The sequence below is a fragment of the Pseudomonas sp. LBUM1649 genome (genome assembly GCF_059716155.1).
In genome coordinates this window covers 4334718-4390291 of sequence record NZ_CP166807.1, presented here as the reverse complement: position 1 = coordinate 4390291, position 55574 = coordinate 4334718, and the positions used below count along the sequence as shown (strand labels likewise).

The following is a 55574-nucleotide window of genomic DNA, read 5'->3' as shown; positions in this document are numbered from 1 at the left end:
GCGACGTCGACATGACGATCTTTCGCGAGAACTCCGAAGACATCTATGCCGGCATCGAGTGGAAGGCCGGTACCCCGGAAGCCACCAAGGTCATCAAGTTCCTTAAAGAAGAAATGGGCGTTACCAAGATCCGTTTCGACGAAAACTGCGGTATCGGCGTCAAGCCGGTGTCCCTGCAAGGCACCAAGCGCCTGGCGCGCAAGGCCCTGCAATATGTGGTCGACAACGATCGCGATTCGCTGACCATCGTGCACAAAGGCAACATCATGAAGTTCACCGAAGGTGCCTTCAAGGAATGGGCCTACGAAGTGGCGGCTGAAGAATTTGGCGCGACGCTGCTCGACGGCGGTCCGTGGATGCAGTTCAAGAACCCGAAAACCGGCAAGAACGTCATCGTCAAGGATGCCATCGCCGACGCCATGCTCCAGCAGATCCTGCTGCGCCCGGCCGAGTACGATGTGATCGCGACCCTGAACCTGAACGGCGACTACCTCTCCGACGCCCTGGCGGCGGAAGTGGGCGGTATCGGTATCGCGCCGGGCGCCAACCTGTCCGACACCGTGGCCATGTTCGAAGCCACCCACGGTACCGCACCTAAGTACGCCGGCAAGGACCAGGTGAACCCGGGGTCGTTGATCCTGTCGGCTGAAATGATGCTGCGCCACATGGGCTGGACCGAAGCGGCCGACCTGATCATCAAGGGCACCAACGGCGCGATTTCCGCCAAGACCGTGACCTATGACTTCGAGCGCTTGATGGAGGGCGCCAAGCTGGTTTCCTCGTCTGGCTTCGGCGATGCGTTGATCTCGCACATGTAACAAAACCCAGGCATGCGAAAACCGCCCGGCTCAAGCGATTGAACCGGGCGGTTTTTTTATGACTGGGTGACGGTGCTGCGTTAAACCGTAACTGTCTGTTGCGTAGCAGGTGTAGTGACCTTCGTCGTATCGACAGGGGCGCCGATGTTGACGGCGTGCAGGCCTTTAGGCCCCTGGATAATCTCGAAGACAACGGCTTGCCCGGCTTTCAGGGTTTTATAACCCTCCATTTGAATGGCCGAGTAGTGAGCAAACAGGTCTTCCGATTTGCCGTCCTCGTTGATGAAACCGTAACCCTTGGCGTTGTTGAACCATTTCACCTTGCCGCTGACCTTGACACCTGACATACCAACTCCCTCTGCAACAGACTCCATCACTGGAGTATCATCCAGTACATCCGCAGTCACTTCTTAGAAAAAAAGTTGACTCCGCGGACCTTTTTTACCCACTGTGGGCTCTATTGGTTGTAACACCGTTTTGCCGATAGTCAAGCTGACCAGGCAGTCGGAGTTGAAATCGCCCAAGACCGCCCCCACCACTGTATTTGCACAACTGACGAACCTTTCTTTCCATGCATGCAATCAGCCAGATTCGACTAACATTCAATCAGGATCGCCCGACTCTCCAGAAAGATCGCCCGGAGGAACACGACGACGATTCCGCAGGCATTGCTGTTCAGGAGGCCAAGCCTGCTTTACAGGCGCCGCCGATGTACAAGGTGGTTTTGTTCAATGATGACTACACACCGATGGATTTCGTCGTCGAAGTGCTCGAGGTGTTTTTTAACCTGAATCGCGAGCTGGCGACCAAGGTCATGCTGGCTGTCCATACAGAAGGGCGGGCAGTATGTGGAGTGTTTACCCGCGACATCGCCGAGACAAAGGCCATGCAGGTCAACCAGTACGCCAGGGAAAGCCAGCATCCGCTACTCTGTGAAATCGAGAAGGACGGTTAATCGCCGACCACTTGGGTATGAGGTGAAGCTATGTTAAACCGCGAGCTCGAAGTCACCCTCAATCTTGCCTTCAAGGAGGCTCGTTCGAAGCGTCATGAATTCATGACCGTCGAACATCTCCTGCTGGCCCTATTGGACAATGAGGCTGCCGCCACCGTTTTGCGTGCGTGCGGCGCGAACCTCGACAAACTCAAGCATGACCTGCAGGAGTTCATCGACTCCACCACGCCATTGATCCCCGTGCATGACGAGGATCGTGAGACCCAGCCAACCCTGGGCTTCCAGCGTGTACTGCAACGTGCTGTGTTTCACGTACAGAGCTCGGGCAAACGCGAAGTGACTGGCGCCAACGTGCTGGTCGCGATCTTCAGTGAGCAAGAGAGTCAGGCGGTGTTCCTGCTGAAACAGCAGAGCGTTGCCCGCATCGATGTCGTCAACTACATCGCCCACGGCATTTCCAAGGTGCCTGGGCACGGCGATCACTCCGAGGGTGAGCAAGATATGCAGGACGACGAGGGCGGTGAGTCTTCATCTTCAGGCAATCCACTGGATGCTTATGCCAGCAACCTTAATGAGCTCGCGCGCCAGGGTCGAATCGATCCATTGGTAGGCCGTGAGATGGAAGTCGAGCGCGTCGCCCAGATCCTGGCCCGCCGCCGCAAGAACAATCCGCTGCTGGTGGGCGAGGCGGGCGTGGGTAAAACCGCGATTGCCGAAGGCCTGGCCAAGCGCATTGTCGACAATCAGGTGCCGGACCTGCTGGCCAACAGCGTGGTGTACTCCCTCGATCTGGGTGCCTTGCTGGCCGGGACCAAATACCGCGGCGATTTCGAGAAGCGCTTCAAGGCGTTGCTCAATGAGCTGAAAAAACGTCCGCAGGCGATCCTGTTCATCGACGAAATCCACACCATCATCGGTGCGGGTGCCGCGTCCGGTGGCGTCATGGATGCCTCGAACCTGCTCAAGCCGCTGCTGTCGTCCGGTGATATCCGCTGCATCGGCTCGACCACCTTCCAGGAATTCCGCGGGATCTTCGAGAAGGACCGTGCCCTGGCTCGGCGCTTCCAGAAGGTCGATGTGTCGGAGCCGTCGGTGGAAGACACCATCGGTATTCTGCGGGGCCTGAAAGGGCGTTTCGAGTCCCATCACAATATCGAATACAGTGATGAGGCCCTGCGCGCCGCTGCCGAACTGGCTTCGCGCTACATCAATGACCGGCACATGCCGGACAAGGCCATCGACGTCATCGACGAGGCCGGTGCCTACCAGCGCCTGCAGCCGGTGGAGAAACGGGTAAAACGCATCGAAGTGCCTCAAGTCGAGGACATCGTCGCGAAAATCGCGCGGATTCCGCCAAAACACGTCACCAGTTCCGACAAGGAACTGCTGCGTAACCTTGAGCGTGACCTGAAGCTGACGGTGTTTGGTCAGGATGCTGCAATCGATTCGTTGGCGACCGCGATCAAACTGTCCCGTGCCGGCCTCAAGTCGCCTGACAAGCCAGTCGGTTCGTTCCTGTTCGCAGGTCCCACCGGTGTCGGTAAAACCGAAGCGGCACGTCAGCTGGCCAAGGCGCTGGGGGTCGAGCTGATTCGCTTCGACATGTCCGAGTACATGGAGCGCCACACCGTATCGCGTCTGATCGGTGCGCCTCCAGGCTATGTCGGGTTCGATCAGGGCGGTCTGCTGACCGAAGCCATCACCAAGCAGCCACACTGCGTGCTGTTGTTAGATGAAATCGAGAAGGCGCATCCGGAAGTCTTCAACCTGCTGCTGCAGGTCATGGACCACGGGACGCTGACCGATAACAACGGGCGCAAGGCCGACTTCCGCAACGTGATCGTCATCATGACGACCAACGCCGGTGCCGAAACCGCAGCCCGTGCTTCGATCGGTTTCACCCATCAGGACCACTCGTCCGATGCGATGGAAGTGATCAAGAAGAGCTTCACGCCAGAGTTCCGCAACCGTCTGGACACCATCATCCAGTTTGGTCGCCTCAGCCATGAGGTCATCAAGAGCGTGGTGGACAAGTTCCTTACCGAACTTCAGGCGCAGCTGGAAGACAAGCGTGTATTGCTGGAAGTCACCGATGCGGCCCGCAGCTGGTTGGCGGCCGGCGGTTACGACTCGGCGATGGGCGCACGTCCCATGGCGCGCCTGATCCAGGACAAGATCAAGCGTCCACTGGCGGAGGAAATCCTCTTTGGCGAACTGGCCGAACATGGCGGTGTGGTACACATCGACATCAAGGACGGCGAGCTGACCTTCGAGTTCGAAACCACGGCTGAAATGGCCTGACGTTCGGAAGCAAAACAAAAAGGCGCCGAGAGGCGCCTTTTTGCTGTCTGCTGTTCTGATCGTTCCCACGCTCCGCGTGGGAATGCAGCCCGGGACGCTCCGCGTCCCTTTAAGAGCCGAACGCGGAGCGTCCGTTGAGGCATTCCCACGCAGAGCGTGGGAACGATCGATCACGCGCAAACAAAAACGCCCGGCATAAGCCGGGCGTCTTGTATTGACCTGATTAACGAGCGCGGTAAGTGATGCGCCCTTTGCTCAAGTCATAGGGCGTCAGCTCGACGCGCACCTTGTCACCGGTAAGAATACGAATGTAGTTCTTGCGCATCTTGCCGGAAATATGCGCGGTTACGACGTGCCCGTTTTCCAACTCCACACGAAACATGGTGTTGGGCAGGGTGTCGACGACAGTGCCTTCCATTTCGAAGCTGTCTTCTTTCGACATGCAGTAAAGCCCTCGGTGTCCAATGAATGGCCCGGTGCAACTGCGCCAGGCAAAAGCGGCGTGCATTGTGCCCGAAAAGTGGTGTTTAAGCCAAGGGGTTTAGGGCTTGCTTTAGTTCAGAACAACCCAGCGCTGGTTTATCAGCAGTTCGATGGGGCGATACTGGGTCTTGTAGCTCATTTTTTTGCAGTTCTTGATCCAGTAGCCCAGGTAAACCGCGTCCAGCCCCAGGCGTCGGGCCTCGGCAATTTGCCAGAGTATGGCGTAGCGCCCCAAGCTGCGGCGCTCTTCGGCGGGCTCATAGAAGGTGTAGACCGCCGACAGACCGTTCGGCAGAAGGTCGGTGACGGCGATGGCCAGCAACTGGCCTTGGAGGCGGAATTCGTAGAACCGTGAAAATGGCAGGTCGCGGACCAGAAAGGTCGAAAACTGATCGCGGCTGGGCGGGTACATGTCGCCATCGGCATGGCGTTCTTCGATGTAGCGCTGATAAAGATCGAAATACTCTTCGCTGAAACCTGGCTTGGCGGGGCGGACCTGCAAGTCGGCGTTGCGTTTGAAAATGCGTTTTTGCTGACGATTGGGTGTGAATTGCCCTATAGGAATGCGCGCCGGTACGCACGCATTGCAATTCTGGCAATGGGGTCGATACAGATGGTCGCCACTGCGCCGAAAACCCATTTCAGACAGATCTGCATAGACGTGCACATCCATGGGCTGGCTAGGGTCGAGAAACAGGGTGGTGGCCTGCTCCTCGGGCAGATAACTGCAGGAGTGGGGTTGAGTGGCATAAAACTTCAAACGCGCCAACTCGGTCATGATCAACCCTCGGGATAAGCTTTTGAATAAGTGTAAGCCACGCGCGCCAAAGTCGCTCAGCAAACCCAGGTTGCACGATTGGGTTGGTCCAGATGCTGCGCCAGGTAATCGGCAAACACACGGCGCGGAATCGCCCGCGCGCCCAGGCTGTGCAAATGGTCGGTGGGCATCTGGCAGTCGATGAGCACAAAACCCGAGTCTTTCAGATGTCGCACCAGTGTGGCAAAGCCAAATTTCGAGGCATTGTCGGCAAGGCTGAACATGGATTCGCCGAAAAACAATTGGCCCATCGCCAGGCCATACAACCCACCCACCAGTTCATCCTGGTCCCAGACCTCAACCGAATGCGCATGGCCGCGACTGTGCAACTCGATATAGGCGTTCTGCATGGCTTCGGTGATCCAGGTGCCGTCTGCATACTCCCGGGGAGCGGCGCAGGCGCGGATGACTGCGGCAAAATCCTGATCGAAGGTCACCTGGTAGCGTTGTTGGCGCAGGAGCTTGTTCAGGCTGCGGGACACGTGCAGTTCATCGGGAAACAGCACGGTGCGAGGGTCCGGCGACCACCAGAGAATCGGCTGCCCTTCGGAAAACCAGGGGAAACAACCATGGCGGTAAGCCTGGATCAATCGATCGGCGGACAGGTCGCCACCGGCCGCCAGCAATCCGTTGGGATCGCGCATGGCCTTTTCCAGCGCCGGGAACGTCAGGGTGTTGCGTTGTAACCAAGTCAGCATGGCGTCAGGGCTTACAGAAGGGGAGGGCGATGGCGGGCGTCGGGCCCGCCGTAAAGTGTGCCGTCAAACAGCGGGAATGTCGTCGAGGTATTTTTCCGCGTCCAGGGCGGCCATGCAGCCGGCGCCAGCGGAGGTGACGGCCTGGCGATACACGTGATCGGCGACGTCACCCGCGGCAAACACGCCTTCGATGGCGGTTGCCGTCGCATTGCCTTCGCTGCCGCCGTTTACCAGCAGATAACCATCACGCATTTCCAGTTGACCGGCGAACAGGTCAGTATTGGGCTTGTGACCGATGGCGATGAACACGCCAGTCAGCGGCAACTCCGTGAGTGCGCCGGTATGACTGTCGCGCAGGCGCGCGCCGGTCACGCCGCTGGCGTCACCCAGTACCTCGTCCAGATTCTGGTTCCAGTGCAGGCGAATATTGCCCTTGGCGGCCTTTTCAAAGAGTTTGTCCTGAAGAATCTTTTCCGAGCGCAACTTGTCGCGACGGTGAATCAGATGGACTTCCCGGGCTATGTTCGACAGATAGAGCGCCTCTTCAACGGCGGTATTGCCACCGCCCACCACCGCGACCACCTGGTTGCGATAGAAGAAGCCGTCGCAGGTCGCGCAGGCTGAAACCCCTCTGCCGGCAAAGGTCTCTTCCGAGGGCAGCCCCAGATACTGTGCCGAGGCGCCAGTGGCAATAATCAGGGCGTCGCAGGTATAAGTGCCGCTGTCACCGATGAGTTCGAAGGGGCGTTGTTGCAACTTGGCGGTATGGATGTGGTCGTAAACGATCTCGGTGGCGAAACGCTCGGCGTGTTTTTGCATGCGTTCCATCAGTACTGGCCCGGTAAGGCCTTCGACATCGCCAGGCCAGTTATCGACTTCCACGGTGGTGGTGAGCTGGCCACCTGCCTGTATGCCGGTAATGACAACGGGTTTGAGGTTGGCGCGAGCGGCATACACGGCTGCGCTGTAGCCCGCGGGACCGGAACCCAGGATGATCAGGCGGGAATGCTTCGCTTCGCTCATAAAAACACCTCATAAGCCTTTGTCACAAAAGAGAATGCGTGCTCAAATTGAGTCGCACGTAATGTGCTTTGACTATGCTACACCCAAGAGTTGCCAGCATGGCATCGTACGTACAAACCCGTACAATGCCTGGCTGTAACAGTGTTTGTAACAAAATAGGCATCGCCTTTCGTGTTTATGAAAACCGATGCGCAGTGTTAAAAGTAGTCCCGGTTACGCCTGTTAACTTTTTTACCTGCCTGGATTGGGCAGTTTTATAGTCATTCAACAGATGGACGCGCCGTTGGCGCAGGAAAAACAGGTTTTGAAGAAATCCACCGCAGCACCCAAAACAGTCGTTCCACTCTGGCGCCAGCACTTGCACTACCGCCTCAAGGAAGGTGCATTGATCGCCATCGGTGCGTTGTGCCTGTTCCTGATGATGGCCTTGCTGACCTATGGCAAGGACGATCCGGGCTGGAGCCATAACAGCAAGATCGACGACGTGCAGAACTTCGGCGGCCCGGCGGGCTCCTACAGCGCCGATATCCTGTTCATGGTGCTCGGTTACTTTGCCTATATCTTTCCGCTGTTGCTGGCGATCAAGGCCTATCAGATCTTCCGCCAACGCCACGAGCCGTGGGAGTGGAGCGGCTGGCTGTTCTCCTGGCGCCTGATCGGCCTGGTGTTCCTGGTGCTGTCCGGTGCCGCGCTGGCGCACATTCATTTCCATGCCGCGACCGGTCTGCCGGCCGGCGCTGGCGGGGCGCTAGGCGAGAGTCTTGGCGAACTGGCGAAGAACGCGCTGAACATCCAGGGCAGCACACTGCTGTTCATCGCCCTGTTCCTGTTCGGCCTCACGGTGTTCACCGACCTGTCATGGTTCAAGGTGATGGACGTTACCGGCAAGATCACCCTCGACCTGTTCGAACTGTTCCAGGGCGCCGCCAATCGCTGGTGGGCGGCCCGTACCGAGCGCAAGCAACTGGTGGCGCAACTGCGTGAAGTCGATGAGCGCGTGCACGATGTGGTCGCGCCGTCCGTCACCGACAAGCGTGAACAGGCCAAGGTCAAGGAGCGCCTGATCGAGCGCGAGCAGGCCCTGAGCAAGCACATGTCCGAGCGTGAGAAGCAGGTGCCGCCGGTGATCGCCCCGGCGCCACCCAAGCCGCCAGCGCCGAGCAAACGCGTGGAAAAAGAGAAACAGGCGCCGTTGTTCGTCGACAGCGCCGTGGAAGGCACCTTGCCGCCGATCTCGATTCTCGACCCGGCGGAAAAGAAACAACTCAATTACTCGCCCGAATCCCTGGCGGCCGTCGGCCACCTGCTGGAAATCAAGCTCAAGGAATTCGGCGTCGAAGTCACCGTGGATTCGATCCACCCGGGTCCGGTGATTACCCGTTACGAGATCCAGCCAGCGGCCGGGGTCAAGGTCAGCCGTATCTCCAACCTGGCGAAAGACCTGGCCCGTTCCCTGGCCGTGACCAGTGTGCGCGTGGTGGAAGTGATTCCGGGCAAGACCACGGTCGGTATCGAGATTCCCAACGAAGACCGGCAGATCGTGCGCTTCTCCGAAGTGCTGTCGACCCCCGAGTACGACAACTTCAAGTCCCCGGTGACCCTGGCCCTGGGCCATGACATCGGCGGCAAGCCGGTGATCACTGACCTTGCGAAGATGCCGCACCTGCTGGTAGCCGGTACCACCGGTTCCGGTAAGTCGGTGGGGGTGAACGCGATGATCCTGTCGATCCTGTTCAAGTCTGGCCCGGAAGACGCCAAGCTGATCATGATCGACCCGAAAATGCTCGAGCTGTCGATCTACGAAGGCATTCCGCACCTGCTGTGCCCGGTGGTCACCGACATGAAGGACGCCGCCAACGCCTTGCGCTGGAGCGTCGCCGAGATGGAGCGACGCTACAAGCTGATGGCGAAGATGGGCGTGCGTAACCTGTCCGGCTTCAATGCCAAGGTCAAGGAGGCGCAGGACGCCGGCGAGCCGTTGAGCGATCCGTTGTACAAGCGCGAAAGCATCCACGACGAAGCGCCATTGCTGCAGAAGCTGCCGACCATCGTCGTGGTCGTCGATGAATTCGCCGACATGATGATGATCGTCGGCAAGAAGGTTGAAGAACTGATCGCCCGTATCGCCCAGAAGGCGCGGGCGGCGGGTATTCACCTGATCCTCGCGACCCAGCGCCCGTCGGTGGACGTGATCACCGGTCTGATCAAGGCCAACATCCCGACCCGCATGGCGTTCCAGGTGTCGAGCAAGATCGACTCGCGGACCATCATCGACCAGGGCGGCGCCGAACAATTGCTGGGTCACGGTGACATGTTGTACATGCCGCCGGGTACCAGCCTGCCGATCCGGGTGCACGGCGCGTTCGTTTCCGACGATGAGGTTCACCGCGTGGTCGAGGCCTGGAAACTGCGCGGTGCGCCGGAATACAACGATGACATCCTCAACGGTGTCGAAGAGGCGGGCAGCGGCTTTGAAGGCAGCAGCGGTGGCGGCGATGGCGATGATCCCGAGGCCGACGCGCTGTATGACGAAGCAGTGCAGTTCGTCCTGGAAAGCCGTCGCGCGTCCATCTCCGCGGTTCAGCGCAAGCTGAAGATCGGCTACAACCGCGCCGCGCGCATGATCGAAGCCATGGAAATGGCCGGGGTCGTGACGTCCATGAACACCAACGGTTCGCGTGAAGTCCTGGCCCCTGGCCCGGTACGCGACTGACCCGATACTGAAAAGGGGCGGCGTCTCGAGGCTCCGCCCGCACTCCCACGAATGTTATGAGGACTCCCATGCGTCTGATCCGCATGCTGTTGCTGCCGGTACTGGCTTTGAGCACGCTCTCGGCCCACGCCGATGACAAGGACGTGGCACGCCTGACCCAATTGCTGGAAAAATCCCAGACCCTGACCGCACGTTTCTCCCAGCTGACCCTGGATGGCACCGGTACCCAGTTGCAGGAAACCGCCGGCGAGATGTCGCTACAGCGTCCGGGCCTGTTCTATTGGCACACCAATGCGCCTGCCGAGCAGACCATGGTCTCCGACGGTAAAAAGGTCACCTTGTGGGACCCGGATCTGGAACAGGCCACCATCAAGAACCTCGATCAGCGCCTGACCCAGACGCCAGCGCTGCTGCTGTCCGGTGACGTGTCGAAGATCAGCCAGAGCTTCGATATCAGCGCCAAGGAAGCCGGCGGCGTGATCGACTTCACCCTGAAGCCGAAAACCAAGGACACCCTGTTCGACAGCCTGCGCCTGTCGTTCCGCAATGGCCTGGTCAACGACATGCAGCTGATCGACAGTGTCGGCCAGCGCACCAATATCCTGTTCACCGGGGTGAAGGCCAACGAGCCGATCCCGGCCTCCAAGTTCAAGTTCGACATTCCCAAAGGGGCGGACGTGATCCAGGAGTAAGACACCGGACCTGTGGGCGGGCTTTTGTGGTGAGGGGATTTATCCCCGTTCGGCTGCGCAGCAGTCGCGAAATCATTGCATGCGTAATTACTGATACTCCGCAGTAGCATTTTTTGGGGGCGCTTCGCGGCCCAACGGGGCGGTGCGACGTTTCGCTAAATCCCCTCACCACAGGTTCGCAGCAGGCTTGAGAGAGTTGTACTACCCGAGGTTTCATAATTAGTGATGGACCTGTTTCGCAGCACCCCGATCGCCCAACCATTGGCCGCCCGTTTGCGGGCGACCAACCTGGACGAGTATGTCGGTCAGGAACACGTGCTCGCTCGCGGCAAGCCATTGCGCGAAGCCCTGGAGCAGGGTGCCCTGCATTCGATGATTTTCTGGGGGCCGCCGGGGGTGGGCAAGACCACCCTGGCGCGGCTGCTGGCGGAAGTATCGGAGGCGCATTTCGAAACGGTGTCGGCGGTGCTCGCCGGCGTGAAGGAAATCCGCCAGGCGGTGGAAATCGCCAAGCAGCAGGCCGCGCAGTACGGCCGACGGACGATTCTGTTCGTCGACGAAGTGCACCGTTTCAACAAGTCCCAGCAGGATGCGTTCCTGCCGTATGTCGAAGACGGCACGCTGATTTTCATCGGCGCGACCACGGAAAACCCCTCGTTCGAACTCAACAACGCCTTGCTATCCCGGGCGCGGGTTTATGTGCTCAAAAGCCTCGACGAAGCCGCCTTGCGCAAACTGGTGCACCGCGCGCTGACCGAAGAGCGCGGCTTGGGCAAGCGCAACCTGACCCTCAGCGATGAAGGCTTCCAGATGCTGCTGGCGGCCGCCGATGGCGATGGCCGGCGCTTGCTCAATCTGCTGGAAAACGCCTCGGACCTGGCCGAAGACAACAGCGAGATCGGCACCGATCTGCTGCAAAGCCTGCTCGGTGATACCCGTCGGCGGTTCGACAAGGGTGGCGAAGCGTTCTACGACCAGATCTCCGCGCTGCACAAGTCCGTGCGTGGCTCCAACCCCGACGGCGCGTTGTACTGGTTCGCGCGCATGATCGATGGCGGCTGCGATCCGCTGTACCTGGCCCGGCGCGTGGTGCGCATGGCCAGCGAAGACATCGGCAATGCCGACCCGCGTGCGCTGAGCCTGTGCCTGGCGGCGTGGGAAGTGCAGGAGCGCCTCGGCAGCCCCGAAGGCGAACTGGCGGTGGCGCAGGCCATTACGTATCTGGCTTGCGCGCCGAAAAGCAACGCGGTGTACATGGGCTTCAAGACCGCACTGCGTGCTGCCGCCGAGCACGGCTCGCTGGAAGTGCCACTGCATTTGCGCAATGCGCCGACCAAGCTGATGAAACAGCTCGGTTATGGCGACGAATACCGTTATGCCCATGACGAACCCGATGCCTACGCCGCCGGGGAAGACTACTTCCCGGAAGAACTTGACCCGATCCCCTTCTATCAGCCGGTGCCCCGTGGCCTGGAGCTGAAGATTGGCGAAAAGCTCAATCACCTGGCGAAACTCGACCGTTTAAGCCCCCGGCAGCGGAGAAAATAGTGCTTGCCTTGATCGTTGCGGTTTCCGTCGGCGGGGTGGCTGGCACCTTGCTACGCTTTGCCACGGGTAACTGGATCAACGCTAATTGGCCGCGGCACTTCTATACCGCCACGCTGGCCGTTAATATCGTCGGCTGTTTGCTGATCGGCGTTTTATACGGTCTGTTTTTGCTACGCCCGGAGGTGCCGATCGAGGTGCGCGCCGGGTTGATCATCGGCTTCCTCGGGGGGCTGACGACTTTTTCATCCTTTTCACTGGATACGCTGCGCCTGCTGGAAAGCGGGCAAGTGCCGCTGGCCCTGGGCTATGCTGCCATCAGCGTATTCGGCGGGCTGCTCGCCACCTGGGCTGGCCTGTCCTTGACCAAACTTTGATAACGAGAGACCGACATGCTCGATTCCAAACTGTTACGTAGCAACCTTCAGGACGTAGCGGACCGCCTGGCATCCCGTGGCTTTGCCCTGGATGTCGCGCGCATCGAAGCGCTGGAAGAACAGCGCAAGACCGTCCAGACCCGCACCGAAGCACTGCAGGCTGAACGTAACGCGCGCTCCAAATCCATCGGTCAGGCCAAGCAGCGCGGCGAAGACATTGCGCCGTTGATGGCGGATGTCGAGCGCATGGCGGGCGAATTGAGCGCCGGTAAAGTCGAACTGGACGCGATCCAGACCGAGCTGGACTCGATCGTGCTCGGCATTCCGAACTTGCCGCATGAATCGGTGCCGATCGGCGAAGACGAAGACGGCAACGTCGAAGTGCGCCGCTGGGGCACGCCGACCGCGTTCGATTTCCCGGTGCAGGACCACGTCGCCCTGGGCGAAAAGTTCGGCTGGCTCGACTTCGAAACCGCCGCCAAGCTGTCCGGCGCCCGATTCGCCTTGCTGCGCGGCCCGATCGCCCGCCTGCATCGCGCCCTGGCGCAGTTCATGATCAACCTGCACGTCACCGAGCACGGCTACGAAGAGGCCTATACGCCTTATCTGGTCCAGGCCCCGGCGCTGCAAGGCACCGGTCAACTGCCGAAATTCGAAGAAGACCTGTTCAAGATCGCGCGCGAAGGCGAAGCCGATCTGTACCTGATCCCGACCGCCGAAGTGTCGCTGACCAACATCGTCGCCGGCGAAATCGTCGATTCGAAACTGCTGCCGATCAAGTTCGTTGCCCACACTCCGTGCTTCCGCAGTGAAGCCGGTGCGTCGGGTCGCGACACCCGCGGCATGATCCGTCAGCACCAGTTCGACAAGGTCGAGATGGTGCAGATCGTCGAGCCGTCGACCTCGATGGAAGCGTTGGAAGGCTTGACCGCCAACGCCGAGAAAGTCCTGCAACTGCTGGAATTGCCTTATCGCACGATTGCCCTGTGCACCGGCGACATGGGCTTCAGTGCGGTCAAGACCTACGACCTGGAAGTGTGGATTCCGAGCCAGGACAAATACCGCGAAATCTCGTCATGTTCCAACTGCGGCGACTTCCAGGCCCGCCGTATGCAAGCGCGTTTCCGCAACCCGGAAACCGGCAAGCCGGAACTGGTGCACACCCTGAACGGTTCCGGCCTGGCGGTCGGTCGTACCCTGGTGGCGGTGCTGGAAAACTACCAGCAGGCCGACGGTTCGATCCGTATACCTGAGGTGCTCAAGCCGTACATGGGTGGCCTTGAGGTCATCGGCTAAATGAACTATCTGCCGCTGTTCCATAACCTTCGCGGCAGTCGTGTGTTGGTCGTCGGTGGGGGGGAAATTGCCTTGCGCAAATCCCGCCTGCTGGCCGATGCCGGTGCGCTGCTGCGGGTGGTCGCACCTGAAATCGAAGTGCAGCTGCGCGAGCTGGTCACCGCCAGCGCTGGCGAGTGCCTGATGCGCGGTTACGTCGAGACGGATCTGGATGGTTGCGCGCTGATCATTGCTGCCACCGACGACGAAGCGCTGAACGCACAAGTGTCCGCCGATGCCCGTCGGCGTTGTGTCCCGGTCAATGTGGTGGACGCGCCGGCCTTGTGCAGCGTGATCTTCCCGGCCATCGTCGACCGTTCGCCGTTGATCATTGCCGTGTCCAGCGGTGGCGATGCGCCGGTGCTGGCGCGTTTGATCCGCGCCAAGATCGAAACCTGGATTCCTTCGACCTACGGTCAACTGGCTGGCCTGGCGGCGCGTTTCCGTCATCAGGTGAAAAAGCTGTTCCCGGATGTGCAGCAGCGTCGCGCGTTCTGGGAAGACGTTTTCCAGGGCCCGATTGCCGACCGGCAACTGGCCGGGCAGGGCGGTGAAGCCGAGCGTTTGCTGCAGGCGAAAATCGCTGGAGAAGCGCCAGTGGCCACTGGTGAGGTGTATCTGGTGGGCGCAGGTCCTGGTGATCCGGACCTGCTGACGTTCCGCGCCTTGCGCCTGATGCAGCAAGCCGACGTGGTGCTGTACGACCGCTTGGTGGCACCGGCGATTCTCGAGTTGTGCCGGCGCGATGCCGAGCGCGTCTACGTCGGCAAGCGCCGCGCCGATCACGCCGTGCCGCAGGACCAGATCAACCAGCAATTGGTCGACCTGGCGAAACAGGGCAAGCGTGTGGTGCGGTTGAAGGGCGGTGATCCCTTCATCTTCGGCCGTGGCGGTGAAGAGATCGAAGAACTGGCGGCCCATGGCATCCCGTTCCAGGTCGTACCGGGCATCACGGCGGCCAGCGGTTGCGCCGCCTATGCCGGGATACCGCTGACCCACCGCGATTACGCGCAGTCGGTGCGGTTTATTACCGGTCACCTGAAGGACGGCTCCACCGATCTGCCGTGGGCCGACCTGGTCGCACCGGCGCAGACCCTGGTGTTCTACATGGGGTTGGTGGGTTTGCCGAGCATCTGCGAACAGTTGATCAAGCATGGTCGCGGGGCGGATACCCCGGCGGCGTTGATCCAGCAGGGCACCACGGTCAATCAGCGGGTGTTTACCGGCACGTTGGCGGACCTGCCACGACTGGTGGCGGAGCATGAAGTGCATGCGCCGACGTTGGTGATCGTGGGGGAAGTGGTGCAACTGCGCGAGAAATTGGCGTGGTTCGAAGGGGCTCAGGGGCAGGTCTAGAGACCGCGTCGCGCCGATCGCGAGCAAGCTTTGCTCCTACAGGGGATTTGTGAGCGACACAAATCCCCTGTAGGAGCAAAGCTTGCTCGCGATGAGGCCCTCAAAACCTCCACAAATCTCAGGCCTTGCGCCAAACCCCTTTCCCACTCAACCGCTCCCGATCATGGGCCGCGGTGAAATCCTGCTGCGGCCCTTTCGGGACGATCCCCGTCGGGTTGATGGTCTTGTGACTGCCGTAGTAGTGGTTCTTGATGTGTTCGAAATCCACCGTCTCGGCAATCCCCGGCCACTGGTAAATCTCCCGCAGCCAGTTCGACAGGTTCGAATAATCGGCAATGCGCCGCAGGTTGCACTTGAAGTGACCGTAATACACCGCGTCGAAACGAATCAGCGTGGTGAACAGGCGAATGTCTGCTTCGGTCAGGTACTCACCGGTCAGGTAGCGATTGGCACTTAACAACTGCTCCAGCCGATCCAGTTCTGCGAACAATTCATCGAAGGCTTCTTCATAAGCGGTTTGCGACGTGGCAAACCCGGCGCGGTATACGCCGTTGTTCACTGCTGGATAAATTCGCTCGTTCAGCGCGTCAATGTCGCCGCGCAGCGGTGCCGGATAGAAGTCCAGGTCATTGCCGGTCAGCTCATCGAAGGCACCATTGAACATGCGGATGATTTCCGCCGATTCATTGTTGACGATGCGATGCTGCTGTTTGTCCCAGAGCACCGGCACCGTGACGCGGCCGGTATAGTCGGCGGTATCGGCGGTGTAGCGCTGGTGCATGAAGTCAAAGTGATCGAGTTTGTCACCGGTGGAGCCGTGGGACTTGTCGAAAGTCCAACCGTTCTCCAGCATCAGATAGCTGACCACTGACACATCGATCAGGCTTTCCAGACCTTTGAGTTTGCGCAGGATCAGCGTGCGGTGGGCCCACGGACAGGCGAGGGACACGTAGAGGTGATAGCGGCCCGGCTCGGCAGCAAAACCACCGACACCACTGGGGCCGGGTTGGCCGTCAGCAGTGACCCAGTTGCGACGCTGCGCCTGTTCACGCTGGAACGTGCCGTCCTTGCTTTCGTACCACTTGTCCTGCCAACGACCTTCAACTAACAAACCCATGTCCGAGACTCCTCAACCGATAAGCGTTGGAGAGGAGTCTATGCTGGTAGGTTCGATAAAAAAGCGCAAAGTTTGCAGGGTTATGATCGATTAAATCGATTTGTCCCGCACATCCCAATATCGCTGGGCGGTCTCGAACGCTTGCTCGCGGGTCTGGCCAAGGCCGCGTAATGCCAGGGCCATGGTCGAGATCAGGGCCATTTGCGGGTAACTGTCCACCACATCGCCGCGCCATACCGCCTTGAGGTGCGCAGGTTCCAGACTGGCGGGTTTGACGTGGCGCTGACTCGACAGTTGCGGCCATTCCTCATCCCAGCTCTCGCCGCCGGTGGTCCCGTACAAGTGACTGTCGGCGTCGGGGTTGATCTCGATCTCGCCGCCATCGCCCTTGACCACGATCGCGGTGTCGCCGAGCAAGCCGCTGGCATCGCGATGCACCGCCTGGTAGCCGGGGTGGAAGATGCTTTGCAGGCCGCAACGGGCGCTCAATGGGTTGAGAATTCGCGCCAGCGAGTGGATTGGCGAGCGCAGGCCGAGGGTGTTGCGCAGGTCGATCATGCGTTGCAGTTGCGGCGCCCAGTCCACCAACGGCATGAAGGCCAGGCCGCCGTTGTCCAGCGCTGCTCCAACTTGCTGCCAGTTACGGCACATCGGGATGTTCAGCTCATCCAGCAGTTGTTCGCTGTAGAGCCGACCCGCGGTGTGCGCGCCGCCGCCGTGCATGAAGACCCGCACGCCGTTCTGCGCCAGGCACTTGGCCGCCAGCAGGTACCACGGCAGATGACGCTTCTTGCCGGCATAGGTCGGCCAGTCGAGGTCGACCGCCAGTGCCGGCGCTTGCAAGCGCTCGCGCAAGGCTTCGGTGAAGCCGGCCATTTCCTGCGCGCTTTCTTCCTTGTGGCGCAACAGCATCAGGAAGGCGCCGAGTTGGGTGTCCTCGACCTGGTCGTCGAGCACCATGCCCATGGCGGCGCGGGCTTCTTCACGCGTCAGGTCGCGGGCGCCGCGCTTGCCTTTGCCGAGGATGCGCACGAATTGGGCGAACGGGTGCTCGACAGGCGTTTCGAGGGTCAGCGCTGGATAGTCGGTCATAAGCAATTCGTCGGTTTGGGCAGGCCCGCGAGTTTCGCGGCGAGTTTGGCAGGGGTGCCTTTGAACAGTCGGTTCAGGTGCAGGCTGTTGCCTTTCTCCGGGCCGAGTTTCAATGCGGTGTACTTGATCAGCGGCCGGGTGGCCGGCGACAGCTGGAATTCAGCGTAGAAACTGCGCAGCAGTTCGAGGATTTCCCAGTGTTCGGGGCTCAACTCGATGTCTTCGGCGACGGCCAGGGCACTGGCGACGTCCGCCGACCAGTCACTGAGCTCCAGCAGAAAACCGTCCTTGTCCAACTCGATGGCGCGCTTGCCGACCGTCAATACATTCATAACCAGCTGTTGACCTTGTCGTGGTGGATCGACAGTTCGACGAAGGCCGGATAATCGACAGCCGTTGCCCAGCCCGGAACATCGATAGTCCGGGCCTGGGCATCTTCGGCCAGAACGTAAAGTGTCAGGCCGCGCGCATTCAGCGCCGTGAAAGGTGCGGTGCCCGGCTGCAAGGCATAGGCCGCGTCACCGCACAGCAGCAGCGCGTCGTTGGTACCGATCACGCGCAGGCAACTGTTCAGGCGGTCGTCGCCGAACGGGGAATGAGACAACACATGCAAAGTCGACATCAGAGGGTGATCACCTGGTCGTAACGGTCAATGAGTGCAGTGATTTCGAGGGCGGCCAACACGCGGGCTTCCTCCAGCGCCAGGGCACCAGGGTCCAGACCACGTTCGGCAGCGCTGTCGGCACAGACAAACAGTTCTTCGACGCCGAACATTGGCAGTGCCTGCAGGTTGGCGCTCAGGTCTTTCTGTTGCAGGGACTTGGCGTCCTGATTCCTGGCGAGCTGGAACACGCCGTCGTCGAGAAACAGCAGGCCGATCGGCAGATCGAAGGCGCCGCCCGCCAGCACGATGTCCAGCGCTTCCCGCGCACCCGGACCGGACCATGGTGATTGGCGGCTGATGATCAGCAAGGAATTAGCCATCTCACGCACCTCCGAAGCAGATCAGGCGGTCAGCGTCTTGCACCGCGTCATGCAACTGGCCGAGGCCGGACAATTCCCACGGCGCGCCGACGGCGACAGCCTCGCGCTGATAGCGCTTGGCTTCTTCCTCGTTCAACACCCCACGGCGCAAGGCGGCGGCGATGCACACCACGCCATCCAGTTGGTTTTCGCTGACGAAGGCGCGCCATTGCCTGGGCAAGTCCTGTTCGTCCTGGGGCGTGACCACGCTGCTGGACGCGTTGTGGACGCCATCCTGGTAGAAAAACAGCCGGACAATCTCATGCCCGCCGGCGAGCAGCGCCTGGGCGAACAGCAAGGCGCGGCGCGAGGAGGGCGCATGGGCGGCGGAAAACACGGCGATGGCGAACTTCATGGCGGACTCGATCAGCGAAACTTCGGCCATGATAAAGCTTTATCGGCGGGGCGGCTAAATCGATGTTGTCTGAGCGGGCCTCTTCGCGAGCAGGCTCGCTCCCACAATGGATCCGTGTCAAATACAAAACTGGAATCCCCCACAAAACCCCTGTGGGAGCGAGCCTGCTCGCGAAGGGGCCCGCTCAGGCAGTACAAAAATCAGCGCGGCATATACCCCAACTGCCAACGCCGCGGAATCTTCAACGACAGCAATCCCAGCGCCGCCGCCAGCAGGCCGCTGGCAAAAAGTGCCTTGAGCCCAAAATGATGTTCCAGCACCGCACCAAGTACCGCACCCACGAACATGCCGGTCCAGGGGATCAGTTGCACGCGCCAACCGCTGCGGCGCTCGCCGAGCATCCAGCGCCCCAGCCCGCGGCCGAAGCGTGACAGGGCGCCGGTGACATAAGTCAGGCCCACAGGCAGCCCGTTGACCTCTTCCACGGCGGCATTGAGCATGCCCATGGCGATGATTGCCGCCAACAGGGCGGGCAGTTGCGAGTCATAGGGCCAGGCCGCGGCGGCGCACAGCAGGGTGGCGATGCAAAGCAGCAAGGGCAGTGACCGGCGCCCGCCCAGGCGGCTGACGATAATGCCCAGCGCATTGCCGACAATGAAGGTAGCGATGAGGATCACCAGGCGCAGGGTCAACCCCAGGTCGCCAGCACTGATGGCGACGGCCATCCGGGTGGTGTTGCCGCTCATGAACGAGACGAAATCGCCGCTGGCCATGAAGCCGATGGCGTCGGTCATGCCGGCCAGCACCGAGAGCATGGCCACCAGGCTCAGGCCGATGCGCCCGCGCCATTTCTGCGTGTGCAGGTGTCCGGGGCTGGCGTGTGTCCTGGAAGGGGAAGGCAGCATCGGCGATGACGTCCTCAAACGGTGGTCAGGGTGTTATCCCGTACAGGTCGCAATACTCCAGCCATTCCATGCCGGCCATTTCCGCGACTTCCCGGTGCACTTCCAGACGCTGGGCCTGATAGTCCTCAGGTGTTGCGGCGGTCAGTTGCAGCGTCAGCTCCCAGGCAAACAAACCCAGTTGCTCGGCTTCGGCTTCAAAGGCCTCATGCAAACGCTCATCGCGAAACTGCGCGAGAGTTTCGCCCTTGGCCTGGGCCAGCAGCGGGTTGAGGTGGTCGAGCTCGACGCGCAGTTCGGGACGTTCGTCGAGAAACTTGTTCAGTGCCTGTTCGTGTTGCAGCTCGGATGCCGCCATGGTCACTCCTTGAGAACGGATTACGAAGACTGTTTCTTGCGGGCCGCGGCCGCTGCCGCCAGACACTCGAGGGCGAACTGCTCGGTATAGGTCATCTGGATCGGCGTGGTTTCGCCCTTGACGGTTCTTTCGCCGTCAAGGATGTAACGAATCCGCTTGTCGGTGACGCCGATTCGCTTGGCGATCCAGGAAGGTGTCTGACCGATCTGGCTGATCAGCTTGTCGGCATATTCAGTGGTCGGTTTGTAAAACTCGGCGTTGGGTGTCATGAGGCTTCCAGTGAAAGGTGCAATACAGTGCTATTGGCGCGACAGGGTGCGCGAATCGTCACGCGGTGTCGCGGTATAAATGAAGTAAAGCAGAACGATACGCTGTGCCACGGTGATACAGTCCGCTTTTTCCTGATGAGTGAATGCAATGCGAATTCTGATGGTGGCGCTGGCCGTCACCTTGCTGGCGGGATGCGCGGGCTCGGCGATGAACGATGCTCGTACCAAGGCCCCGTACAAGACCCTCAACTCTGACAAGCCGGCGAAAGACGTCGTCCAGTGCGTGCAGTTTTCCTGGCAGGACGAAGCGGTGTTCGGTGTCGATGCTGCCGCGTACCTGGAGCCTGGAGAGAAGGGTAGCACCACCGTCTACACCCGCTCGGCGGAGTCTTTTGTCGATGTGACCACCGATGCCTCGGGCACCGTGTTGAGTTACTACGCGCAGCAGGATGACTTTGTTGCCAAGCGGCGTTTGGCGGCGTTGGCGACCTGCCTCTGATCTGACACTGTACCCCCCCTGTAGGAGCGAGCATGCTCGCGATGGACTTCCGGGCGCCGCTGGGTATCTGGCTCCCCGCGTTATCGTTAACGTCCATCGCGAGCATGCTCGCTCCTACAGGGGGGGGTGTAGATAATCAGTAGTTCAGGCGCTTCTGGAAGAAGAAGTGCTTGTACCCCGGCGGGTAGTCGGCGATGTGGCCGATCTCGCTGTAACCGCATTTGCGGTAGAACTCCGGTGCCTGGAATTCGAAGGTGTCGAGCCACAGTCCGACGCACTTCCTCTCCCGCGCCAGGTCTTCGGCCATCTGCATCAGCTTCGTGCCCATGCCCTGTCCCCGGGCCTGCTCCGGCACCGACAGCAGGTCGATGAACATCCACTGGTAAAACAACCGGGCGTAAAGGCCGCCAAGGATCACATCGTTTTCGTCGCGGACCAGCAGGGCAATCTGCTCGGGTACGGCGCCGTCGGCCTTCGAGGCATTGTAGGCGCGCAGCGGCAACAGGATGGCCTGGCGCTCCTCTTCCGTGGGGTTAGGCGAGAACTCTATTCGCAGGGTCATGGCTATGTCCTTATGGCAGTGAATCGGCAGCCTATCGTGGTTGCCGTCATTGTTCCATCACTCCAAGGAGTGGAACCGTCGCCAACGCGCAGATGTCATTTATTGTGACGCGCCATTCCAGAGTGCGACCGATGAGGACATTCCGTGAATATTTTCGAAGCCTTGCGCGAAAGCCACGAGCGCCAGCGCACCTACGCCAAAGCCCTGATCCGCACCAGCGGCGATAGCCCTGAACGCGTCGAGGCGTACAAGCAGCTCAAGTCAGAACTGCAGGCTCACGAAACCGCTGAAGAACGGCATTTCTACATCCCGCTGATGGAATTCGACAATGGCGTCGACCTCAGCCGCCACGCGATCGCCGAGCATCACGAGATGGATGAAATGATGGAAGAACTGGACGGGACCGAGATGTCCAGCCCGGCCTGGCTGGCGACCGCGAAGAAGTTGTCGGAGAAGGTTCACCATCATCTCGAGGAAGAAGAGCAGAAGTTCTTCCAGATGGCCGGCAAGTTGCTTGACGACAAGCAGAAAGAGTCGCTGGCGACGCAGTATGAAAAGGAATACAAGGCGCAGCTTGCTTGAGGAATGTAGGAGCGAGCATGCTCGCGATGGACGTCAACGATGACGCGTGCATCCAGACAGCCCGCATTATCGTTTACGTCCATCGCGAGCAGGCTCGCTCCTACAAGCCTGGGAGGCGCGCGGTTTCAGGCCATTGGCCGCCTTCCAGTGTGAGCAACTTTTGCTTCGCTTCCAGCCCCCCGGCAAACCCGGTCAATTTCCCCGACGCGCCAATCACCCGATGACAGGGCGCGATAATCGAAATCGGATTTTTGCCATTCGCCGCACCCACCGCCCGCACCGCGCTCGGGTTGCCGATCTGCTCGGCGATCTGGCTGTAGCTGCGGGTTTCGCCAAATGGAATGGTCAGCAAGGCCATCCAGACCTTTTTCTGAAATTCCGTCCCGGCAAAATCAAGTTCAAGCTCGAAAGACTGGCGTGTGCCAGCGAAGTATTCGCGCAGCTGTTGCGCGGTGCGCAGCAGGACCGGGTTGTCCGGCACTTCGTTCATCGGGCCGAGGCGCACTCTGCCCGGTTTGTCATTTTCCCAGAGGATGGCGGCCAGACGTGCATCGTTCGCCACCAGCTTCAGCTCGCCGACCGGTGACGCCAGGGTGATATAGGTGTAGGTCATGCCGCAAGCATCGCCGAATTGCTGAACAGGTGTTAAGCATACTGCCTCGCCGGGGAGGCGCAATACGTAATCCCGACCATACTGCCTACTGCTCTTGAAGCGTTTTCCTACTTTAAAACAAAAAGAGACCGACTCATGAAGTACGAACCTTTTGCCAAATCGCTGATTGCGACCTCGTTGGCGCTCAGCTGCCTGACGGCCCATGCGGCCTCTGTGGCGCCGGTTGCGGCCGAAAACGGCATGGTGGTCACTGCCCAGCATTTGGCCAGCCATGTGGGCGTGGATGTGCTGAAGAACGGTGGCAACGCGGTCGACGCCGCTGTTGCGGTGGGTTACGCGCTGGCGGTGGTGTATCCCGCGGCGGGTAATCTGGGTGGTGGCGGTTTCATGACCATTCAACTGGCCGACGGGCGCAAGACGTTCCTCGACTTCCGTGAAAAAGCCCCGCTGGCCGCCACCGCTGACATGTACCTGGACAAGGCGGGCAACGTCGTCCCCGACCTGAGCACTCGCGGCCACCTGGCGGTTGGCGTACCGGGCACCGTGTCCGGCATGGAACTGGCGCTCTCCAAATACGGCACCAAACCGCGCAAGGAAGTGATCGCCCCGGCGATCAAACTTGCTGAAGACGGTTTCGAGCTGGAGCAGGGCGATGTCGAGTTGCTGGAGTACGCCACCGACGTGTTCAAGAAGGACATCAAGGATTCCGGCGCGATCTTCCTGAGCAACGGCGAACCGATGCAGGTCGGGCAGAAACTGGTGCAGAAAGACCTCGGCAAAACCCTGCGGGAAATCTCCGAGAAAGGCGCCGACGGCTTCTACAAGGGCTGGGTGGCCGACGCCATCGTCACCTCCAGCCAGGCCAACAAGGGCATCATCGCCCAGGCGGACCTCGACAATTACAAGACCCGTGAACTGGCGCCCATCGAGTGCGACTACCGCGGCTACCATGTGGTCTCGGCACCGCCACCGAGCTCCGGTGGTGTGGTGATCTGCCAAATCATGAACATCCTCGAAGGCTATCCGATGAAGGACCTGGGCTACCATTCGGCCCAGGGCATGCACTACCAGATCGAAGCGATGCGCCACGCCTATGTGGACCGCAACAGCTACCTGGGCGACCCGGACTTCGTGAAAAACCCGATCGCTCATTTACTCGACAAAAACTACGCGACCAAGCTGCGTGAAGCCATCAAGCCACAAAAGGCCGCTGTGTCCAGCGATCTCAAACCCGGCGTGGCGCCCCATGAGGGCAGCAATACCACCCATTACTCCATCGTCGACAAATGGGGCAACGCGGTGTCGGTGACCTACACCCTCAACGACTGGTTCGGGGCCGGGGTCATGGCCAGCAAGACCGGGGTCATCCTTAACGACGAAATGGACGATTTCACCTCGAAAATCGGCGTGCCGAACATGTACGGCCTGGTGCAGGGCGAGGCCAACGCCATCGCGCCCGGCAAGGCGCCGCTGTCGTCCATGAGCCCGACCATCGTCACCAAGGACGGCAAAGTGGTGATGGTGGTCGGCACCCCCGGCGGCAGCCGTATCATCACCGCGACCCTGCTGACCATGCTCAATGTGATCGACTACGGCATGAACATCCAGGAAGCAGTCGATGCACCGCGTTTCCACCAGCAATGGCTGCCGGAGGAAACCAACCTGGAGGCCTTCACCACCAGCCCGGACACGGTGAAGATCCTCGAAAGCTGGGGCCACAAGTTTGCCGGTCCCCAGGATGCCAACCACCTGGCAGCGATCCTGGTGGGCGCACCGTCGCTGGAGGGCAAGCCGGTGGGCAAGAACCGTTTCTACGGGGCCAACGATCCGCGGCGTAATACCGGGTTGTCGCTGGGTTACTGAGTATTGTGTTTGAATGGGGACGGACCCGTCCCCTGATCCAATGACTTTGCAAGGAAGGAACCATGACCACTGCATTGCTGATTATCGATGTACAGCAAGCCTTGTGCGCAGGCGAGTACGAATGTTTTGAAATCTCGCGTGTCATCACTACCATCAACGATCTCTCTGCCCGGGCGCGAAAGGCCGGAGTGCCGGTGGTGTTCATCCAGCACGAGGAAGAGGGCAGTCCCTTTGCGCATGAAGCGGCCGGTTGGCAACTGGCAGAAGGGCTGCAAGCTTCGCCAAAGGATTCGCGCGTGCGCAAGACCACGCCGGATTCGTTCTACCACACCAACCTGCAAAAGCTCTTGCCGGAGCATGACTTCGATTGCCTGGTGATCTGCGGGCTACAAACTGATTACTGCGTCAATGCCACGGTGCGCCAGGCGTTGAAACTGGGATACGACGTGGTGCTGGCGGCGGACGCGCACTCCACTGTCGACAACGGCAATCTCAAGGCGGAGGACATCATTGCCGAGCACAACAAGGATCTGGCGCACCTGACCGGTTCGGTGGCGCGGATCGACGTCACGCCGGCCAGCGAAATCCGCTTCTGACACCACCACATTCCCTGTGGGAGCGAGCTTGCTCGCGATGATGGCAGCACATCCAACATCGATGTTGGCTGACACACCGCTATCGTCGAAACGCCGCCCGGAGCAAGCTCGCTCCCACAGGGCATGCAATGCTCGCACGCTGCTAGTCTTTCAAGTTCCAGTTGAATCCATATTGAGAGGCGAATATGGACGCAGGCAAAGCCCGACAATCCACCAGGCGTAACCTCACGGCGGAACTGGTCGCCCATGTCGAACGGTTCGAGCCTGATCCTGGGCCCGAACCCGGCACGGCCGAACATACACCGGCGGAGTTCGATGCGATGGTGCAAGCGCTGTTGCATGAGTACAGGCCGCAAGCGCTTTGGGTGTTCGCCTACGGCTCGTTGATCTGGAACCCGGAATTCGAATTCGAAGAGTGCTGCAGTGCCACCGCTTTTGGCTGGCATCGCTCGTTCTGCCTGACCCTGACCCGCTGGCGCGGTACCCGCGAGTTGCCGGCGCTGATGCTCGCCCTGGATCGCGGTGGCAGCTGTCAGGGGGTGGCTTTCCGCCTGCCCGCGCAGGACCATTTCAAGCAGCTCGGGCTTTTGCTGGCCCGGGAAATCGACGCCAATCCACCGACCAACGTGGCGCGCTGGATCACCGTGAAAACCGCGTCCGGACCACTGCGAGCGTTGGCCTTTGTCGCCGCACGGGACGGCAGGGCCTATGCCGGCAAGTTGCCGATGGTTAAGGTTGCGCAAGTCCTGGCTCGCGCAGCGGGGCATTGGGGATCGGCGGCGCAGTACCTGTTCCGCACGGTGACCATGCTCAAGGAACAGGGCATCCGCGACCGCAATATGATCCACCTCGAAAGCCTGGTGGCCGAGGAAATCGAAGCATCCCTGGAACTCATCCAAAAATCACGCACTTCGTAGACGCCATCGCGGCGCCTGTGGCATGGTCGAATCGACAGACCATGCAGCGAACAGGAACGGCACGATGGAGCAGGGTAATCAGGGCGACGTCGACACGTCGATGACCACGCTGCAAGCGTTCAACCGTTGTGTGTTGCACTTGGGGCATCTGGCGCGAGAACGCGGTGCCGCCGAATTCATCGCCGACGGCTTGCAGGCGTTGCGCCAACTGGTGCCCTTCACCTCGGCGTGGTGGGGCGAGATGTCCACCTCGGTCGCCAGCGCAGCGCCGCAAAGCTGGATGCACGGACGCATCAACCTGCCTGACTCGTTTGCCGGCGAATGGCAACAGAGCGCCGGCAGCGACAGATTTTCCCATGACACCTTGAGTCGTCCCGGCGAGGTCATCCGCGACAGCGGCTTCAACGACCCTCACGCCGAAGTCGACGCCTTCGCCCGGCGCCATGATCTCTATCAGCTGATGTGCATCACCTTCGAACTGCCGGAAAGCGGCCTGATGTTTTTCGTCTGCGTCTACCGTGGCGCTGATGCAACGGCTTTCAGCGACGGCGAGGCCGGTCTGTTTTCGGCGTTCTGCGATCATCTGTTGCAGCTGTGGCGATTTAAGGTGCAGGACATGATCCGCGTCGACACCGGCAACGGCGCAAGCGACTTCGGGGTCGCGCGGCGCGACGGTGGTCTGCTCTACATCGGCGCCGGATTGTGCACGCTCATTCAACGGGAGTTGCCCGGCTGGAACGGCTCGACGCTGCCCGCCGAGGTCATCGCGCACTTGCCCAAAGCGCCCTGTGTCATGCGCCTGGGCCGCTCAGCACTGACCCTGAGCCCGAACGCCGAGCACGTCATCCTGTCGCTGGAAACGCAGCCGCGCGGTGCAGTGCTGGCGCCCCGGGAGCGGACGGTGGCGATGCTGTTCGCTGCCGGTCATTCCTACAAGGAGATCGCCAAAATCCTCGCCCTGAGCCCGGCCACAGTGCGCACCTACCTGCGCAACTGCTACCTGCAATTGGGCGTGAAGAGCAAGGTGGAACTGGGATCGGTGCTGCGTTCCGCCTGCATAACGCCACTGTAGGACATTTGCCTTACCCCTCCTCATTTGCAGAGGTCCATTCGAGCGCCGCGCTCTATAGGGTATGCACTGCATATCAAGGGCTTGCGTAACAGTCTGCGCTCACCCTTGCAAAACTATAAAAACAGAGGTAAGGCCATTGAAAATGTCCAGGCTATTTATCGCCGTTGCCGGTGCAACGGCCGTGTCCTGCGTGGCGCTGGTGGGGTGCCAGACCCAAGGTTCAACAAGCGCCGACATGGTCATGCGCAACGGTTATGTGTACACCGTCGACGGCAAGGATTCGGTGCACCAGGCGGTTGCGGTGACGGGCGGGAAGATTGTGTATGTCGGCAGCGATGAGGGGGCCGCTTCGTACATTGGCCAGCAGACGCAACTGATCGATCTGGCAGGGCGCATGCTGATGCCGGGCTTCATCGATGCGCACATGCATCCGGGGGACGGCGGTCGCGCCATGACGTTGTGCGACCTGAAATACCAGACCATGACCCGCAAGGTGTTCCAGGAAACCATCCAGGCCTGTCTGGATGCGGACAAGGACAAGGGCCCTGATGTCTGGCTCGAAGTCGGCAGTTGGGATCGCATGGGCATGACCGGCCTCGACGGCGATCCCGACAAATCGACCCTCGATGCGCTCAAGACCCAGCGTCCGATCCAGGTACGCTCCACCGACTTCCACACCGTGCTGGTCAACTCCCGCGGCCTCGCGGTGGCGGGCATCGACAAGCGCACGGCCAACCCCGGCGATGGCAAGTACGTGCGCGACAGTGCCGGCAATCCGACCGGAATTTGCGAGGACGGTGCGGCGGATGCCATGGCCGCCGTGGTGCCGCCCGCCACCGATGCCGAGAAGCTGACTCAAAGCCGCGCCGCGCTCGACGCGATGCGCCAGCAAGGCATCACCAGTTTCTTTGATGCCTTGTCGGGAGCGGAGAACGCCAAGGCGTTCACCACACTCGCGCAGTCCGGCGAATTGACCGCCCGTGCCTTGCTCGCAATCAAGCTTGACCCGGCCGCCGCCACCGCAGACCCGGATAAAACCATCGCCGAGGCCAAGGCCCTGGCCAGCACCTACGACCAGGGCGAAGCCAAGGTCGCGCCGGGCGTGAGCATGCGTCACGTCAAGTTGTTCATGGACGGCATCATCAACGCACCGGCCGACACCGGGGCGATGTTGACGCCGTATCTGCACAATGCCGGCACCGACAAGACGCCGAAATGGACGCCAGGCAAAAACCGTGGCGAGCTGTATTTCCCGCCACAGGTACTCAATCCGCTGCTGCTCAAAGCCGTTCAGGCCGGTCTTGATCCGCACCTGCACGCCACCGGCGACCGCGCAGTACGCGACTCGCTCAACGGCATCGAATACGTACGCCAGCAATTGCCCGGCAATCCATTCCGCCCGGCCATTACCCACGCGGAATCGGTGGATCCCGCCGATTACGGGCGCTTCAAGGCATTGGACGTGACTGCCAACATGTCGTTCCAGTGGGCGCAGCAGGCACCGTCCACGGTGGATGGGACCAACGATCATCTGGGTGCAGAGCGGTTTTCCCGCATGGAGCCGTCGGGCAGCATTGCCCGCGCTGGCGGCCGGGTGGCTTATGGCAGTGACTGGCCGGTCGACCCGCTCGACGAGTTTCTCGCGCTGAAGATCGGCGTCACCCGCGCGGGCGATCCACAGAACCCGCACAGCTACGGCCCCAAATACGCGGGCAGGCTGAACGGCGACCCGGCGTTGTCCCGTGCCGACGTGCTGCGCACCATCACCCTGAACGCTGCCGAGCAGCTCAGGCTGGAAAAAGTGACTGGATCGGTCGAGGTGGGCAAGTTTGCCGACCTGATCGTCCTGGACAAAAACTTCATGCAGGTGCCTGAGGACGAGTTGGGGCGCAATCAGGTGTTGCTGACGCTGGTCGGCGGCAAGGTGGTGTGGGCCAAGGCGCCGTTTGTGGGGCCGGTGGCCATGACCGAACAACAGAAATAAACGCATTCCCCTGTAGGAGCAATGCTTGCTCGCGATGGTCGTGAACGATAACGCGCCCAGTCTGAATAATCGCGTCGTTCGGACCTCCATCGCGAGCAAGCATTGCTCCTACAGGGAACGAGTACATCCGCGAAACCAGGCTGCCTTCACGTCCAGAGGCTTCCCCCACCAACCATAGAATCTCCCACAAGGGGCTCCCACAGGATTTGTGCGATGCCTTCTACTTTTGAAGAGAACAAAAATAATGACCGATAGTCCACAACGAAGTCCCCTGATCGAGACCCGCTCGATCGATTACATCCCTGAAGCCGAGCGTCACGGCAGCCTGTACAGTCAGTTCACCCTGTGGCTCGGCGCCAACCTGCAGATCACCGCGATCGTCACCGGAGCGTTGGCCGTGGTGTTGGGGGGTGACGTGTTCTGGTCGCTCGTCGGCTTGCTGATCGGCCAGGTGCTGGGCGGGGCCGTGGTGGCGCTGCACGCAGCGCAAGGGCCAAAACTCGGGTTGCCGCAGATGATCTCCAGCCGCGTGCAGTTCGGGGTGTACGGCGCGGCGATCCCGATTGTGCTGGTGTGCCTGATGTACCTCGGCTTCAGCGCCACCGGTGCGGTGTTGTCGGGCCAGGCGATTGCCCAGTTGATCAGCGTCAGCGACAGCGCCGGCATCCTGATCTTCGCCGCGTGCATCGCGCTGCTGACGATGTTCGGTTACCGGGTGATCCACCTGGTCGGGCGGGTGGCCAGCGTGCTGGGCGTCATCGCGTTCGTCTATCTGTTTACGCGCTTGATGAGCCTCAACGACATCGGCCTGCTGCTGGAAAACCGCCACTTCAGTTGGAGCACCTTCCTGCTGGCGGTGTCGCTTTCGGCTTCCTGGCAGATCGCCTTTGGCCCGTACGTGGCGGACTATTCGCGCTACTTGCCAAGCAAGACCTCATCCTGGAAAACCTTCACCGCCGTCGGCCTCGGCACAGTGCTGGGCGCCCAGGCGTCGATGGTACTGGGCGTGTTTGCCGCGGCGTTGGCGGGGGCGAACTTTCGCGGTCATGAAGTGGCGACCATCGTCGGCCTGGGCAGTACCGGGGTGATGGCCTCCTTACTGTACCTGAGCGTGGTGTTCGGCAAGGTCACGGTGTCGACCCTCAATGCCTATGGCAGCTTCATGTGCGTAGCCACCATCATCAGCGGCTTTCGCAGTCGCCTGGAAATCACCGTCGGCCAGCGCATGCTGTTCGTGCTGGTGATTGTGGCGGCGTCCACCACGTTGGCTCTGCTGGGCCAGTACTCGTTCCTCAACTCGTTCAAGTACTTCATCCTGTTCCTGCTGACGTTCTTCACCCCCTGGAGCGCGATCAACCTGGTGGACTACTACTTCATCAACAAGGAGCGTTATGACATCCCGGCATTGTCCGACCCGGCGGGGCGCTATGGCCGCTGGAACCTGCTGGGGATCAGCGTGTACGTGATCGGCGTGTTGATCCAGCTGCCTTTTGTCGACACCCATTTCTATTCCGGGCCGATGGTCGCGCAACTCGGCGGCGTGGATATTTCCTGGATCGTCGGGCTGGTGGTGCCGGGAATTCTGTATTTCCTGCTGGCCAGGACATCGGCAGGGGTTGTGCCGGTTGCCGAAATCCAAAGACCTGAATAAGATACATCCGCAATCACATATCGCAGGAGCCGGCTTGCCGTGCTCCTGCGCAAAGCATTTTTTCGAACCGACACACAAGGCTCTACTTCAGCAGGGGGCAGCCTTTTCATGGATGTTCTCGCACCGTTCGACCAGTACCTGTACCGGTGGCTGATTGCGCCTGTCAGCGACCGGTTCCTGGGGCTCTTCGACCTGAATGGTCGTCTCTGTGTGGCCTTTCTTTTCACCTCCTACGCTGTGGCTTACGGCCTGTTCCGCTGGCGCAGATCCCGCGGGCTGACCGACGCGCACACCTTCTGGCAGTTCATCGGCGGCAACCGTGTGCATTTTCATCCTTCGGCGCTGCTCGATTACCGCTACTACTTCGTGCGCGCCATCCTCAAAGTCCTGCTGGTGGTGCCCATCGTCGGCCTGGTGGACCCGTACGTACTGCGCTCCGGGGACTACATCCGCTTTTTCACTCAGCTGTGGGGCGCACGGGGGCAGTTCGAGGAGCACCTGGCGTTGTCCCTGCTCTATGGCTTGGGCGTGTTCTTGCTGCGGGACTTCCTCCATTACTGGGCCCACCGCGCTTACCACTCGCGCTACCTGTGGGCGTTCCACAAGGTCCATCATTCGGCGACGGTGCTGGTGCTGGTGCCGGTGACGGCGAGCCGGGTGCATTTCCTCGAGAAGGTGGTCGAGCGCTTGATCGACCTCGTGTTCATCAGCGCCTTTGCCGGCTTTTTCTGGTACGCCTGTGGCGGGGAGATCAGCCGTTACACGTTGTTCGGCGTAACCTACATGGTGTTTATCCTCAACGCCCTGGCAGCCAATCTGCGCCACAGCCATGTCTGGCTGTCCTTCGGGCCGCGGGTCGAGCACGTGCTGAACAGCCCGGCCCAGCACCAGATTCACCACAGCGACGCACCGCGGCACTTCAACAAGAACTTCGGGGTCAACCTGTCAATCTGGGACTGGATGTTCGGCACGCTGTACGTCACCCAAGCGCAACCGGAGCCCATCCGCTTCGGCACCGGCGAAGCGGATCATGGCCGTTACCTGACCCTCTACAGCCTGATCGTTACGCCCTTTGTCGAAACGCTGGGCAAGATCCGCCTGGCCAGGCGCTCGCTTGGGGTCAGCGCGGTGGCAGGCGCCAGCGTTCCCGCAACTGCTCGTACTGCGCCTCGGGCAGTTGCACCAGTAGCGGGGACTGGCGTGGGTCCAGCCAGCTGAACAAGTGGGCGATATCCGCCGGGGCCATGGCGGTGCAGCCACGGGTCGGTGTCGTGGGGCCGCGCCAGATGTGAAAGAAGATGCACGACCCGGCGGCGGGGGAAGCCGGCGTGTTGTGGTGGATGAAAATGCCCTGGCGATACAAGTCGTCACCGCGGCGCATGCGTTCGGAGCTGTTCCAGTCTTTCGCAATCGTGGAGCCGTCGACCAGTTCGTTGTAATGAGTGGACTGACTGTCATCCACGCATTCGATGGTCGAGGTCAGTGCGAGGTAGGGCAGGTGAGTTTCAACTGAAGCGTCGTAGCCAAAAGCGCTGCCCAGTTTGAAAATCCCGGCTGGCGCCTTTCCATCGCCTTCCTGTTTCACCGGCCCCTGAAGTTGCTGAGTGTCGAGCAGTCCCTTGCCCCAGCCCATGCCGTGTTTTCCGAGAACCACCGCAAACGGCGCTTCGACTTTTTCGAAGGTGCTGCCGTGCCGTTCATAACGTTGGGCGCTGCCCTGGATGTCATCCCAGTTCTTGCTGGTGACCACGATCAACTGACCACTACCGTCGAGCCCTTGCGCCTTCGCGGCACAGGGCATCAGCAGAATCAGCAACGCGCAGATTCTGCAAAGACTGTTCATGGCGCCAGCGGTGTAATGGGGAAGTTCATGACGGTCTTCAACGTCGCATCCCGGGTATAAGTGAAGTGCCACCACTCGGCGGAGTAACCGGTAAATCCCTCCTGCTCCATGGCGCGGGTCAGTCGCTTGCGATTTTCCATGGCCGTCGCAGTGATCGACGTCGAATCGGTATGGGCACGTTCATCGAAGCAATCAAAACCGGTGCCCATGTCGACTGCGCCGTCGTGCCAACGCTGACCATAAGGTGCCGTGCAATCGACTGGCGTGGCCGACGGCGTCCAGGTGTCGGCGGGCAGGGCGCCCGGTCCCGTCATGCTCAGGTCGACGGTGCCGCCTTTGGAGTGATTGGATACCCGCGCCACATAGCCCAGGCGCCAGAAGTCTTGCTTGTCCACCCGAGGATAGAACTCGGCCTTGCGCGGGTCGCCCGGCTCCGTGGCGAAGCGCCCCATGTCCGCGACCGCGCGGCTGGGGCGATAGCAATCGAATACCTTCAAGCCATAGCCTTGCGCCCGCAATGCCGTTTGCACCCGGACGAGGGCTTTGGCGGCATCCAGCGACAGCAAGCACTCGGGCGCTTCGTAACCGTCGAGCGGGTGCCCGGTGAAGTTGTGGGCGCTGGCATAACGGATGTCTTGCTCGATACCCGGATCGATCGTGCGTAAATACACCATGTGCTCGGGCCTGGGCTCGGCACCGGCGACACCCGACAAGGCGAGACTCAGGAACGGGAGCAATGTTCGAACGACAAATGGCATCGGGCCGGGCCTCCGCAATTGCATGACAAGTCACCTCATCATGGCTTGAAACCGGCGGCACCTCCATGAAGTTGTTGGTCGGCATGATAGGACGAGCGCACTAGCGGTCCAGAGGCCACGTTCTTGAAGCCCATGCGGGCGCCTTCCTCAGCAAACCACGCAAACACATCCGGGTGCACGAAACGCTGGATCGGCAAGTGGCTGCGCGACGGTTGCAGGTACTGGCCGAGGGTGAGCATGTCGATATCGTGCTCGCGCATACGCTGCATGACCTCGATGACTTCCTCGTCGGTTTCCCCCAGGCCCAGCATCAGCCCGGATTTGGTTGGAACCTGCGGCACCCGCTGCTTGAAGTTCTGCAGCAGATCCAGCGACCACTCGAAATCCGAGCCCGGCCGCGCGGCCTTGTACAGGCGCGGTACGGTTTCCAGGTTGTGGTTGAACACATCGGGTGGCTCAAGGGCGGTGATCGCCAGGGCGACGTCCATCCGGCCACGATAGTCCGGCACCAGCGTTTCCAGTTGAATGCCCGGCGACAGCTTGCGGATCTCGCGCAGGCAGTCGACGAAGTGTTGGGCGCCCCCGTCGCGCAAGTCGTCGCGGTCCACCGAGGTGATCACCACGTATTTGAGGCGCAGTTCGGCGATGGCCACGGCGAGGTTGGTCGGCTCATCGACGTCCAGCGGTTTCGGACGCCCGTGGCCGACATCGCAGAACGGACAGCGACGGGTGCAGATGTCACCCATGATCATGAAGGTGGCGGTACCGCCGGAAAAACACTCGCCCAGATTTGGGCACGAGGCTTCCTCGCAGACACTGTGCAGCTTGTGTTTGCGCAGCAGTTGCTTGATCCGGTCGACCTCGGGGGAGGCCGGCATGCGCACGCGAATCCAGTCGGGTTTGCGCGGGAACTCATCGGTGGGAATGATTTTCACTGGAATCCGCGCGACCTTTTCCGCGCCGCGCAGTTTGGTGCCGACTTGCACTGTGTTCATAGGTTTTCCTCAGTTGTAGGAGCGAGCATGCTCGCGATGGACGTGAGAACGCCGCGGGGCATCAGACTCCCAGCGTTATCGTTAGCGACCATCGCGAGCATGCTCGCTCCTACAGGGGATTTGTGGTGTGTGATCAGTCGCGGTAGACCGGGTAATCGCTGCACATCGCCGCAGCCTGGCGGGCGACCTGAGCCTCGACATCGGCATCGCCGAGATGATCGAGGATGTCGCAGATCCAGCCGGCCAGCTCGATGCTCTGGGCTTCCTTGAAACCACGGCTGGTGATCGCCGGCGTACCGATGCGCAGGCCTGAGGTCACGAACGGCGACTGCGGATCGTTGGGCACGGCGTTCTTGTTCACGGTGATGCCGGCACGGCCCAGCGCGGCGTCGGCGTCCTTGCCGGTCAGGCCCTGGCGGATCAGGCTGACCAGGAACAGGTGGTTGTCGGTGCCACCGGACACCACGTCATAGCCCCGTTCGATAAAGACCTGCGCCATCGCCTGGGCGTTGCGGATCACTTGCGCCTGATAAGTCTTGAACGCCGGCTCCAGTGCTTCCTTGAAGCACACGGCCTTGGCGGCGATCACATGCATCAGCGGGCCGCCCTGGCCACCGGGGAATACGGCAGCATTGAGCTTTTTCTCAAGTGTAGGATTGGCCCTGGCCAGGATCAGGCCACCGCGTGGACCGCGTAGGGTCTTGTGGGTCGTGGTGGTGACCACGTCGGCGTAGGGCAGCGGGTTCGGGTAGAGACCGGTGGCCACCAGCCCGGCGACGTGGGCCATGTCGACGAACAGATAGGCGCCGACCTTGTCGGCGATCTCACGGAAACGCGGGAAGTCCAGGGTCTTCGAATAAGCGGAGAATCCGGCGATGATCATTTTCGGCTGGTGCTCGACGGCCAGACGTTCGACTTCGTCGTAGTCGATCAACCCGGTCGCCGTGTCGATGCCGTATTGCACGGCGTTGTAGAGCTTGCCGGAAAAACTCACCTTGGCGCCGTGGGTCAGGTGACCGCCGTGGGCCAGGCTCATGCCCAGCACGGTGTCGCCAGCCTGCAGCAACGCCAGGTACACCGCCGCGTTGGCCTGGCTGCCGGAGTGCGGCTGGACGTTGGCGTAGTCGGCACCGAACAGTTGCCTGGCGCGGTCGATGGCCAGTTGCTCGACCACGTCGACGTGTTCGCAGCCGCCGTAATAGCGTTTGCCCGGATAGCCTTCGGCGTATTTGTTGGTCAGGCCGCTGCCTTGCGCCTCCATGACCCGTTGGCTGGTGTAGTTCTCCGAAGCGATCAGCTCGATATGGTGTTCCTGCCGCGCGTCCTCGGCGTTCATCGCCGCCAGCAGTTCGTCGTCGTAGCCTTTGATCTGGTCGTGTTTGCTGAACATGGTGATTTCCTCTGATTGTTTTTTCTGTAGGAGCAATGCTTGCTCGCGATGGCCGTTATGCGGTCTATGCGATGCACCGAGTTATCGTTCATCGCGAGCAAGCTTTGCTCCTACAGGGGATGTGTGGTCAGGCGTAGTCGGCGATTGAAGGGCAGGCGCAGATCAAATTGCGATCGCCAAACACGTTGTCGACCCGACCGACCGGCGGCCAGTATTTTCCGTCCATCAAGGTGTCCAGTGGGTAAACCGCCTGCTCACGGCTGTACGGATGCGACCACTCGCCCACCAGCTCAGCCGCTGTATGCGGGGCGTTTTTCAGTGGGTTGTCGTCCTTGTCCAGGGTGCCGTTTTCCACCGCGCGGATTTCTTCGCGGATACGGATCATGGCGTCGCAGAAGCGGTCCAGTTCTTCCTTGGATTCGCTTTCGGTCGGCTCGATCATCAAGGTGCCGGCCACCGGGAAGGACATGGTCGGGGCGTGGAAGCCGAAGTCGATCAGGCGCTTGGCGACGTCATCGACGCTGATGCCGCTGCTGTCTTTCAATGGGCGCAGGTCGAGGATGCACTCGTGGGCCACCAGGCCGTTGCTGCCGGTGTACAGCACTGGGTAGTGCTCTTCGAGGCGGCGGGAAATGTAGTTGGCGTTGAGGATCGCCAGCTGCGAAGCACGCTTCAAGCCGGCGCCGCCCATCATGCGGATGTACATCCAGGTGATCGGCAAAATGCTCGCGCTGCCGAACGGTGCGGCGCAGACCGCGCCTTCCTTGCGTGCCATGTGCGCGTGGCCCGGCAGGAACGGGGTCAGGTGCGACTTGACGCCGATCGGGCCGACGCCCGGGCCGCCACCGCCGTGGGGAATGCAGAAGGTCTTGTGCAGGTTCAGGTGCGAGACGTCGCCGCCGAACTTGCCCGGGGCGCAGAGGCCGACCATGGCGTTCATGTTGGCACCGTCGATGTACACCTGGCCGCCGTGGTCGTGAATGATGCCGCAGATTTCGCGGATGCCTTCTTCGAATACGCCGTGGGTCGACGGGTAGGTGATCATCAAGGCCGCGAGATGTTCGCGGTGCTCGATGGCCTTGGCGCGCAGGTCTTCGATGTCGACGTTGCCGCGGGCGTCGCAGGCGGTAACCACCACGCGCATGCCGGCCATTTGTGCGGTGGCCGGGTTGGTGCCGTGGGCCGAGGACGGGATCAGGCAGATGTCGCGACGGTCTTCGCCACGGCTCTGGTGGTAGGCGCGAATCGCCAGCAGGCCGGCGTATTCGCCTTGCGAACCGGCGTTCGGTTGCAGCGAGATCGAGTCGTAACCGGTGGCGGCGCAGAGCATCGCTTCCAGTTCATCGGTCAGTTGCTGGTAGCCGGCGCTTTGTTCGGCCGGGGCGAACGGGTGCAGGGCACCGAATTCGGCCCAGGTCACCGGGATCATTTCGCTGGCGGCGTTGAGTTTCATGGTGCACGAACCCAGCGGGATCATGGTGCGGTCCAGCGCCAGGTCCTTGTCCGCCAGTTTGCGCAGGTAGCGCATCAGCTCGGTTTCCGAGTGGTAGCGGTTGAACACCGGGTGGCTGAGGATTGGCGACTGGCGCAGCAGGGCCGCCGGGATAGTCGCTTGAGTAGCAGCGGCGAGGGCGGTGAAGTCCGGCAGGGTCTGGCCGGCGGCGAAGAGCGCCCACAGGGTTTCAACGTCAGCTTGGGTGCTGGTTTCGTCGAGAGACAGGCCCAGGCGTTCAGCGTCGACCACGCGCAGGTTGATCTGCTGGGCGCGGGCCTGCTCGTGCAGCGCAGCGGTTTGCGCGCCAGTGTTCAGGGTCAGGGTGTCGAAGAAGTTTGCTTGTTCAACCTGCAAGCCCAAAGCATTCAAGCCCTTGGCCAGAATCGCGGTCAGCTGGTGCACACGCTGGGCGATCTGCGTCAGGCCCTTCGGACCGTGATACACGGCGTACATGCTGGCGATGTTGGCGAGCAATACCTGCGCAGTGCAGATGTTGCTGGTGGCCTTCTCGCGGCGGATGTGTTGCTCGCGGGTCTGCATCGCCAGGCGCAGGGCCGGCTTGCCGAAACGGTCGACGGAGACACCGACCAGACGGCCCGGCATGTCGCGCTTGAACGCATCCTTGGTGGAGAAGTAAGCCGCGTGCGGGCCACCGAAGCCCAGCGGCACGCCGAAGCGTTGTGCACTGCCGATGGCCACGTCGGCGCCGAATTCGCCCGGCGGGGTCAGCAGGGTCAGGGCCAGCAGGTCGGCGGCCACCGCCACCAGGGCGTTGGCAGCGTGCAAGCGCTCGGTCAGGGCACGGTAATCGAACACATCACCGTTGCTCGCCGGGTATTGCAGCAGGGCACCGAAGAACGGCGTCACGTCGCTCAATTCGCGCTCGTCACCGACCACCACCTCAATGCCCAACGGCTCGGCACGGGTGCGCAGCACGTCGAGGGTCTGCGGGTGGCAATGCACGGAGGCGAAGAACTGGTGGCTGCCCTTGTTCTTGCTCAGCCGCTTGCAGAAGGTCATGGCTTCGGCGGCGGCGGTGGCTTCGTCGAGCAAGGAAGCGTTGGCGATCGGCAGGCCGGTGAGGTCGCTGATCAGGGTCTGGAAGTTCAGCAGGGCTTCGAGACGGCCCTGGGAAATTTCCGGCTGGTACGGGGTGTAGGCGGTGTACCAGGCCGGGTTTTCCAGCAGGTTGCGCAGGATCGGCGACGGCGTGTGGGTGCCGTAGTAACCCTGGCCGATGAAGGTCTTGAACAGTTGGTTCTTGCCGGCGATGCCTTTGATCATTGCCAGTGCGTCAGCTTCGCTCAGGCCGTCTTCCAGGCCGAGTACGCTGGTGCCCTTGATGCTGTCGGGAATGACGCTGGCGCTCAGGGCTTCGAGGGAGTCGAAACCGAGGGTGTTGAGCATGGCTTGCTCGTCACCGGCGCGGGGGCCGATGTGGCGGGCGATGAATTCGTTACGGGTGTCGAGGAGGGCGGTCATGGGCAATCCTCACGCGTCGGTCTGGTCTTGGATCAGGCGGTCGTAGGCGGCCTGATCCAGCAATTGGCCGACAGCGGCAGCGTCAGCGGGCTGGAAACGGAAGAACCAGCCTTCGCCCAGCGGATCTTCGTTGACCAGCTCCGGGGTGCTGTCCAATTCCGAGTTCACTTGCAGCACCTTACCGTCCAGCGGCATGCCGATGCTGCTGGCGGCTTTCACCGATTCCACGACCGACACTTCGGCACCGGCGTTGAAGCTTCCCAATTCAGGCACTTGAACAAACACCACATCCCCCAGCGCCTGTTGCGCAAACGCGGTGATCCCGACGGTGACGCTGCCGTCAGCTTCGGTGCGCAGCCATTCGTGTTCGACGGTAAAACGCATTTCGCTCATATCAACTCCTCATTGTTCAGACTCATCCGCTGCAGGTGGCGGAGGTCGATGGGCAGGCTCGTGTGTGGGTAGCGAGCTTGACTGGAGGAGAGATAGCAAGGGTGGTGCCAATCTTGTTTATTTGTTTTAAATCATATAGTTATGATTATGAAAGGCGGTTGGGGGGATTGAGTTCGTATTGAAATCAATACAGAGATGCCAGGATGACGGCCCGAAGTCCGGTCCAGAGGGTTGAGAGGGTTTTGTCTTGATTTCGATACGCTGTATCGATTTGCAGACAATGTCGGGTAGCACTCAATCCCTGTGGGAGCGGGCTTGCCCGCGATTGCGGTGTATCAGGCAAAAAAATGGTGACTGACACGGCCTCATCGCGGGCAAGCCCGCTCCCACAGGGATTTTCAGTGTTTGTGAAATCGGCGGTCAGAGCTTGTTGGGAATCCCGTACTTACGCAACCGAATGGCAATCGCACTATGGGAGGTCTGCAACCGCGCCGCGAGCAAGCGGCTGGACGGATAGGTGCGATAAAGCTTTTCCAGCAGATTCTTTTCAAACCCTTCGACAGCATCCTCAAGGCTGCCCACCTCGCCATCGTTCTGGCGCTCCACAGCCGTTCTGGCAATGTCGAGATCATCAATGTCCACCAGCGGGTTTTCGCAAATCGCCGCGGCGCGAAAGATCACGTTTTGCAATTGCCGTACGTTACCCGGCCAGCGGTTGCCGAGCAGGGCTGGAAAGGTGCTGGGCGCCAGGCGACAGACCGGGCGCTGGATCTGCGCGCAGGCCTGCTGCATGAAGTGCTGGGCCATCAACAGGATGTCGTGGCCACGTTCGCGCAGCGGCGGTACTTGCAGGTTGAGCACATTGAGGCGGTAGAACAGGTCTTCGCGAAAATGCCCTTCGCTGACCATTTTTTCCAGGTCGCGGTGGGTCGCACTGAGGATCCGCACATTGACCTTGACCTCACGATCGCCACCGACCCGACGGAAGCAGCCATCGCTCAAAAAGCGCAGCAGCTTGGCTTGCAGATACGGCGACATCTCGCCGACTTCGTCGAGAAACACCGTGCCCTGGTCGGCCAGTTCCAGCAGCCCGAGCTTGCCGCCCCGTTGCGCACCGGTGAACGCACCGGGGGCGTAGCCGAACAGCTCGCTTTCGGCCAGGCTCTCCGGTAGCGCAGCGCAATTGAGGGCCAGGAATGGCTTGTCACGGCGACCGCTGATCGCGTGACAGGCGCGGGCCACCAGTTCCTTGCCGGTGCCGGTTTCACCCTGGATCAACAGCGGTGCATCGAGGGCCGCCACCCGTTGCGCGCGGGCCTTGAGCGAGCGGATCGGCGGCGATTCACCGAGCAACGCATCGAAACCTTCGGCATGATCATGGTGCAGCGCCGAGAGGCGTTCGCCGATGCGGTTCGGTTGATAGAGGGTGAGCAGGGCGCCGGCGTCGGTGATCGGCATGGCATCGAGCAGCAAGGTGTGGCCGCCGAGGCTGACCTCGTGCATGGGCAGACGGAAATGGTGGGCGATCAAGGTGCTTTGCAAATCGGCATCGTCGAACAGCGCGCTCAGCGATTCACCGGCCGGTTCGCGACCGCACAGGGCGATCAATGCCGGGTTGGCCAGCAGCACGTGCCCACGATCATCCACTGCCAGCACCGGGTCGGAACTGGCAGCGAGCAAGGCATCCAGTTGCAGGCGCCGACGTTGCCCAGGAAGGATGTCGACCATGGTCACCGCTTGCACGCCGCGCACGCCGAACAGTGCCTCGCGCAACTCTTCCAGCACTTCGGCGCCGAGGGTCGGAGCATCGATGTAGACGTTCGGCGGCACCATCTCCACGGCGTCCAGATTGAAGCTGCGCCCGCCGAGCAGGGCCAGTACTTCCTGGGTGATGCCGACGCGGTCGATGAAGGTGACGTGGATGCGCATGACAGGCCTGCAAGATGGGCGAACGGAAATCAGTATGCCGGGGCGAATTTGAATTTGGCGAGCGTCACGTCATCCGTTAGCCGTTTTGCGCGCGCTGGCGGCCAGGTCCTCAAGGAACGCCTGCAGGATCGGCGATGGTGCCACGCCGCGCCGGGTGATCACGTCGAACGGTGACTTCAGACGCAGGCTCGACGGGCCCAGTTGATGCATCTCGCCTGACTTGAGCCACTGGGAGGCGAAGTGCTCGGGCAGGAAACCCATGTAGGCGCCGGAGATGATCAGGATCGCCGAGGCCTCGATGTTGTCCACGGTGGCCGCCGCCTTGCTCACGCCCAAGTGTTCCAGGTCGTATTGCTGCATGTAGCCGCGCACGACGATGCGGCCCGCGCCGATTTCTTCAAGCAGTTCGGCCCCTTCGGCCTTGCTCCCGTAGAGCGGATGCCGGCGCCCGCAATACAACCCCAGCGCTTCCTGATACAGCGGCGATTGCAACAGGCCTGGCAGATGGATCGGAAAGTGCCCGATGGCCAGGTGCAAGCGGCCGTCGAGCACCCGTTCCTCCAGTTCGGCGGGGGTGCCGACGTACACGTTCAGGTGCACATCATGCCCGCGCGACACGAAGCGCTGGGTGGTGCGCGGGATCGGCGAATCCGGGTCGGTGATGGTGGTGTCGATGATCCCCAGGTTGAGCTTGCCGCTGATGTGCTGCTTGAGCACGTCGGCGTCCATGCAGAAATTTTCCACCGCCGACAGCAGGCGCTGGGTGGCTTCGTGAATCGCCACCCCTTGCTCGGTCAGGCGAAAGCCGCTGCGCCCGCGCTGGCAGAGCTTGACCCCAAGGCGGGTTTCCAGATGGGTCATCTGTTCGCTGATCGTCGACTGCCCGGCATTCAACGCCGCCTGGGCGGCCGAGAAACCGCCGCAACGGACAATTGTGGCAAACACCCGAAGCAACTTCAGGTCGACATCGTGCAGTTGAATCACCTGGAACCTCCCGCTTGTGGATGCATCGGTAATGCCGATATGAGTATCTGATGTTTAGCATTTTTTCCACGAAAACCTGCGCTCATAGTCTTTCCAACGGCGGTCGCCTTGCAGTCCGCCAAGCCGATAACAAGAAGTGGAGAGGCTAGAAATGTCGAACAACGGTTATGAATCCGGTCGTCTGAACCTGCCATTCGTGGGTCATTGCACCTTTGGCAAATCCCCGGTGTGCACCGATTGGGACGCGCTGGATGCCGACGTTGCGGTGCTGGGCGTGCCCAACGACATGGGCACCCAGTGGCGCTCCGGCGCACGCTTCGGACCACGCGGGATTCGCGAAGCATCGACGCTGTTTTCCTTCGGCCACGCCGGCGCCTATGACCACGAAGACGACGTGATGTACCTCACGGCGTCGGACGTGCGCATGGTCGACGTCGGTGATGCCGACATCGTCCACACCGACATGGCCACCAGTAACAAGAACACCGAATACGCCGTGCGCAAGATCCTCGATGCCGGTGTGATGCCGGTGGTGCTCGGCGGCGATCACTCGGTGCACGCGCCAGTGATCAAGGCCTTCGAAGGGCGCGGGCCGATCCACATCATCCACTTCGATGCGCACCTGGACTTCGTCGACGAGCGCCACGGCGTGCGTTACGGCCACGGCAATCCGCTGCGCCGCGCCTCGGAAATGAACCACATCGTCGGCATGACCCAGATGGGCATCCGCAACGTCTCGTCGTCCAACCGCGACGACTACGAAGCGGCCCACGAAGCCGGCTCGAAGATCCTCTCGGTGCGTGATGTGCGTCGCCTTGGCGTCGAAGGTGTACTGGCGCTGATCCCGCAGAACATCAACTACTACATCACCATCGACATCGACGGTTTCGACCCGTCCATCGCCCCTGGCACCGGTACCCCGAGTCACGGCGGCTTCCTCTACTACGAAGTGCTGGAAATCATCCAGGCCCTGGCCAAGCGCAGTAAAGGCAACATCGTCGGCATGGACCTGGTGGAGGTCGCACCGGTGTACGACCCGACCGGCATGACCTCGATCCTCGCCGCGCAACTGCTGCTCAACAGCATCGGTTTCATCTTCCACGAGCGTGGCAAGGTGCGGGCGGCCGCCGTGAGTGAATCGACGCTGGCTTAAGAGCCGAGCCTGAACATCGAAACCACATACCCCGGCAGTGCCTGACTGCCGGGCAGAGAGAATAAAAATGGACACGATCGTCAAAAGTTACCTGCAGAAATTCGGCGTCTCCGAAGCCACCCAGACCTTCCTCAGCAAAGTGCAGAAGATGTTCATCGGCGGTGCCTGGGTCGAAGCCAGCGACGGCCAGAATTCCGACGTCATCGAGCCGTCGACCGAAGGCTTGATCACCCGCATTCCCATGGGCACTACCGATGACCTGGACCGCGCCGTGCAAGCCGCCCGTGCGCAGTTCGACGGTGGCGAATGGCGCCAGGCCAAACCGGCGCAACGCGAACGCCTGATCCAGCGCCTGGCCGACCTGATTGAACAGAACGCTGCCGAACTGGCGGAAATCGAATCTATCGACATGGGCAAGTCGGTCGCCTTCGCCAAGGACGTCGATATCCAGGGCACCGTCGATACCCTGCGCTATTTCGCCGGTTGGGCCACCAAGCTCCACGGGCGCACCGTCGAGCCTTCGCTGCCGGGCAATTACCTGGCCTATACCCGCAAGGAAGCGGTGGGCGTGGTCGGCGCCATCGTGCCGTGGAACTTCCCCCTGCAAACCATGGCCTGGAAGCTCGGCGCGGCGTTGGCCACCGGTTGCACCGTAGTGGTGAAACCCGCCGAGTTGACGTCGCTGTCGGCCCTGCGTTTCGCTGAACTGGTGCAGGAAGCGGGCATTCCGGACGGTGTGATCAACATCGTCACCGGACGTGGCAGCGTGGTCGGCGCGGCCATGGCCACCCACCCCGGCATCGACAAATTGACCTTCACCGGTTCGACCCCGGTGGGCTGTACCGTTGGCCGCGCAGCACTGGACGACATGAAGCGGCTGACCCTCGAACTCGGCGGAAAATCACCGGTCATCGTTTTTGCCGATGCCGACATTCCGGCCGCTGCACAAGCGGTCGCCAATGGCGTGTTTTTCAACTCCGGACAGGTATGCGATGCCGGCACGCGGGCCTATATTCATAGCAGTGTCTACGACGAATTCCTGCGTGAGCTGATCGCCTACACACGCACCCTGAAAATGGCCCCGGGCCTGGACCCGGACTGCTTCATCGGCCCACTGGTTTCGGCCCTGCAAAAGCAGCGCGTGACCGAGTACATCGAGACCGGCAAGGCTGAAGGCGCCGAACTGGTCTACGGCGGCCAACCGGTCGATGGCCCTGGCTTCTTCGTCGAACCGACCATCTTCGCCAACTGCCGCAACGACATGCGCATCGTCCAGGAAGAGATCTTCGGTCCGGTGCTGGTGACAGCAAAGTTCGATGACGAGGAAGAGGCGCTGGCCCTGGCCAATGACTCGCCTTATGGCCTGGCGGCAGCCCTGTATTCCAACGACCTTGGCAAGGTGCACAGCCTGATACCACGCCTCAAGGCCGGCTCGGTCTACGTCAACGCCCACGGCACCCTCGACCCGTCGATGCCGTTCGGTGGCTACAAGCAGTCCGGGTTCGGCAAGGACCTGGGCGCCGAGCAGCTCGATTACCTGCTCGAAACCAAGGCGGTGTGGATCACGCTGCCGTGAGTCAAGGCTGACTCTTTGAACGACACAAAACCTGTGGGAGCGAGCCTGCTCGCGAAGAGGCCGGCATATCCAGCATCAATGTTGCCTGACACATCGCCTTCGCGAGCAGGCTCGCTCCCACAGGAACCCCAACAGGGATGTCGTTCACCCGAAAGAACGCGGTTATCTCGTCATGATCTTCCAACAATAAGAGTCCATCATGAACACTAACGCCAAGTCCGCCACGAGTGTGTCCTCCCTCGACGACAAATCCGTCGTCGAGGGGCATTCGATTGACTTCATCCCCGAGAGCGAGCGCACCGACAAACTGTCGAGCCAGGGCCCGTTCTGGTTCCTCGGCAACTTCACCTTCTTCACCATGACCATCGGCTTCGTCGGCCCCAGTGTCGGCCTGACCGCGCTCTGGACCACACTCGCCGGCACGCTGGGCATCATGTTCGGCACGCTGTTCATGGCGTTTCACGGTTCGCAAGGCCCGCACCTTGGCTTGCCACAGATGATCCAGTCCCGCGCGCAGTTCGGTTACCGCGGGGTGATCCTGGTGCTGCTGGCGACGCTGTTCGTGTTCGCCGGGTTCAACATCGTCAATCTGGTCCTGATGATGCAGGGCCTGCACACGCTGTTCGGATTCAACCCCGCGGTGATCGCGGTGGCGGTGACCATCCCGGCGGCGGTGCTGGCGATCCTCGGCCATGACTGGATGCACCGCAGCTTCAAATGGGCGTTGTACCTGTCGCTGCCGCTGTACGGCCTGGTGACACTGGCGGTGTTGATGGGCTGGGTGCCGGATGCGGTACTGCCGGCGCTTGCCGAGGGCGAAGCGGCCCCGGCACCGCTGGGCTTCAACTGGACCGGTTTTATCGCGCAGTTCGCGGCGGCGGCGAGTTACAACATCGCCTATGCCCCGTACGTGTCGGACTACTCGCGTTACCTGCCGAAGAACACCTCCAGCGGCAAGCTGATTGCCGTGGTGTTTCTCGGTGCTTCGCTGTCCGGTGCGTGGATGATCTCCGTCGGTGGCTGGCTGGCCGATCACCTGCACTCAACCGATGTGCTGGTGGCCTTGGGTCAAGTCGGCAACACCGTGTCGCCGCTGATGGGCACCGTGGTCGTGGTGGTGACCATCCTGGCCTTCCTGCCGGTGATCGCGATGAACATCTACAGCGCCAAGCTGACCACCCTGACCTGTGTCGATTCGATCAAGCACATCGAGCCGACCCGCAAGGCGCGGATCCTCGCCATCGCCTTCGTGATCCTGCTGCAACTGGGCGTGGCCCTGAGCATCCAGAGTTCCGGCAAAGGCCTGTCGGTGCTCGGCATCTACCTGGTGGTGATGCTGTACTTCCTGGTGCCCTGGACCTCGGTCAACCTCACGGACTACTTCTTCGTGCGCAAGGGCCGCTACGCCATCCCGCACTTCTTCATGCCCCACGGCAACATCTACGGCAGCTGGGGCCTGCGCGGTATCGCCGCCTATGCCATCGGTTTTATCTCGATGATTCCGTTCTTCTACATCTACGACGGCGTTGAACAACGCGAAGTGTATGTCGGCCCGCTGGCCAAGGCGCTGGGCAGCATCGACATCGCCTGGCTGGTGGGGCTGATCGTCTCGGGGCTGGCGTACTACTGGCTGAGCCGCTCGATCGACCTCAAACGCGAAGAAGCCGTTATCCAGCAGATCGAGAAGACCTGCCCGCAATACACCACTGGCGACACGCTGACCCACAAACAGCAACCACTGCCGGTATTCACTGAATCGACGGTCGGGAGATAGCCATGACCACGCAAAGAATGACCACGCAAAAATACGACTACATCATCATTGGCGCAGGCTCGGCAGGTTGTGTGTTGGCCAACCGCCTGAGCGAAGACCCGGCCACCTCGGTGCTGGTCCTGGAATTCGGCGGCAGCGACAAGAGCGTGGTGATCCAGATGCCCAGTGCGTTCTCGATCCCGATGAACACCAAGAAGTACAACTGGCGCTACGAAACCGAGCCGGAAACCTACCTCAACGGCCGGCGCATTCATTGCCCACGGGGCAAGGTGCTGGGTGGTTCGTCGTCGATCAATGGCCTGGTGTACATTCGCGGCCACGCGTTGGATTTCGACGAATGGGAATCCCTCGGCGCCCAGGGCTGGGGTTACAAGAATTGCCTGCCGTACTTCAAGCGTGCCGAAAGCTACGAGTCCGGTGGCGACAGCTATCGCGGGCAGACCGGACCGCTGCACACCACCAACGGCAACCACATGAAAAACCCGTTGTACGGGGCCTGGGTCGAAGCCGGTGCCGAGGCGGGCTACATCAAGACCGAAGACTGCAACGGCTATATGCAGGAAGGTTTCGGTGCGATGCACATGACCGTGAAGAATGGCGTGCGCTGCTCCACGGCCAATGCTTATCTGCGTCCGGCCATGGGCCGTCCGAACCTGACGGTGATCACCCACGCGATGACTCGCCAGGTGATCCTCGAAGGCAAGCGTGCCGTGGGCATCATCTATGACCACGGTGGCCAGACCCACCAGGTCTATTGCAACAAGGAAGTGCTCATCTCATCCGGGCCTATCGGTTCGCCGCACCTGCTGCAACGCTCCGGCATCGGCCCGGCCGAGGTCCTGCGCAAGGCCGGGATCGCCGTGCGCCATGACCTGCCGGGGGTAGGGGAGAACCTGCAGGATCACGCCGAGGTGTACATTCAGTTCGGCTGCAAGGAACCGGTGACGCTCAACAGCAAGATGGACCCGCTGAGCAAACTGATGATCGGTTTGCGCTGGCTGCTGTTCAAGGACGGCCTGGGCGCCACCAACCACTTCGAGGCCGGTGGATTCATCCGCTCCGAGAAGGGCCTGCGCTGGCCGGACATTCAGTTCCACTTCCTGCCGGCAGCGATGCGTTACGACGGCAACAAGCCGATCAAGGGCCACGGTTTCATGGTGCTCACGGGCCCGAACAAACCGAAAAGCCGTGGCTATGTGCGGGTGCGATCGGCCGATCCGTACGAGCACCCGGAAATCCGCTTCAACTACCTGCAACGCGAAGAAGATCGCGAAGGCTTCCGCCGTTGCATCCGCCTGACCCGGGAGATCATCGGCCAGAAGGCCATGGACCGTTTCCGCGACGGCGAAATCGCCCCCGGAGCGCTGGTGACCAGCGATGAAGATCTCGATGCCTTTGTCCGTGACAACCTCGAAAGCACTTACCATCCGTGTGGCTCGTGCCGCATGGGCGAGGACGACATGGCGGTGGTGGATTCCGAGCTGCGGGTGCATGGCATCCAAGGGTTGCGAGTGATCGACTCTTCGGTGTTCCCGACCGAACCGAACGGCAACCTCAATGCGCCGACCATCATGCTCGCCGAGCGGGCTTCGGATCTAGTTCGCGGGGTGAAGATGTTGCCGGCGTCGGATGTGCCGGTGGGGCTGGTGGAGAACTGGGAAAACAGCCAGCGCACGACGTTGCCGGGGCGTAACGTGCGGGTTTGACACAATCCAATGTGGGAGCGAGCCTGCTCGCGAAAGCGGTGGGCCAGTCAACATCAATGTTGAATGTTATGGCCCCTTCGCGAGCAGGCTCGCTCCCACAGGAAAAATTCGATTCCCATTGCTAGGCTCAAACTCCCCCAGACCGCAATGGAGCACCCTCATGGCTATCCTGGCCCTGCGCGCTGACGCCTCCCACATCGAAAAAATCGCCCCGTTGTTCGATGCCTATCGCGGCTTCTACGGCCAGCCGTCGAACCTGCCCCAGTCGCGCAACTTCATCGCCGAACGCATCGCCCGCGACGAGTCGGTGATTTTCTACGCCGAGGACGCCAACGGCGAAGCGCTGGGTTTCGTGCAGATGTTCCCGACCTTTTCCTCCATCGATGCGCACCGCACTTGGCTGCTCGGCGACCTGTTCACCACGCCCGCCGCCCGGGGCAAAGGCGTTGGCACGCTGCTGATGAACACCGCCCGCGACTTTGCGCGGTTGATGGGAGCCAAAGGCATGTCCCTGGAAACCGCCACCGACAATTTCAGTGCCCAGCGTCTGTATGAGTCACTGGGCTATGCGCGCGATCCGGGCTACTACACCTATTGCCTGGATCTGCAACAAGACTGAATCAGGCGTCGCCAAACACCGGCCGCAGAAAGGTCCGCTCATAGCTGAGGATGAACTTTTTCTCTTCGGCGAATTTGAAGGCGGCGATGCACTGCGCGTCGTTCATCGATTGTTGTCGGTAACTTTCGTAGGCGGCGAGGCTTGGAAAGCTGAACATCGCCATGGCAATGTTGTTGGCGCCTTCCGACGGCAGGAAATAGCCGTGATGCTGGCCGCCGAATTTTTCCACCAGGGGAATCCACAGTTTGCCGTAAAGCTCGAAGGCATCGAGCTGGTAGGGATCGATAACGTATTTCAGGTAGCAAGTGATCATCGGTTCTCTCTCTGGGCTAAAAGTTTTCAGCAGATTGTATGACCCACGCCGTCACCTGCGGGCACGTCTTCGCCTGTTTATAGACGCCCGGGTAAAGACGCTGGACGTCCTGGCAAAAGTGCAGCAGGGCGCGGCCTCAGGATGAAGTTCTCGCCGCCGAAGGTAGACAACAGTCGTTGTGGACGCCATGGCGCAGCGCGATTTGCTCGTCCACGACCGGAGTCTATTGTCTGAAGGAGCAAGCTTGCTCGCGATGGACGAAAACGATAACGCGCTCTGTCTGAAGGATCGCGTATTCCGGACGTTTTTCGCGAGCAAGCTCGCTCAGGTATCACAAAGCAGAGGCGGCCTCGGGTTTTCACGGGCAATGCTATCGTGGACTGACCTCCCGTGCGGCGCGGGCAAATTCGATGAAAGCCTTGAGCGTTGCCGGCACATGCCGTCGGCTTGGATAGTACAGATGCAGGCCGGGGTAGTAGGGGCACCAGTCACCCAGCACCTGGATCAGGCTGCCGTCGGCAATCTGCGCCTTGACCATGTCTTCAAAGAGGTAGGTCACGCCGACGCCCTGCAACGCCGGGCCGACCATCAGGCTGACGTCGCCCAGGGTTAGCGGGCCGTCTATTTCGATTTCCTGGACGATCCCGCCACGTTCGAACTCCCAGCGATACAACGCGCCACTGGGGAAACGATGGCGGATGCACGGCAGGCCATGCAAATCCTCGGGTTTATGCGGAACGGGATGTTTGCGGAAAAATTCCGCTGAGCCCACGACCACGGAGCGCATGTAGCTGCCAATCGGCAGGGAGACCATGTCCGCCTCCAACCGAACGCCGAAACGGACTCCGGCGTCAAAGCCCTGCGCCACTACATCGACCAGCGCATCGTCCGTCACGATCTCCAGTTTCACGTCCGGATAGGCTTCGAGGAACCTGCTGGCAAGCGGCAACAGCACCAATTCGGCGGCCTGGCGACCCGCGGTGATTCTCAAGTTGCCCGAGGGTTTGTCGCGAAAATTGTTCAGGTCTTCCAAGGCATCGTCGATATCGCGAAAGGCAGGTTTCAGTCGCGCAAAGAGACGCTCGCCGGCTTCGGTCAGGCCCACGCTGCGGGTGGTGCGATTAAACAGCCTGACGCCGAGTCTGTTCTCCAGGGTGCGCACCGCATGGCTCAGCGCAGAAGGCGTCAGCCCCAGTTCGACCGCTGCCCGGCTGAAATTCAGATGCGTGGCCACACACAGGAAGGTCGAAAGGTCAACTGCCGAAGGCGCTTTCATATGTGAATGCCTTTCATAAAGTCATGCAATATTACTGGGATTATCACATCACTAATGCAGTTTTAAAGTTGCGTCAACTCATCAAGAAAGCCCGGCAATAACGCTCGGGTCGCTGACAGGAGGAGTTGAAATGCGTACTTGGTTCATTACTGGGGCTTCCCGTGGTTTTGGTACTCTCATCGCAGAACGTGCTCTGCGTGCCGGCGACGCGGTCATTGCCACTGCCCGTAAACCCGAAGAAATAACCGCCAAACTTGGCGGCCATCCAAACCTGCTGGCCGTGCGTCTGGACGTGACTCGCGAGGAGGAAGCGCATCAGGCCGTGGCAGAAGGCATCAAGCGTTTCGGCCGCATTGATGTGCTGATCAACAATGCCGGGTTCGGCGTGTTGGGGGCGGTAGAAGAAACCAGCGCCAGCGAGACCGAGCGTCTGTTCGCCACCAACGTCTTCGGCCTGCTCAACGTGACCCGCGCGGTACTGCCGCACATGCGTCGCCAGCGCTCCGGGCATGTGATCAACATTTCCTCCATCGGCGGCTACCAGGCCTACATGGGCTGGGGTGTCTACGGTTCCACCAAGTTTGCGGTGGAAGGTATTACCGAGGCGCTGCATCAGGAACTGGCGCCGCTGGGTATCCACGCCACGGTGGTGGAGCCGGGCTTCTTCCGCACTGACTTCCTCGACGAGCAGTCGCTGGTCAAGACCGCGCTGGAGCTATCGGACTACGATGAAACCGTGGGCGCGATGCGTAAATATGCCGAGTCCGCCAACCACGCCCAACCGGGCGATCCGGTGAAATTTGCCGAGGCCATGCTGGCCCTGGTCAATGCACCTAACCCGCCGCAACGTCTGGCACTGGGCAGCGATACCATCGCGCGCATCGAAGCAAAAAACCGTTTTGTCGCCCAGGAACTGGCGCAGTGGAATGAGTTGGCGCTGTCCACCGATTTCAACGACTGACGGCAGGAAATAAAATCCGGACCCCCTCACAGGGTTCCGGATTTTTTGTGCATGGGATTTGCCATTGCAGGAGCTAGCTTGCTACGGGTGGCGTGCCGACGAAAAAACCAAGGGCGCCACTGGGTATCAATCAACCGGGATGACCGGCGGCTTGTTCTGGTCCTTCAACAGAAAGACGACAAATTTGGCAGGCTTGTCCTTGCTGGCATTGCGGCCCACCGTGTGGATGTCATTGGGGCCTTCGTGGAAGCTTTGTCCGGGCATCAGCGTGACTTCCTTGCCACCCTTGACCCCCATGACGATGGTGCCTTCGAGCACATAGATGAAGCCGTGGGCGTCGTGCCGATGAACCGGGTCGGCACCGCCCGGTGGGTATTCGACGGTGAGCATCAGTACTTCCTTGCCGGGGTAATCGGGAAGCGCGGTGACCGACACTTCCTTGACATCCGGGTGCGGCGCGTCGGCGGCCAGGACCCGGGCCGGCAGGGTGGACAGTGCAAGCAGGGCGAGGAGAACGTAGGTTCGCATGAGACGCTCCTGATGAAGTTAGCGGGCTGACTGCTAGACGCCGGCGCTTTTGAGCCATTGATCGAAGTGAATCTTGCCGAGGATGGGATTGGCACCCGGGGTCAGTGATTGGTCGTTGATTACTGCGCCGTAGTAACCGGCGTTATCGTCGGTAATCACTTCGCGCGCATCCCCGGTGTGTTGCAGATACGTTTTGGCAAACGACACCAGAGGTTGCTTGTCGGGCCCCGCCCCCTCCTCGGTCTTGCCAGTGGGTGGCGCCACGGCAATTTTAGCCAGTGCCGCGGCGACATCGGCCGAGGCAATTGGCTGCAGGGCGGCCGAGGTCAAGCGAGCGGTGTCGCCTTGCATGCTGTATTGGACAATGGCACCAATGAATTCGAAAAACTGCGTAGCGCGCAGGATCGAGTAGGGCACTCCGGCGTTCTTGATCAATTCCTCCTGGGCCATCTTGGCGCGGAAGTAGCCGCTTTCGAGCATTCGTTCCGTGCCCACCACCGAAAGCGCAACGTGATGTTTGACCCCGACGGCTTTCTCCGCGGCGGCGAGGTTGCGTCCGGATTTTTCGAAGAATTCGAGCACGGCAGCATCTTCGAACGAAGGTGAGTTGGCGACGTCGACCACCACGTCGGCGCCTTGCAGCGCTGCCTGCAATCCTTCCCCGGTGACGGCGTTGACACCGGTACTCGGCGTGGCGGGCACCACATCATGTCCACCTTCGCGCAGGAGTTTGCACAGTTGTGTTCCGATCAAGCCTGTACCGCCGATGACGACAATTTTCATGATTGAGCCTCCGTCTGTTGGTGTGGGGTGGCGGCTGCTCATGCCACGCACGTTGTGAGTAGCTAGTTTAGGCGGGCGAAAGCGGGGCGTGGTTGGCGGGATGGTCGGTAGGCTTGGGCCTCTTGCGTCTGAAAAGCTTCGGTTTAGTGCCTTGGTCATGCTCAAATGGCGGCCATTTTTTCGCTGCAGGCTGGAGCTGGAAATGAACAAAGCGGCTGTGATGACCCTCGTTTTGACCCTGGGTGCAGGCCTGTTCGCCACGCCAGCGAACGCCCAGGGTGATGCCGAGGCGGGCGGAAAACTGTTCAAGCGGGTGTGCGGTGGCTGTCATCAGGTAGGAGAGTCGGCGCGGGCTTTTTTTGGTCCGCAGCTCAACAATGTCATCGGGCGGGTTGCCGGGAGTACTACCGACTATCAGTACTCCGATGCCATGAAGTCATCCGGGATCATCTGGACCCGGGAAAAGCTCGCCGCTTACATCGAGGATCCGAAAGCCGTGGTATCCGGCACGCGGATGATTTTCTGGGGCATCAGCGATCGGGAAAAAATCGATGATCTGCTGGCCTACTTGCAGACCTTCCAGACACCGTAATCCTGGCAGATATATCGCGATCCTACAGGGATCTTTTAACGTCGCAATTTAGCGCAGTGATCCTGCTCCGGCTGCGCCGCCGTATACCACACGTAATCCGCGCTAACGGCGCTTACCGTCTTGCCCACTTCGGCCAGCACCAGCACTGCATTGCCCTGGCCAGCGCCGAGGTCTTGCAGATTCAGTGGCACCCCCAAATCCTTGCGCACATGGAACGCCCCTGCCAGCAACAGGGCTGGCGTCGGCGCCGCCAACAGGTGCTCGACCATGCGCCGGTCACGCTGCTGCTGTACGGCGAGCATCGCCGGCATCTGCGTTTCGGGCAACAAGCCGCAATGGGACTCGCGGATGTCCGCCAGCAATGTCGCTTGCACCTGTTGGGTAGTGGACGCTTCGCCGCTGAGCGTCGGACGCTGTTTGTAGATCTGGATGATCTGCGCCAGGTCCAGGTTGGCCGACAACAGCGGGTAGGGTTGGTGCAGGGCGTAAGTCACCAGTGCGCCGTAAACGCCCCAATCCCAGTTGGCTTGCCAGGACAGTGCCTGGTACGGGTCGGCCGGCGGTTGACCGGCACGGGTGGCGGCCTGTGCCGCATTGACTTTTGCCTGTTGGTCGGGGTTGAGCATTTCCATCAACAGGCTGCCTTGCGGACGTTGCGCCGCCAGTTGGCGCAGCAGCCACAGTTGCAAGGCATGGTGATCGGGATTGTCGTGTTGTTCACCGACCAGCACCCGCGGCGCAACCGCCAGGCGTTCGACCAGCTCTTGCGGGGTGAGGGTGCGCCCGCTGGCGAGTTCGCGGATCACCCCGAGATCGGCGTGATCTCGCCCCTGCAGGGCGATCGCTGGCGGTGGCGGCGATACGTAATGGGACTGGCAGGCAGCCAGCAGGCTGAACAGGCATAACAGCACAATGCGCATCGGTTTTCCTTACTAGACGGTGCCCCCTCACACGGGAGGGGGCGGATATCAGCGCGCGATAATCAACGGGTGGCCGCGTTCCGGGTGCTGGTGAATCAGTACCTGCAGCCCGTACACCGCCTCCAGCGCTTCGGCGGTCAGGACTTCGTCCGGCGTACCGTAGGCGTGGGGGCGACCGTCCTGCAACAGCAACAGGTGATCGCAGTAACGCGCCGCCAGGTTGAGGTCGTGCAGAATCACCAGTACCGCTGCACCACGCCCGGCGAAATCACGCACCGCTTGCAGAATGGTGTGCTGGTGCAGCGGATCGAGCATCGAGGTCGGCTCGTCGAGCAGCAGGGTCTGCCCCTCGGCACCCGGCCACAATTGCGCGAGCACCCGCGCCAGGTGCACGCGCTGGCGTTCGCCACCGGACAAGGCCAGATAACTGCGCCCCGCCAGGTGCAGGGCGTCGGCGACACTCAGGGCCTGGGCGACGATTTGCGCATCGCGCACGCGTCCGCTGGCATGGGGCAGGCGACCCATGCCCACCACTTCATTGACCGAGAAGGCAAAGTTCAGGCTCGAACTCTGGGGCAATACCGCCAGGCGTCTGGCCCGCTCCTGACCCGGCCAGTCGGCCAGAGGACGATCGTCGAGGCTGACCGTGCCTTCGTTGGCCGGCAGCTCATCGCACAAGGCGGCGAGCAGGGTGCTTTTACCGGCGCCGTTGGGGCCCAGCACGCCGAGGACTTGACCCGGATGCAACTGGATATCGATGCCCGCCAGCACGGTGCGACTGCCGCGCCGCACCAGCAAGTTGTTGGCCCGCAGCATCAGGAACGCCCCCGTACCAGCAGATAAAGGAAGAAGGGTGCACCGATGAGTGCGGTGACGATACCGATCGGCAACTCGGCCGGTGCCAGCAGCAAACGGGCGACCAGATCGGCCAGCAACAACAGGCTGGCACCGGCCAGCAATGAAGCCGGCAGTAACACCCGATGATCCGGACCGACCAGCAGTCGCATCAGGTGCGGCACCACCAGACCGATAAAACCGATCAGGCCTGCCGCTGCCACCGCGGCCCCCACACCCAGCGCCGTGCACAGCACCAGCTCAAGCTTGATCCGCTCGACATTGAATCCCAGGTGACGGGCTTCGGATTCCCCCAACAGCATCGCATTGAGCGCCGCCGCGCGACGCGGCAACCACAATGCCACGCCCACCGCCACGATCAGCAATGGCCACAGGCGTGGGTAGCTGGCGCCGTTGAGGCTGCCCAGGTTCCAGAAGGTCAGGGTGCGCAGCGTGGCGTCATCGGCCAGGTAAGTGAACAGACCGACTCCGGCCCCGGCCATGGCCGTCATCGCCACGCCTGCCAGGAGCATGGTGGCGACGTTGGTCTGGCCATCGCTGCGGCCGAAGCGATACACCACCGCCGTGACGATCAGGCCACCGACGAAGGCGCACACCGATAACAGGTACGGCTCGATGGCAGGCGGCAAACCGCCCAGCAGGCTGCCGCCGACAATGGCGACAGCCGCGCCCAGCGCCGCG

General features: G+C 61.1%; 56 protein-coding genes (2 of these 56 cut by a window edge). 25 read left to right on the top strand and 31 right to left on the bottom strand.

Annotated features, from left to right (window positions below; translation table 11 throughout):
- Nucleotides 1-818 carry the 3' portion of an NADP-dependent isocitrate dehydrogenase gene (gene icd / locus ACA058_RS20315; protein ID WP_007972065.1) on the top strand. The gene continues 439 nt to the left of window position 1, outside the view, so 818 of the gene's 1257 nt are visible here — the last part of the coding sequence; the start codon falls outside the window, past its left edge; the stop codon is at nucleotides 816-818.
- Nucleotides 819-898: 80 nt separating this feature from the next.
- Here icd and cspD read toward each other — a convergent pair whose 3' ends face one another.
- The gene (gene cspD, locus ACA058_RS20310) at nucleotides 899-1165 is read right to left on the bottom strand and encodes a cold shock domain-containing protein CspD (RefSeq protein WP_497635636.1); all 267 of its coding nucleotides are present in this window, start codon (nucleotides 1163-1165) and stop codon (nucleotides 899-901) included.
- A 224-nt stretch (nucleotides 1166-1389) separates the two neighbouring features.
- On the opposite strand from cspD, the gene clpS reads away from it, so the two are divergent.
- Entirely contained in the window at nucleotides 1390-1773 is a 384-nt protein-coding gene (clpS, locus tag ACA058_RS20305; protein ID WP_020799529.1) for an ATP-dependent Clp protease adapter ClpS, read from the top strand.
- A 30-nt stretch (nucleotides 1774-1803) separates the two neighbouring features.
- Nucleotides 1804-4074, top strand: a complete 2271-nt coding sequence (clpA, locus tag ACA058_RS20300; protein ID WP_497635635.1) for an ATP-dependent Clp protease ATP-binding subunit ClpA — start codon at nucleotides 1804-1806, stop codon at nucleotides 4072-4074.
- Nucleotides 4075-4297: 223 nt separating this feature from the next.
- Here clpA and infA read toward each other — a convergent pair whose 3' ends face one another.
- The 4 genes from infA to trxB all read right to left on the bottom strand — a co-directional run bounded on the left by infA (nucleotide 4298) and on the right by trxB (nucleotide 7095).
- Nucleotides 4298-4516, bottom strand: a complete 219-nt coding sequence (infA, locus tag ACA058_RS20295; protein WP_002553999.1) for a translation initiation factor IF-1 — start codon at nucleotides 4514-4516, stop codon at nucleotides 4298-4300.
- A 111-nt stretch (nucleotides 4517-4627) separates the two neighbouring features.
- Nucleotides 4628-5335, bottom strand: a complete 708-nt coding sequence (locus ACA058_RS20290; protein WP_497635634.1) for an arginyltransferase — start codon at nucleotides 5333-5335, stop codon at nucleotides 4628-4630.
- Nucleotides 5336-5391: 56 nt separating this feature from the next.
- Entirely contained in the window at nucleotides 5392-6072 is a 681-nt protein-coding gene (gene aat, locus ACA058_RS20285; protein WP_497635633.1) for a leucyl/phenylalanyl-tRNA--protein transferase, read from the bottom strand.
- 63 nt (nucleotides 6073-6135) lie between these two features.
- On the bottom strand, nucleotides 6136-7095 hold the full coding sequence (gene trxB / locus ACA058_RS20280) for a thioredoxin-disulfide reductase (protein WP_497635631.1): 960 nt from the start codon (nucleotides 7093-7095) through the stop codon (nucleotides 6136-6138).
- A 271-nt stretch (nucleotides 7096-7366) separates the two neighbouring features.
- Here trxB and ACA058_RS20275 point away from each other — a divergent pair, with 271 nt between their 5' ends.
- The 6 genes from ACA058_RS20275 (at nucleotide 7367) to cysG (ending at nucleotide 15113) form a co-directional block, all read left to right on the top strand.
- Nucleotides 7367-9808 carry a DNA translocase FtsK gene (locus ACA058_RS20275; RefSeq protein ID WP_497635630.1) on the top strand — a complete coding sequence of 814 codons (2442 nt, stop codon included), beginning with the start codon at nucleotides 7367-7369 and terminating at the stop codon, nucleotides 9806-9808.
- Between the two features lie 68 nt (nucleotides 9809-9876).
- On the top strand, nucleotides 9877-10500 hold the full coding sequence (lolA, locus tag ACA058_RS20270; RefSeq protein ID WP_008062032.1) for an outer membrane lipoprotein periplasmic chaperone LolA: 624 nt from the start codon (nucleotides 9877-9879) through the stop codon (nucleotides 10498-10500).
- A 225-nt stretch (nucleotides 10501-10725) separates the two neighbouring features.
- Complete coding sequence (locus ACA058_RS20265) at nucleotides 10726-12048, top strand: replication-associated recombination protein A (protein ID WP_497635629.1); 1323 nt, start codon at nucleotides 10726-10728, stop codon at nucleotides 12046-12048.
- Nucleotides 12048-12422 (top strand): fluoride efflux transporter CrcB, encoded by a 375-nt coding sequence (gene crcB / locus ACA058_RS20260; RefSeq protein WP_497635628.1) that lies wholly within the window; start codon nucleotides 12048-12050, stop codon nucleotides 12420-12422. The genes ACA058_RS20265 and crcB overlap by 1 nt, the downstream gene beginning before the upstream one ends.
- A gap of 15 nt (nucleotides 12423-12437) precedes the next feature.
- Nucleotides 12438-13718 carry a serine--tRNA ligase gene (gene serS / locus ACA058_RS20255; RefSeq protein WP_497635627.1) on the top strand — a complete coding sequence of 427 codons (1281 nt, stop codon included), beginning with the start codon at nucleotides 12438-12440 and terminating at the stop codon, nucleotides 13716-13718.
- Complete coding sequence (gene cysG / locus ACA058_RS20250; RefSeq protein ID WP_497635625.1) at nucleotides 13719-15113, top strand: siroheme synthase CysG; 1395 nt, start codon at nucleotides 13719-13721, stop codon at nucleotides 15111-15113.
- 118 nt (nucleotides 15114-15231) lie between these two features.
- On the opposite strand, the gene ACA058_RS20245 is transcribed toward cysG, so the two are convergent.
- From ACA058_RS20245 to ACA058_RS20205, 9 genes are all read right to left on the bottom strand, one after another.
- The gene (locus ACA058_RS20245; RefSeq protein WP_497635624.1) at nucleotides 15232-16230 is read right to left on the bottom strand and encodes a glutathione S-transferase family protein; all 999 of its coding nucleotides are present in this window, start codon (nucleotides 16228-16230) and stop codon (nucleotides 15232-15234) included.
- Between the two features lie 90 nt (nucleotides 16231-16320).
- On the bottom strand, nucleotides 16321-17322 hold the full coding sequence (locus tag ACA058_RS20240; protein ID WP_497635623.1) for a glycosyl transferase family protein: 1002 nt from the start codon (nucleotides 17320-17322) through the stop codon (nucleotides 16321-16323).
- Entirely contained in the window at nucleotides 17319-17654 is a 336-nt protein-coding gene (locus tag ACA058_RS20235) for a TusE/DsrC/DsvC family sulfur relay protein (RefSeq protein WP_497635622.1), read from the bottom strand. Before ACA058_RS20235 ends, ACA058_RS20240 begins: the two co-directional genes overlap by 4 nt.
- Complete coding sequence (gene tusB, locus ACA058_RS20230) at nucleotides 17651-17944, bottom strand: sulfurtransferase complex subunit TusB (RefSeq protein ID WP_497635621.1); 294 nt, start codon at nucleotides 17942-17944, stop codon at nucleotides 17651-17653. Before tusB ends, ACA058_RS20235 begins: the two co-directional genes overlap by 4 nt.
- Nucleotides 17944-18306, bottom strand: coding sequence for a sulfurtransferase complex subunit TusC (tusC, locus tag ACA058_RS20225; RefSeq protein ID WP_497635620.1), 363 nt, complete (start codon nucleotides 18304-18306; stop codon nucleotides 17944-17946). The genes tusB and tusC overlap by 1 nt, the downstream gene beginning before the upstream one ends.
- A 1-nt stretch (nucleotide 18307) precedes the next feature.
- Nucleotides 18308-18700: a sulfurtransferase complex subunit TusD gene (tusD, locus tag ACA058_RS20220; RefSeq protein ID WP_497639973.1), complete on the bottom strand. Its 393-nt coding sequence runs from the start codon at nucleotides 18698-18700 to the stop codon at nucleotides 18308-18310.
- Between the two features lie 200 nt (nucleotides 18701-18900).
- Nucleotides 18901-19605: a YoaK family protein gene (locus ACA058_RS20215; RefSeq protein WP_497635619.1), complete on the bottom strand. Its 705-nt coding sequence runs from the start codon at nucleotides 19603-19605 to the stop codon at nucleotides 18901-18903.
- A gap of 25 nt (nucleotides 19606-19630) precedes the next feature.
- Entirely contained in the window at nucleotides 19631-19960 is a 330-nt protein-coding gene (locus ACA058_RS20210; protein ID WP_497635618.1) for a DUF6388 family protein, read from the bottom strand.
- Nucleotides 19961-19980: 20 nt separating this feature from the next.
- Nucleotides 19981-20229 carry a hypothetical protein gene (locus tag ACA058_RS20205; protein WP_497635617.1) on the bottom strand — a complete coding sequence of 83 codons (249 nt, stop codon included), beginning with the start codon at nucleotides 20227-20229 and terminating at the stop codon, nucleotides 19981-19983.
- Between the two features lie 148 nt (nucleotides 20230-20377).
- Between ACA058_RS20205 and ACA058_RS20200 the strand changes: the two genes are divergently transcribed.
- Nucleotides 20378-20728, top strand: a complete 351-nt coding sequence (locus ACA058_RS20200) for a hypothetical protein (protein WP_497635616.1) — start codon at nucleotides 20378-20380, stop codon at nucleotides 20726-20728.
- 136 nt (nucleotides 20729-20864) lie between these two features.
- On the opposite strand, the gene ACA058_RS20195 is transcribed toward ACA058_RS20200, so the two are convergent.
- The gene (locus ACA058_RS20195; protein ID WP_497635615.1) at nucleotides 20865-21290 is read right to left on the bottom strand and encodes a GNAT family N-acetyltransferase; all 426 of its coding nucleotides are present in this window, start codon (nucleotides 21288-21290) and stop codon (nucleotides 20865-20867) included.
- Between the two features lie 144 nt (nucleotides 21291-21434).
- On the opposite strand from ACA058_RS20195, the gene ACA058_RS20190 reads away from it, so the two are divergent.
- Nucleotides 21435-21872: a hemerythrin domain-containing protein gene (locus ACA058_RS20190; protein WP_497635613.1), complete on the top strand. Its 438-nt coding sequence runs from the start codon at nucleotides 21435-21437 to the stop codon at nucleotides 21870-21872.
- 100 nt (nucleotides 21873-21972) lie between these two features.
- On the opposite strand, the gene ACA058_RS20185 is transcribed toward ACA058_RS20190, so the two are convergent.
- The gene (locus ACA058_RS20185) at nucleotides 21973-22485 is read right to left on the bottom strand and encodes a methylated-DNA--[protein]-cysteine S-methyltransferase (RefSeq protein WP_497635612.1); all 513 of its coding nucleotides are present in this window, start codon (nucleotides 22483-22485) and stop codon (nucleotides 21973-21975) included.
- 135 nt (nucleotides 22486-22620) lie between these two features.
- Between ACA058_RS20185 and ggt the strand changes: the two genes are divergently transcribed.
- The 7 genes from ggt (at nucleotide 22621) to ACA058_RS20150 (ending at nucleotide 31786) form a co-directional block, all read left to right on the top strand.
- A complete protein-coding gene (gene ggt, locus ACA058_RS20180) occupies nucleotides 22621-24348 on the top strand; it encodes a gamma-glutamyltransferase (protein WP_497635611.1) in 1728 nt (575 codons plus the stop codon).
- Nucleotides 24349-24410: 62 nt separating this feature from the next.
- Nucleotides 24411-24944 (top strand): cysteine hydrolase family protein, encoded by a 534-nt coding sequence (locus ACA058_RS20175; protein WP_497635610.1) that lies wholly within the window; start codon nucleotides 24411-24413, stop codon nucleotides 24942-24944.
- A gap of 185 nt (nucleotides 24945-25129) precedes the next feature.
- Nucleotides 25130-25861, top strand: coding sequence for a gamma-glutamylcyclotransferase (locus ACA058_RS20170; RefSeq protein ID WP_497635609.1), 732 nt, complete (start codon nucleotides 25130-25132; stop codon nucleotides 25859-25861).
- A gap of 64 nt (nucleotides 25862-25925) precedes the next feature.
- Nucleotides 25926-26933, top strand: coding sequence for a helix-turn-helix transcriptional regulator (locus ACA058_RS20165; RefSeq protein WP_497635608.1), 1008 nt, complete (start codon nucleotides 25926-25928; stop codon nucleotides 26931-26933).
- Between the two features lie 136 nt (nucleotides 26934-27069).
- Nucleotides 27070-28917 (top strand): amidohydrolase, encoded by a 1848-nt coding sequence (locus ACA058_RS20160; protein WP_497635607.1) that lies wholly within the window; start codon nucleotides 27070-27072, stop codon nucleotides 28915-28917.
- A gap of 244 nt (nucleotides 28918-29161) precedes the next feature.
- Nucleotides 29162-30568, top strand: a complete 1407-nt coding sequence (locus ACA058_RS20155; protein ID WP_497635606.1) for a purine-cytosine permease family protein — start codon at nucleotides 29162-29164, stop codon at nucleotides 30566-30568.
- A gap of 108 nt (nucleotides 30569-30676) precedes the next feature.
- The gene (locus ACA058_RS20150; protein WP_497635605.1) at nucleotides 30677-31786 is read left to right on the top strand and encodes a sterol desaturase family protein; all 1110 of its coding nucleotides are present in this window, start codon (nucleotides 30677-30679) and stop codon (nucleotides 31784-31786) included.
- On the opposite strand, the gene ACA058_RS20145 is transcribed toward ACA058_RS20150, so the two are convergent.
- The 8 genes from ACA058_RS20145 to ACA058_RS20110 all read right to left on the bottom strand — a co-directional run bounded on the left by ACA058_RS20145 (nucleotide 31689) and on the right by ACA058_RS20110 (nucleotide 41837).
- Nucleotides 31689-32411, bottom strand: coding sequence for a L,D-transpeptidase family protein (locus ACA058_RS20145; protein ID WP_497635603.1), 723 nt, complete (start codon nucleotides 32409-32411; stop codon nucleotides 31689-31691). The genes ACA058_RS20150 and ACA058_RS20145 overlap by 98 nt on opposite strands.
- On the bottom strand, nucleotides 32408-33169 hold the full coding sequence (locus ACA058_RS20140) for a M15 family metallopeptidase (RefSeq protein WP_497635601.1): 762 nt from the start codon (nucleotides 33167-33169) through the stop codon (nucleotides 32408-32410). Before ACA058_RS20140 ends, ACA058_RS20145 begins: the two co-directional genes overlap by 4 nt.
- Before the next feature lie 38 nt (nucleotides 33170-33207).
- Entirely contained in the window at nucleotides 33208-34164 is a 957-nt protein-coding gene (gene lipA, locus ACA058_RS20135; protein ID WP_497635600.1) for a lipoyl synthase, read from the bottom strand.
- A 133-nt stretch (nucleotides 34165-34297) separates the two neighbouring features.
- Complete coding sequence (glyA, locus tag ACA058_RS20130; RefSeq protein ID WP_497635599.1) at nucleotides 34298-35554, bottom strand: serine hydroxymethyltransferase; 1257 nt, start codon at nucleotides 35552-35554, stop codon at nucleotides 34298-34300.
- Between the two features lie 127 nt (nucleotides 35555-35681).
- Nucleotides 35682-38531, bottom strand: coding sequence for an aminomethyl-transferring glycine dehydrogenase (gene gcvP / locus ACA058_RS20125; protein WP_497635598.1), 2850 nt, complete (start codon nucleotides 38529-38531; stop codon nucleotides 35682-35684).
- Between the two features lie 9 nt (nucleotides 38532-38540).
- Nucleotides 38541-38924, bottom strand: coding sequence for a glycine cleavage system protein GcvH (gene gcvH, locus ACA058_RS20120; protein WP_497635597.1), 384 nt, complete (start codon nucleotides 38922-38924; stop codon nucleotides 38541-38543).
- A gap of 420 nt (nucleotides 38925-39344) precedes the next feature.
- On the bottom strand, nucleotides 39345-40853 hold the full coding sequence (gcsR, locus tag ACA058_RS20115) for a transcriptional regulator GcsR (RefSeq protein WP_497635596.1): 1509 nt from the start codon (nucleotides 40851-40853) through the stop codon (nucleotides 39345-39347).
- A gap of 69 nt (nucleotides 40854-40922) precedes the next feature.
- On the bottom strand, nucleotides 40923-41837 hold the full coding sequence (locus tag ACA058_RS20110; protein ID WP_497635595.1) for a LysR family transcriptional regulator: 915 nt from the start codon (nucleotides 41835-41837) through the stop codon (nucleotides 40923-40925).
- 151 nt (nucleotides 41838-41988) lie between these two features.
- Here ACA058_RS20110 and speB point away from each other — a divergent pair, with 151 nt between their 5' ends.
- The 5 genes from speB (at nucleotide 41989) to ACA058_RS20085 (ending at nucleotide 48665) form a co-directional block, all read left to right on the top strand.
- Complete coding sequence (gene speB / locus ACA058_RS20105) at nucleotides 41989-42990, top strand: agmatinase (RefSeq protein WP_497635594.1); 1002 nt, start codon at nucleotides 41989-41991, stop codon at nucleotides 42988-42990.
- A gap of 67 nt (nucleotides 42991-43057) precedes the next feature.
- On the top strand, nucleotides 43058-44566 hold the full coding sequence (locus ACA058_RS20100; RefSeq protein ID WP_497635592.1) for an aldehyde dehydrogenase family protein: 1509 nt from the start codon (nucleotides 43058-43060) through the stop codon (nucleotides 44564-44566).
- A gap of 199 nt (nucleotides 44567-44765) precedes the next feature.
- Complete coding sequence (locus tag ACA058_RS20095; protein ID WP_497635591.1) at nucleotides 44766-46340, top strand: purine-cytosine permease family protein; 1575 nt, start codon at nucleotides 44766-44768, stop codon at nucleotides 46338-46340.
- A gap of 17 nt (nucleotides 46341-46357) precedes the next feature.
- Nucleotides 46358-48046, top strand: coding sequence for a choline dehydrogenase (gene betA / locus ACA058_RS20090; protein ID WP_497639972.1), 1689 nt, complete (start codon nucleotides 46358-46360; stop codon nucleotides 48044-48046).
- A gap of 160 nt (nucleotides 48047-48206) precedes the next feature.
- Entirely contained in the window at nucleotides 48207-48665 is a 459-nt protein-coding gene (locus tag ACA058_RS20085; RefSeq protein WP_497635590.1) for a GNAT family N-acetyltransferase, read from the top strand.
- Nucleotide 48666: 1 nt separating this feature from the next.
- Here ACA058_RS20085 and ACA058_RS20080 read toward each other — a convergent pair whose 3' ends face one another.
- Both ACA058_RS20080 and ACA058_RS20075 read right to left on the bottom strand, forming a co-directional pair.
- Nucleotides 48667-48978 carry an NIPSNAP family protein gene (locus ACA058_RS20080; protein ID WP_497635589.1) on the bottom strand — a complete coding sequence of 104 codons (312 nt, stop codon included), beginning with the start codon at nucleotides 48976-48978 and terminating at the stop codon, nucleotides 48667-48669.
- 370 nt (nucleotides 48979-49348) lie between these two features.
- Nucleotides 49349-50254, bottom strand: coding sequence for a LysR family transcriptional regulator (locus ACA058_RS20075; RefSeq protein ID WP_497635588.1), 906 nt, complete (start codon nucleotides 50252-50254; stop codon nucleotides 49349-49351).
- 130 nt (nucleotides 50255-50384) lie between these two features.
- Here ACA058_RS20075 and ACA058_RS20070 point away from each other — a divergent pair, with 130 nt between their 5' ends.
- Nucleotides 50385-51215, top strand: coding sequence for an oxidoreductase (locus ACA058_RS20070; RefSeq protein WP_497635587.1), 831 nt, complete (start codon nucleotides 50385-50387; stop codon nucleotides 51213-51215).
- Between the two features lie 126 nt (nucleotides 51216-51341).
- Here ACA058_RS20070 and ACA058_RS20065 read toward each other — a convergent pair whose 3' ends face one another.
- Nucleotides 51342-51743, bottom strand: coding sequence for a cupin domain-containing protein (locus ACA058_RS20065; protein ID WP_497635586.1), 402 nt, complete (start codon nucleotides 51741-51743; stop codon nucleotides 51342-51344).
- Nucleotides 51744-51776: 33 nt separating this feature from the next.
- On the bottom strand, nucleotides 51777-52526 hold the full coding sequence (locus ACA058_RS20060; RefSeq protein WP_497635585.1) for an SDR family oxidoreductase: 750 nt from the start codon (nucleotides 52524-52526) through the stop codon (nucleotides 51777-51779).
- A 202-nt stretch (nucleotides 52527-52728) separates the two neighbouring features.
- Between ACA058_RS20060 and ACA058_RS20055 the strand changes: the two genes are divergently transcribed.
- Nucleotides 52729-53118, top strand: a complete 390-nt coding sequence (locus ACA058_RS20055; RefSeq protein WP_497635584.1) for a c-type cytochrome — start codon at nucleotides 52729-52731, stop codon at nucleotides 53116-53118.
- 35 nt (nucleotides 53119-53153) lie between these two features.
- Here the strand turns inward: ACA058_RS20055 and ACA058_RS20050 are convergent, their stop codons facing one another.
- The 3 genes in view from ACA058_RS20050 to ACA058_RS20040 are tightly spaced (at most 48 nt apart) and all read right to left on the bottom strand, a layout consistent with a single transcriptional unit that may run on beyond the window.
- Nucleotides 53154-54038, bottom strand: coding sequence for a ChaN family lipoprotein (locus tag ACA058_RS20050; RefSeq protein ID WP_497635583.1), 885 nt, complete (start codon nucleotides 54036-54038; stop codon nucleotides 53154-53156).
- Between the two features lie 48 nt (nucleotides 54039-54086).
- Nucleotides 54087-54854 (bottom strand): heme ABC transporter ATP-binding protein, encoded by a 768-nt coding sequence (locus tag ACA058_RS20045; RefSeq protein WP_497635582.1) that lies wholly within the window; start codon nucleotides 54852-54854, stop codon nucleotides 54087-54089.
- On the bottom strand, nucleotides 54854-55574 hold the 3' portion of the coding sequence (locus ACA058_RS20040) for a FecCD family ABC transporter permease (RefSeq protein WP_162135896.1). It continues 263 nt past the right edge of the window; only the last 721 of its 984 coding nucleotides appear in the window; its start codon lies beyond the right edge, outside the window; its stop codon occupies nucleotides 54854-54856. The genes ACA058_RS20045 and ACA058_RS20040 overlap by 1 nt, the downstream gene beginning before the upstream one ends.

What these genes read in the sequence shown, in the direction of transcription:
- aat (WP_497635633.1), bottom strand. Translation starts at nt 6,072, where the DNA reads ATGCTGACTTGGTTACAACGCAACACCCTGACGTTCCCGGCGCTGGAA.
- ACA058_RS20080 (WP_497635589.1), bottom strand. Translation starts at nt 48,978, where the DNA reads ATGATCACTTGCTACCTGAAATACGTTATCGATCCCTACCAGCTCGAT.
- ACA058_RS20210 (WP_497635618.1), bottom strand. Translation starts at nt 19,960, where the DNA reads ATGGCGGCATCCGAGCTGCAACACGAACAGGCACTGAACAAGTTTCTC.
- ACA058_RS20100 (WP_497635592.1), top strand. Translation starts at nt 43,058, where the DNA reads ATGGACACGATCGTCAAAAGTTACCTGCAGAAATTCGGCGTCTCCGAA.
- gcvP (WP_497635598.1), bottom strand. Translation starts at nt 38,531, where the DNA reads ATGACCGCCCTCCTCGACACCCGTAACGAATTCATCGCCCGCCACATC.
- tusB (WP_497635621.1), bottom strand. Translation starts at nt 17,944, where the DNA reads ATGTCGACTTTGCATGTGTTGTCTCATTCCCCGTTCGGCGACGACCGC.
- ACA058_RS20245 (WP_497635624.1), bottom strand. Translation starts at nt 16,230, where the DNA reads ATGGGTTTGTTAGTTGAAGGTCGTTGGCAGGACAAGTGGTACGAAAGC.
- trxB (WP_497635631.1), bottom strand. Translation starts at nt 7,095, where the DNA reads ATGAGCGAAGCGAAGCATTCCCGCCTGATCATCCTGGGTTCCGGTCCC.
- clpS (WP_020799529.1), top strand. Translation starts at nt 1,390, where the DNA reads ATGCATGCAATCAGCCAGATTCGACTAACATTCAATCAGGATCGCCCG.
- ggt (WP_497635611.1), top strand. Translation starts at nt 22,621, where the DNA reads ATGAAGTACGAACCTTTTGCCAAATCGCTGATTGCGACCTCGTTGGCG.
- clpA (WP_497635635.1), top strand. Translation starts at nt 1,804, where the DNA reads ATGTTAAACCGCGAGCTCGAAGTCACCCTCAATCTTGCCTTCAAGGAG.
- ACA058_RS20205 (WP_497635617.1), bottom strand. Translation starts at nt 20,229, where the DNA reads ATGACACCCAACGCCGAGTTTTACAAACCGACCACTGAATATGCCGAC.
- speB (WP_497635594.1), top strand. Translation starts at nt 41,989, where the DNA reads ATGTCGAACAACGGTTATGAATCCGGTCGTCTGAACCTGCCATTCGTG.
- lolA (WP_008062032.1), top strand. Translation starts at nt 9,877, where the DNA reads ATGCGTCTGATCCGCATGCTGTTGCTGCCGGTACTGGCTTTGAGCACG.
- ACA058_RS20150 (WP_497635605.1), top strand. Translation starts at nt 30,677, where the DNA reads ATGGATGTTCTCGCACCGTTCGACCAGTACCTGTACCGGTGGCTGATT.
- tusD (WP_497639973.1), bottom strand. Translation starts at nt 18,700, where the DNA reads ATGAAGTTCGCCATCGCCGTGTTTTCCGCCGCCCATGCGCCCTCCTCG.
- ACA058_RS20240 (WP_497635623.1), bottom strand. Translation starts at nt 17,322, where the DNA reads ATGACCGACTATCCAGCGCTGACCCTCGAAACGCCTGTCGAGCACCCG.
- ACA058_RS20155 (WP_497635606.1), top strand. Translation starts at nt 29,162, where the DNA reads ATGACCGATAGTCCACAACGAAGTCCCCTGATCGAGACCCGCTCGATC.
- ACA058_RS20290 (WP_497635634.1), bottom strand. Translation starts at nt 5,335, where the DNA reads ATGACCGAGTTGGCGCGTTTGAAGTTTTATGCCACTCAACCCCACTCC.
- ACA058_RS20195 (WP_497635615.1), bottom strand. Translation starts at nt 21,290, where the DNA reads ATGACCCTGCGAATAGAGTTCTCGCCTAACCCCACGGAAGAGGAGCGC.
- ACA058_RS20185 (WP_497635612.1), bottom strand. Translation starts at nt 22,485, where the DNA reads ATGACCTACACCTATATCACCCTGGCGTCACCGGTCGGCGAGCTGAAG.
- ACA058_RS20070 (WP_497635587.1), top strand. Translation starts at nt 50,385, where the DNA reads ATGCGTACTTGGTTCATTACTGGGGCTTCCCGTGGTTTTGGTACTCTC.
- ACA058_RS20145 (WP_497635603.1), bottom strand. Translation starts at nt 32,411, where the DNA reads ATGAACAGTCTTTGCAGAATCTGCGCGTTGCTGATTCTGCTGATGCCC.
- ACA058_RS20165 (WP_497635608.1), top strand. Translation starts at nt 25,926, where the DNA reads ATGGAGCAGGGTAATCAGGGCGACGTCGACACGTCGATGACCACGCTG.
- ACA058_RS20075 (WP_497635588.1), bottom strand. Translation starts at nt 50,254, where the DNA reads ATGAAAGCGCCTTCGGCAGTTGACCTTTCGACCTTCCTGTGTGTGGCC.
- serS (WP_497635627.1), top strand. Translation starts at nt 12,438, where the DNA reads ATGCTCGATTCCAAACTGTTACGTAGCAACCTTCAGGACGTAGCGGAC.
- ACA058_RS20060 (WP_497635585.1), bottom strand. Translation starts at nt 52,526, where the DNA reads ATGAAAATTGTCGTCATCGGCGGTACAGGCTTGATCGGAACACAACTG.
- ACA058_RS20235 (WP_497635622.1), bottom strand. Translation starts at nt 17,654, where the DNA reads ATGAATGTATTGACGGTCGGCAAGCGCGCCATCGAGTTGGACAAGGAC.
- betA (WP_497639972.1), top strand. Translation starts at nt 46,358, where the DNA reads ATGACCACGCAAAAATACGACTACATCATCATTGGCGCAGGCTCGGCA.
- ACA058_RS20085 (WP_497635590.1), top strand. Translation starts at nt 48,207, where the DNA reads ATGGCTATCCTGGCCCTGCGCGCTGACGCCTCCCACATCGAAAAAATC.
- gcsR (WP_497635596.1), bottom strand. Translation starts at nt 40,853, where the DNA reads ATGCGCATCCACGTCACCTTCATCGACCGCGTCGGCATCACCCAGGAA.
- ACA058_RS20200 (WP_497635616.1), top strand. Translation starts at nt 20,378, where the DNA reads ATGCGAATTCTGATGGTGGCGCTGGCCGTCACCTTGCTGGCGGGATGC.
- ACA058_RS20265 (WP_497635629.1), top strand. Translation starts at nt 10,726, where the DNA reads ATGGACCTGTTTCGCAGCACCCCGATCGCCCAACCATTGGCCGCCCGT.
- ACA058_RS20055 (WP_497635584.1), top strand. Translation starts at nt 52,729, where the DNA reads ATGAACAAAGCGGCTGTGATGACCCTCGTTTTGACCCTGGGTGCAGGC.
- ACA058_RS20065 (WP_497635586.1), bottom strand. Translation starts at nt 51,743, where the DNA reads ATGCGAACCTACGTTCTCCTCGCCCTGCTTGCACTGTCCACCCTGCCG.
- cysG (WP_497635625.1), top strand. Translation starts at nt 13,719, where the DNA reads ATGAACTATCTGCCGCTGTTCCATAACCTTCGCGGCAGTCGTGTGTTG.
- ACA058_RS20045 (WP_497635582.1), bottom strand. Translation starts at nt 54,854, where the DNA reads ATGCTGCGGGCCAACAACTTGCTGGTGCGGCGCGGCAGTCGCACCGTG.
- ACA058_RS20215 (WP_497635619.1), bottom strand. Translation starts at nt 19,605, where the DNA reads ATGCTGCCTTCCCCTTCCAGGACACACGCCAGCCCCGGACACCTGCAC.
- glyA (WP_497635599.1), bottom strand. Translation starts at nt 35,554, where the DNA reads ATGTTCAGCAAACACGACCAGATCAAAGGCTACGACGACGAACTGCTG.
- cspD (WP_497635636.1), bottom strand. Translation starts at nt 1,165, where the DNA reads ATGTCAGGTGTCAAGGTCAGCGGCAAGGTGAAATGGTTCAACAACGCC.
- ACA058_RS20275 (WP_497635630.1), top strand. Translation starts at nt 7,367, where the DNA reads ATGGACGCGCCGTTGGCGCAGGAAAAACAGGTTTTGAAGAAATCCACC.
- ACA058_RS20170 (WP_497635609.1), top strand. Translation starts at nt 25,130, where the DNA reads ATGGACGCAGGCAAAGCCCGACAATCCACCAGGCGTAACCTCACGGCG.
- lipA (WP_497635600.1), bottom strand. Translation starts at nt 34,164, where the DNA reads ATGAACACAGTGCAAGTCGGCACCAAACTGCGCGGCGCGGAAAAGGTC.
- ACA058_RS20095 (WP_497635591.1), top strand. Translation starts at nt 44,766, where the DNA reads ATGAACACTAACGCCAAGTCCGCCACGAGTGTGTCCTCCCTCGACGAC.
- ACA058_RS20175 (WP_497635610.1), top strand. Translation starts at nt 24,411, where the DNA reads ATGACCACTGCATTGCTGATTATCGATGTACAGCAAGCCTTGTGCGCA.
- ACA058_RS20050 (WP_497635583.1), bottom strand. Translation starts at nt 54,038, where the DNA reads ATGCGCATTGTGCTGTTATGCCTGTTCAGCCTGCTGGCTGCCTGCCAG.
- ACA058_RS20140 (WP_497635601.1), bottom strand. Translation starts at nt 33,169, where the DNA reads ATGCCATTTGTCGTTCGAACATTGCTCCCGTTCCTGAGTCTCGCCTTG.
- infA (WP_002553999.1), bottom strand. Translation starts at nt 4,516, where the DNA reads ATGTCGAAAGAAGACAGCTTCGAAATGGAAGGCACTGTCGTCGACACC.
- tusC (WP_497635620.1), bottom strand. Translation starts at nt 18,306, where the DNA reads ATGGCTAATTCCTTGCTGATCATCAGCCGCCAATCACCATGGTCCGGT.
- gcvH (WP_497635597.1), bottom strand. Translation starts at nt 38,924, where the DNA reads ATGAGCGAAATGCGTTTTACCGTCGAACACGAATGGCTGCGCACCGAA.